The following is a 57,671-nucleotide window of genomic DNA, read 5'->3' as shown; positions in this document are numbered from 1 at the left end:
CGTTCCCCGAATTGTGAAAGGTTCCTCACGTCGAGAATACCTGGAATATTCAGCGTCAAATAAATTATCGACATTTAACTGCACTCGCCAGTTATCGCGTCGATAATACAGCAAAGCAGCCGTGCGCCAGCTACTTGAATTGGTTTCAGTGCTTCCCACATCGACTAAACTTTCATCGGCATAAAATACGCCTGCTCCCAGCCCTAACCCTTCTAGCGTTCCTTCCTGAAGCTCGTACACTGCCCATAGACTACCGCTATGCTCTGGAACTCCGGGAAGCTGACTGCCTTCAAAGCCGGATGGATCTTCGGTAATTTCTGCATCAATATAGGCATAGGTGGCAATGAGATTGAGTCCTGAAAGCGGTTCTCCGCGCAGATCAAACTCGATGCCGCGACTGCGCGATTCGCCAATTTGAATGTCGAAGTTATCGTCAATCGGATCGGGGACGAAATCATTTGCCCTGGTGATTTGATAGGCGGACAAAGTGGCTGCCAACCGACCATCTAGAAACTCTGCTTTTGCGCCAATTTCAAACTGTTCGCCGCTAATTGGAACAAACTGATTTCCCTGGCGATCGATCCCAAATTGAGGACTGAAAGACTGAGCGTAGTTGGCATATAGCGAAAGCGGCTCGATCGGCTGATAGACAATGCCAACGCGAGGACTGAAGTTCGTTACTTCCTGTTCTGCTTCGCTAAAGTTAAAGCCGGAATCTTGTATCCAGTCCAACCGTCCGCCCAGCAGAATCTTGATCTGATCGCCAATTGCCGCCAGGTTTTGAGCATAAATTCCAACCGAATTGCTGCTTCCGGGCGGACTGATTTCACCATCGGTCGGTTCAAAGTCATCCAGGGAAAAATTGCCGTAATCAGGATCGTATAAGTCGATCGCAGATAATTCTCTATCAATAAAGTAGGAATCAGTGACTCGTCTGGTGTACTCCACCCCCACCAATAAATCTTGCTCGACAATGCCTGTTGTAATCTCCCCTAATACTTCTGCTCGTGCTGTGTAGACTTCATCTGATCCCCGAAATCTTGATGCAAATCGAGATACCGTGCGGTTGTCCGCTTCTAGCTCATTCAAGCCAATAAAATATTCGTCAAAATCAGCAAAATCGGCTCTAAACTGATGGCGGATTAACCAATCATCGCTGAGTTCATGTTCCAGACGATAACCGATCGAAACAGCTTCATTGGTGGCGCTGGGAAAATCAGGTTCTCCTAGAAACCGAGAAATTGAAAGTTCTCCCAGCGGCAAAGGGACATCAAGCAAGCCGGGATCTTGTCTGCCAGAAATTGTTTGGTAAGCTCCCTCTAGTGTGAAAGCGGTGCGATCGCCAAGTTGGAAGCGGAGAACAGGAAAAATGGCGAATCGTTCGTTTTGAACAAAATCGACAGGTGAACCTGCATTTTGATACGCCACATTCAAGCGATACAAAATTGTTCGATCGTCGTTGAGTGGTCCTGTAAAGTCGAGCGTACTCCGATAAAAATCAAAATTGCCGAGTCTCGCCTCCACCTCGTAGGCGGGTTCTGTTTGAGGCTGTTCTGTCACCACGCTGACAATTCCGCCCGGTTCGCCCTGTCCATACAGCACCGAAGCCGGACCTCTCAGCACTTCCACCCGCTCGACGTTGCTCACATCAAACGGAGAAAATCGCGCCTGACGATCGCCATTCACAAACACCCCTGGAATGCCTCGCTCATTTGCACCCAGTCCCCGAATACTGTCTCCGTTTGCAGTGACGCCGCCGACATTTCGCAGCACATCCCCCAGGTCGATCGCCCCCTGATCTTCGATCACCTGACGCGGCACAACCTGGATCGATTGAGGCACGTCCCGCAGCGCGGCATCCGTTCGCGTTCCGGCACTGGCATTCGGTACGGCATAGCCTTCTTCCTGTTCACCCGTCACGACAATTTCAATTGCATCCTCTTCCGCCCGTTCTGCCGCGCTGCCAACCGCCACATCTAGCCTTAGCCCTGCTTCTGCTGAAATGATTTGGGCAATCGGCGGTGCATCAATTCCCGTGATTGCAATTCGTAATCGTCCGGGCAGATTGATCACTTCGACAAGGGCGATTCCCTCGATCGGTTCAGCCTGCTCAAACGCTTCTCTCGTCAAAGTGGCGTTGGGAATTTCGACAATCAGCGCGTTGCCGATCGTGGAAGTGCTGGCGGGGGCAAGTGTTCCTTCGGCATCCAGCGCGATCGACAGACCCGCCTCGGTGATCTCCATCCGCACATCCGTTACTGAAACGGTTGCCTGCGCGATTTGCGCCCTCCACTCGTCGATCGTGGTGGCAGGCGGCTCAGACTGAACGACCTCCGGCACTTCTGCCACAGCGGGAGTGGTCAGCAAAATCGACAGCACACCCGTAACCCAAATCAACCGACACCGTTGCTCAACCATCACGTCACACACCACTCAGAAAATTTCAGCAAAAGCTAATTGAAAATCTTTTGCAGAAGCAGTTTATCGAGAAGTCTGGTGGAGGTGAAGTAGAATTTGACCACTGGGCGGAATTTGTTGAACGCTAGGCGGAATTTTTGCGATCGAGGTATTCTTTGGGATTCATACCAAACTTTTTCTTAAAAGCGGTGGCGAAATAGCTGCGGTTGGCAAATCCTACTTGGCGAGCAACTTCAGACACATTCAAGCGGCGTTCTGCTAGCAGTTGACGCGCTTGTTCTAAGCGGCGATCGTGCAAAAATCCAAAGGCAGTTGTGCCAAAAACCTGACGAAATCCGCGCTTGAGTGTGCAATCATTTAAACCAACTTGTCTGGCTAATTCTAAAAGCGAAGGCGGATTGTTTAACTGTTTGAGCAAAATTTCGCTGGCGTGATGAATGCGATCGATATCATCCGGCTTCAAGGCAAAATCGATCGATTTCTCCGGTTCAGCAGTCTGTTCAATCAACAGCGCTAGCAGTTCCCAAACTTTACTTTCTAGATAAATTCGCTTCGTCACGGACTGGTAAGGACACTGCAAAATCTGCTGAATCGCCGTTTGCATCGCGATCGTCGTCTGCCCACAGCCCACATAATATTCCTGATTCGATCGAAACAAATGCTTCACCTGTGGCGTATCGATTGCACCCCAAAACTGTTGAAATAAAGCTGGATCGATGTGAACATTCAACGTCAAGATCGGTTCTACATCCGAAATTTCGAGTGTTTCTGAAGGTGCAATTCCGCTACCGCACAAGCTGTATTTTCCTGAGCAAATGATGTGATCGTTAGATTGTTGCGATCCGCTGAGAGCGAATAAATATTCCAGCGGGTGCGATCGCTCTGGTAACTTAATAATTCGATTGCTACAAGGTTGGTAGTGACTAATTTCCAATTCTAAGCCGTCTCGCAACTCGATCGAGCGAGAATAGCCTTGTCCAACATCAGCGGAAAAACGTTCAATTGTTTCGCGATCGTCGGTTCGATCGAGTTGTACCGCTTGATCAAACAAGGTTGGATCGTCTTGCGATGGAAGGCAGGTCATAGGCTAGAAATCTTTCTGCACTATTGAGAATCCTTCCTAGCATTATTCCATGTCCTCAAGCTTTTTCGATTTTTTGCAAGCGATCGAGCCGCAGTTGATGAGTGGGCGTGAACAAAACGCGAAAGGCAAGCAGGATGGTAGCGATCGTTGCCAGTGCAGTTCCAGCGGCGATCGTGAAAATGATCACAATTTGATAGCGCACCGCATCAGTGGGAAGTGCGCCTGCAAGAATTTGTCCGGTCATCATCCCCGGTAAACTGACCACGCCCATCACCATCATTTGATTGATCGTCGGTGTCATTCCGGTTCTGAGCGCTTCGCGAATCGATTCTTGTGCTGCTTCGCGACGGGTTGCCCCCAGTGCCAGCAGCGATTCGATCGCCTCGCGCCGCCGAGTCAAATCTTCGGTGAAGCGATCGAGCGCCAGTCCCGTTCCGGTCAAGGCATTGCCCAACACCATGCCCAACATCGGAATGATGTACTGCGGACTGTACCAGGGCTGCACCTGAATGATGCCTTGCACCGTCAAGCCAATCACGAAAGCAGACGATACAAAAATTGAGACGAAACCGTTCCAAAAGATGCCGCTGTAGCGCCGTTTGGTGCGATCGATCGCCGCCTGTCCTGCAATCAGCGTCATAACCAGCGCGACGAACAGCACCAAGATGGGCTGCTGAAGCGTGAAAATCCACTCCAAAATGTAGCCAACCAGCAATAGCTGCGTGGTCATTCGCAAAGCGGCGATCGCTAGCTGTCGAGTTAGACCTAACTGAAGGGCGATCGACAGGCCGATGTTGATCAAAATCAAGGCGGCGGCGAGGGCAAGCTGTCCGTAGCCAATTGAGATGTAGTTGCTGTCCATTGCGGTAGGTGGAGTTGGCGATCGCTGATGCGTTCAATCTGAGCGGGATTGTGGCTTGTCCACAAATAGGCGCGATCGGGGTGGCCATTGTGCCACAGGTGGACGAGGGCTTCAAACTGCTCGATCGCTTCAATATCTAATGAAGCAGTGGGTTCATCAAACAGCAACACTCGCGGCGCAAGCTGAAGCGCTCTTAAGAAAGCGACAATTTGCGCTTCTCCGCCTGAAAGGGTGGTACTTGGCCGCTCTAGAAATTTTGGAGTTCGCCCTAGAGCAGCTAAATAAGTGAGAATGCAGGCGCGATCGAACGTTTTGTCGCGATAAACCGCCAATTTGAAAACGGCTTGGAGATTATCTTCAACCGTCCCTTCTTGCAAGGCGGGACGCTGATGAAGATAGATCACTTGCGATCGATACTGTGGCATTGACCACTCGAAAAGCGATTTTCCAGAAAAGGAAATTAAGCCTGTTTGAACCGTATCAAGTCCAGCGATCGATCTGAGCAATAAACTTTTTCCGGTTCCCGATGCGCCAACGATGGCAACGCGATCGCCTGCTGTCAGCGAGAAGTTTATCGACTGCCAAATCCACCGTTCTTGAATCTTTCGCCCCAAATTCTCCACAATAAGCAGCGGTTCAGATGAAAGAGTTTTGAGTGATGACATCGATCGCAAGCAGTGGCAAAGGTCACTGGTATTTTAATTGAAAGCGATTTCAACGATTGCGCTTTATATTGTCCTCAATGCTCGAAAACAAATTCAGATTTTGATGCGATTTCGGGAAGACGATCGATTCCAATCTCTATTTGAGGAGGCAGAGCGTTAATTTAGTTGCTTCAACTATCAGATTTATCCAGCCACGATCGCATAAATTCTTCAGCGGCGACTGGGTTGATTTTTTCTAAAGCATCTCGAATTTCGAGCATCGTATCGCTGCCTGGATCAGTGCGTCCGCTCACCCAGTTGTGAATGCTCGATCGCCGCGTTCCCATTGCTCTCGCTAAATCACTCTGGCTGATTCCGTATTCGGCTAAAACGCGCTTAAGAACTTCTCCTGATTTCGACATCGAACAGAATGTCAAGAATTTTTAACCCGCAATTACCCCAAACTGCTCAACTGATGTATGCTGATCTTGTTCCCGAATGGGGACAAGCAGTAAACAAAGCAGTCAAAAGCCAGAGCGTTGCAGCGTCCAACTTCTCCGCTCTGGCTTGTGGCTCCAACTTGCAATGGAGATAAAAAGATTATGACCTATGCTGAGCATTTTGGTTACTGGATCGTCGTGCGGTATGTGCCCAACGTCGATCGCATCGTGCTAGGCCGCTACCGCAAACGCGCCGAAGCCGAAGGCCATCTTGCCCTTGTGAAAATGTTTTCACCCAGCGGCAGCTTTGCGATCGCCTACGATGCTCCTGCCCCAAAGCCACACCAATAGCGATCGATCCCCCTAAGTCCCCCTTCTCAAGGGGGACTTTGAGGGGTGGTTTGGCTCCCTCCTTGAAAAGGAGGGTTGGGGAGGATCAAACGTCTGGAAACACGTAAGGGCAAGTGATTTCTACCTTCTATTTTTTGAGCGTTCAGGTTAATCTGGGCGCAGTAATTGCAGGAAAATCAAGAACCCGATGGCAATGATGTCACTCTCCGCTCTAGCCGCAACCGCACTTGTCGCGATCGCTTGGACAGCACCCGCGAAGGCAATGAATCCCACTCCGGCAGCACCCGCAAGGTCGATCGATGAGACAGCGATCGCGCAGGTTCCTTCGGCCAGTCCCAATCAGCCTTCGCTGTCTGTTGTCGGTCAAGGACAAGCGGACGGCGTGGCAGATACGGCTGAGGTGCAGCTAACCTTCGTCAATTACAGCTACACAGCGTTACTTGAGCGTTTTTCGATCGCACAACTTGGTGCAGTGGGAAATTCCGATTCATCCACCAACGAAGGATTGACCTCATATCTAAATGAGCTAGAGCCAATCACCCAGGCGTCACTTCAGCCAATCGTTGCTCGACTCGTTGCGGCTGGCGCTCCGGCCAGTGCGATCGAGGTGAACATTGACGAGTCTGCATCAACGGGTGCGCCGCCATTTCCAGAAATTAGTAGCGCTCAAATCTCCGTGCGCTTAAACCGACCTTCGCTCGCTCAGATTGAGGCAATCCGAACAGCGGCAGCAAGCGCCATCGAAGGAAATGACAAGCTTTTTCTTGAAAATAACTTAGTGACCTACACAAGTGCGGATTGCAGAGCGCTAGAGCAAGCAGCGTATGCAGCGGCGATCGCGGATGCTCGCCAGCGGGCAGAGCGAGTTGCCGCCGCCGCCAATGTCACGATCGAGGGCGTTCCTTCGATCGCTATCAATAATTTTGATCCCTTGTCCTACGATCTAGAAAATTCTTGTGATGCTCAACCCAGTGATTCTTCGGGCGAAGCAGGTGCTGTAACGGTTCAACTACAGCGCAGCCTGACAGTGACCTATCCGATTCGGTAGATGAAGCTTGCTGCGTCGAAGTCTTGATAGCCCCCTAAATCCCCCATTGATGGGAGATTTAGGGGGCTTTCTCGTCCACAACCACAACCAGCATCGATCTCAGGAAGAAGCTTAGACGTTGAGGGCAAGCGACTCTTACCTTGGCTGTGGCAGAATTTTAATAACAAAAATGAAGGTTCGATCGCCGCATGACTGCCACCATTCCCAGCCTGCCCAGCCAGTATGACCCGACCGTTGCCGAAGCGAAATGGCAACAGCTTTGGGAAGATCGTCACGTCTTCAAAGCTGACCCCAGTGCGGGCGGCGAACCGTTTTGCGTCGTGATTCCGCCGCCGAACGTGACGGGCAGTTTGCACATGGGACACGCCTTCGAGAACGCCCTGATCGATACCCTGGTGCGCTATCAGCGGATGCTGGGCAAAAATACGCTGTGGCTACCGGGAACCGACCACGCCAGCATTGCCGTTCAGACGATTCTGGAGAAGCAGTTTAAGGCGGAAGGTAAGAGTCGCGATGATGTCGGGCGCGAAGCTTTCTTGGAGCGGGCGTGGCAGTGGAAAGAAGAATCGGGCGGCACGATCGTCGGTCAGCTTCGCCGCCTCGGTGTCTCGGTGGACTGGTCGCGGGAGCGCTTCACGATGGATGAAGGCTTGTCTCGCGCTGTGTTGACGGCATTTCAGCAGCTTTACGACGAAGGCTTAATTTATCGCGGCAACTACTTGGTGAACTGGTGTCCGGCCACGCAATCGGCTGTGTCGGATTTGGAAGTGGAGAACCAAGAGGTGAACGGGCATCTGTGGCACTTCCGCTATCCGCTCACGGATGGATCGGGCGCGGTTGAGGTGGCGACGACTCGGCCTGAGACGATGCTGGGCGATACTGCTGTGGCCGTGAATCCGAATGACGATCGCTACAAGCATCTAATCGGCAAAACCGTCACCCTCCCGATCTTGAATCGCGAAATTCCCGTGATCGCAGATGAATATGTCGATTCCGGCTTCGGAACTGGAGTTGTGAAAGTCACGCCCGCCCACGATCCGAACGATTTTGAGATGGGCAAGCGGCACGATCTCGAATTCATCAACATCATGAACAAAGATGGTTCGATGAACGAGAATGCCGGAATTTTTGAAGGACTCGATCGCTTTGAAGCCCGCAAAGAAGTCGTCAAATTCCTGCAAGAAGAAGGCGCACTGGTCAAAATTGAAGACTACAAGCACACGGTTCCGTATAGCGATCGCGGCAAAGTCCCGGTCGAACCGCTCTTGTCAACCCAGTGGTTTGTGAAAATTCGCCCGATGGCCGATCGCGCCCTCGAATTTCTCGACCAGCAAAATGATCCGGTCTTCGTGCCCGATCGCTGGACGAAAGTGTATCGCGACTGGCTCGTTAGCCTGAAAGACTGGTGCATTTCCAGACAGCTTTGGTGGGGACATCAGATTCCCGCTTGGTATGCGGTCAGCGAAACGGACGGCGAAATCAAGGACAATACGCCGTTTGTCGTGGCGATGAATGCGGAGGAGGCGCGGGAGAAAGCGATCGCCCAGTTCGGCGAAGCCGTCCAGCTTCAGCAAGACCCTGACGTTCTCGACACCTGGTTTTCCTCTGGCTTATGGCCGTTCTCAACAATGGGCTGGCCGGAGCAAACTTCAGATCTGGCGTTCTACTATCCCACGACAACGCTCGTCACCGGATTCGACATCATCTTTTTCTGGGTCGCCCGGATGACGATGATGGCCGGACATTTTACGGGAAAAATGCCGTTTGAAACCGTGTACATTCACGGGCTGGTGCGCGACGAGAACAATAAAAAGATGTCGAAGTCGGCCAACAACGGCATCGATCCGCTGATTTTGATCGCCAAGTACGGCACAGATTCGCTGCGCTACACCTTGATTCGCGAGGTGGCCGGAGCCGGACAGGATATCCGACTGGCATACAACCGCAAAACTGACGAATCCGAATCGGTCGAAGCATCGCGCAACTTCACCAATAAGCTGTGGAATGCGTCGCGCTTTGTGATGATGAATCTGGACGGGCAAACGCCGGATCAGTTGGGCAAGCCGATCGCAAATCTGGAACTGGCCGATCGCTGGATTCTCTCCCGCTTCAACCAAACCGTTCAGCAGACGCGGGAACTGCTCGATCGCTACGCAATGGGCGAAGCCGCCAAAGCGCTGTATGAATTCATCTGGGGCGATTTTTGCGACTGGTATATCGAACTGGTCAAGCCCCGCCTCCAGTCTGATTTGCCGTCGCGCAAGGTCGCTCAGCAAACGCTGGCCTTTGTCCTAGACGGGATTTTGCGCCTGCTGCATCCGTTCATGCCGCACATCACCGAGGAAGTTTGGCACACGCTGACGCAATCGGGAGACGATCGATTCCTCGCCGTCCAAGCCTTCCCCACTGTGGAGGGGGGGGCGATCGATCCCGACCTTGAGCAGCAGTTTGAACTTCTGTTCGGCGCAATCCGCACGATTCGCAATCTGCGAGCCGAAGCGGACATCAAACCGGGCGTGAAGATTCAAACCGTCCTGCAAACCGAAAGCGATCGCGAACAGCAAATTCTCACAGCCGGACAAGCCTACATTGAAGATTTGGCGAAAGTCGAGAAATTGACGATCGCCCAGCCCGAACCGCTCTACCCGCAGCCAATCCCGAAACTCGACACCAGCAAACTGTTCAAATCCGGTCGAACGCTGGTCTATTTTGCGCTGGCGCTGATTTTGAGCAATCTGATCATCGATCTCGTCCGCGAAATCAACACGATCATTCTCGCAAAACCGTTCTTTACTCTAGTTGGCTTCGGCTACTCGCTCTGGTTTGCCCGCCGCTATCTGCTGTTTGCGGTCGATCGCGCTGAACTGAGTCAGAAAGTGGATGAGATTAAAGAAAAAGTGCTAGGCGCGATCGAATCCTCCACTGGGGAACCTGTAGCATTGCCCGCCGCAGAAGAACCGAAAACCGCCTTACCCGCCGCCACTCAACCGCAAATGGTCGCTGGCGTCGTCGGCACAGTGCAAGTCTTGATCCCGCTCGAAGGCGTGGTCGATGTGGAAGCCTTGACAACAAAACTTCAGCGCGACTTAAGCAAAGTTGAGGCTGAAGCGAATTCGTTGCGCGATCGACTCAGCAACTCGAAATTTGTCGATAAAGCTCCGCCCAATGTGGTTCAAGGTGCGCGAGATGCGTTAGCTGAAGCGGAGAAGCAGGCAGAGATTTTGCGCGATCGATTGGGGCGATTGGGATAGGTGAAGGAGGGGGCGATCGGGCTGAGCCAAATCAAAACCGAAAACATACGCTAGGATATAGCGAAGTTAGAAATGTTACGTTTATCTGTTTGAACACGGGGCGCTTCTAACTTCTATTCCTAGAGATGTTTTGTGTAGGTTTTATATGGGCTATGAATCTCTCTTTCGCCGCTATAAAAACCAAGATAGAAGAACTGTGTTTGCTCACTTTCCTTGGAAGGGAGATCAAGGTGAGACATGGGAAACACCATTCACTAGATTGGTAGAGTTAGCTAAACCAGAAGACTGGAATTTTTCCAACATTGAGTTCACTCGTGTTAATGAAAGTTACCCAATCCTTACAAACTACTTAAACTATACTTTTCTTCGTTTGCAAGAGGAGGAAAAAGTTGTCTTTTCTGATGATGGAGATAGAGCTTGCTTCAATACAGGCTTACAAACTACAACAGAGAAAGATATTTTTGCTACCTTTTTCCGCAACAAAAGAGCTGAAGAGTTCAATTCTCCTACTTGGACGCTATACGGATTCTTTGACTCCTACTCGCAAAAGCTGAAAGACTTCTTCCCCATTCCGGAAGTTGCAACCTATATTACAGATCCCGGTGAATTAGTGTTTGATTTTGGGTATGAAATAGATATTAACTACGATCATATTCTTGAAGAAAATCAACATAGGCTACCAGAGATCTTGCAGCAGAATAGAAAAGTAGCCATTTCGTCAATCCAAGGTGCAGTTTATCTTTTAAAGGAAAGGATAAAGAGAAATTACAAATTAGCTATTCCTCATTGGTATGAGAACAAAATTCAACTGCTCTTGCCCCTCAATATTACAAGTGAAGAACACGCGGATTTAGCATTGGTTGCTGATAAGGATAAAGATAGGAAATTATATAGGATTAGGACTGTTTTAACGATGGATATGGCTTATATTGATGCCCGATTGATTTGTCGCCCTGATAGATACTGGTTAGATCCGTAACTAAATTGTCTAGCAGGTAGTTCAGATTAAACCGCTGTGGAGGTTGTCTTTGCTGATGTGTCGTCTGTTGTAGGCTGGGTATTGACACGGCGATCGCTCCCTAATTTTCAAAACTTCGTTCAGAAACCGCCTTCGTTGAAGTGGAGCAATCGCTTTTCATTTCAGGGCGATCGCTTCATCGATTGGATTTGTTGAAGTGGGGCGATCGCTTCATCAGTTGGGGGCGATCGGGTTAGCTGAAGTGGGGCGATTGTTCCTAAATATATCGCACTTGATTTTGCATCTCGTCCGAAGTAACTTGATTAAGAATAATGAGCAGTCGTTGTGCAATCTCTTGAGGAGAACGACGAACAGCAAAGATCACGCCGTAGTGCATTTGTTCCGAATCAAAGTAGCTTTGTACAAGCTCCTCAAAGTCAGTTCTATTGTGAGTAACCAAAGTTCTTGCTTGACTTACAGCATAAGCAAGCTGTTCTGTATCCGCTGCGTGAAGCTGTCCTGCATCGCGTGCAGTAACGACATCAAACCCTCTTGCTCGAAGTAAGTCAGCTATCAAAATGTTAACATCTTCATCAAGATACAAGCGGATAAATAAACGATTCACAAATTTCTAACCAGTGGATCAATTAAGTCATCAGGAATGCGGTTTTGATCAATATACCGATTAATTTCCTCTTGATGGTCACTGTAATAAGTTAATGCTCCAAAAACTTGCCCTAATGTCAAATGAGGCATTCCTGCGGGAATTTCTTCAGGCGCAACACCCATCCGCCAAGTTTCAACGATTGCTCTGACAGGTGTACGGGTTCCTCGAATGATAGGTTCTCCATGTAGAATCTCATCATCTCGCACAACATACAAATATTCTGTCGATTGAACCATCTCTATCTCTCAAACTGGCTATCTCACATTCTACCGTCTAGATCAAGAATCTCCGTCATGCGAAAACGCAAGAAGATTGGTTTAGAAAATGCCTTCAGTATTGGCTTGATCGATCGAGTTCATTTCAGCAGAGCGATCGCTTTTCATTTCAGGGCGATCGCTTCATCAATTGGGGGCGATCGAGTCGATCGCCGTCTTTCTGGCCTGTATCCCACAGGATACACTTAATTTATGATTGAAGTTCGCCAGACTGAAACCTACTCCCAATGGTTCAATGCCCTGCGCGATACGCTTCGCTGCCTTCGGGCGCCAAGCCAAAGCCCGGATCGATATTCGCATTCGTCGTCTATCAGTGGGTAATCCTGGTGATGTCAAGCCTGTCGGCAAAGGGGTATCTGAATTGTGGATTGATTACGGTTCTGGTTATCGAGTGTATTTCATACAAAGAGCAAATACATTGATCATCTTGCTAGCTGGTGGAGACAAAACTACTCAGGAGCAGGACATCAAAACAGCTTTAGATTTAGCGAAGAGATTGTAGGAGGTCATGGTGGATAAACTTGAAACCTTTTCCTGGGACGCAGCAGAGCATTTAGAAACCAAAGAGGATATTGCGGCATATCTTGAAGCTGCCCTTGAAGAGGGCGATTCTGCTTTGATAGTAGCGGCACTTGGAGACATTGCTCGATCGAGAGGGATGACGCAAATTGCCCGTGAAACAGGACTAGGACGAGAAAGCCTTTATAAAGCTCTATCCACTGAGGGCAATCCAGAATTCGCAACAGTTCTTAAGGTATTGAAAGCACTTGGTTTACGTTTACAAGTTGTTGCCGCGTAGTCCATTTAAAAATACCTTGAGCATTGGAGAAAGGCTCGATCTTAATGAGCTAAGCGGCATTGATTTCTCAAGTTGATGGATGGCGCGATCGAACTTCACCTTAATTGCTTCAAAGCTTGATACAGCGTTCAAACTGCTCAAACTGCTGGCTGTAAACGGAATGGAAGACCGGATGAATGGCAGTTTCAGCTTGCGGCAAAGTCTCAAATACCGCCTTCAAGCTGGGGTAAGCGTTGCCACCAACCGTTGCCAGCAACGCCGCTCCATACGCTGCTCCTTCTTCCATTTGCGACGTGACCAGCATGATGTGCAAAACATCGGCAAGAATCTGAAGCCAAACGGCAGATTTTGCGCCGCCTGTTGCAACCAGCGTTTTCGGCGTGGAGAGGGGAGCCATTACCTGTTGAGAATTTGTCAACAAAATGATTTTTTAGGCTGCCCACGATTTCATCTGCCAAAGCAGTCAATTAAGTTGGAGCGAATCTGAATCAATTGAGATTCCTTTTTTCCCTGATTCGTACAGCCCAGTACAGTCTGAAGATGAAAAGCTCGATTAAGCTAGGAAAGGTGTCGAGGTTGCGGCATCTTGCTCTTTTTTGATTTCTAAGCTTATGGTCAGTTTGACGCCTAATCCCAGCTACAGCTTATCAATTCGGTTTCAGCTTCCGCATCAGGCCGGAAAGCTGGCATTGGTGACGCAGGCGATCGCCAGCGCAGGCGGCAACATCGGCCAGATTGACCTCGTGGAGCAAAACCGCAAGCTGATCACCAGAGAAATCAACGTGGATGCGTCCAGCACCGAACACGCGGAGCAGATTGTAGCTGCTGTTAGAGCGCTGAAAGATGAAGAAATCAACGTTTTAAGCGTCAGCGATCGAACTTTCAATCTGCACAAGGGCGGCAAAATTGGCGTGCAAAGCAAAATTCCCGTTCGCAATCAAAGCGATCTGGCAATGGCCTACACGCCCGGAGTTGGACGAGTTTGCATGGCGATCGCGGAAGATCCGTCGAAAGTGTATTCGCTGACGATCAAGAGCAATACTGTTGCGATCGTCACGGATGGCAGTGCGGTTTTGGGTTTGGGTAATTTGGGACCTGCGGGTGCGCTGCCCGTGATGGAAGGCAAGGCAATGCTGTTCCGCGAATTTGCCGGAATTGATGCATTTCCAATTTGTCTCGACACACAAGACACTGAGGAAATTGTGCGGACGGTGAAGAATATTGCGCCAGTGTTTGGCGGCGTCAATTTAGAAGACATCAGTGCGCCGCGCTGCTTTGAAATTGAAGCAAGACTTCAGCGCGAACTGGACATTCCCATTTTTCACGATGACCAGCACGGCACGGCGATCGTTTCCCTCGCCGCGCTCTACAACGCCCTGAAGCTGGTTCGCAAATCGCTCGAAGATGCGCGAATTGTCATTAACGGAGCCGGAGCCGCTGGGGTGGCGATCGCGCGTCTCCTGCAAAAAGCCGGAGCCAGCCACATTGCAATGTGCGATTCACGCGGAATTTTGAGCTTCGATCGCCCGGACTTGAACGACCAAAAGCGCGAATTTGCCATTTCACAAAGCGGCACGCTGGCGGATGCAATGGAGGGAGCCGATATCTTTTTGGGCGTCAGTGCGCCCGGAGTCGTGACACCGGAAATGGTGCGATCGATGGCAAAAGACCCGATCGTGATGGCGATGGCAAATCCAATTCCCGAAATTCAGCCGGAACTCGTGTCGGATCTCGTGGCAGTGATGGCAACCGGACGCAGCGACTATCCGAACCAAATCAACAATGTCCTTGCCTTTCCCGGCATTTTCCGAGGTGCGCTTGACTGTCACGCCTCCACGATGACGACCTCGATGTTTCTGGAAGCAGCGGCGGCGATCGCGTCTCTGGTCAAGCCTTCTGACCTCGATGCAGAGTTCATTGTCCCGTCGGTGTTTGACGATCGCGTGGCTCCGGCGGTGGCGGCGGCAGTGCAGCGAGCCGCCAGACAAGACGGCGTGGCCGGAAATTAGTCGCTCATTGTCCTAGCTCGATGCCCTATGCGTGGTGTCGGGACGGAGGGACGACGGTATCGATCGGCTTTCAAACCGCTTCCGCTTAGAATGAAGAAGTTAGCTTTGGGCAGGTTTGGCTGTCCGATCGTCCCGTCATAAAATCAAGCTTCATGGACATCAAAGCGTTTTTTGAGCAAAGTTCTGGCAAGTGGTTTTCGCAGCGCACCAGCCACCACCTCGCCTTTAAGCAATCGGAAAGTGGCAAATCGCAAATCCAAATTGAGATGCTTGCCAATGACGATCCGACCGTGATCGAACTGTGCCAGCAGCATAACGCCGATGCGTCGCGAGTCGCCTGCGGAGCGCGGGTGACGTGGGACGGCACGATGGAATGGGACGAAGAAAAGCACAGCGGTTCAACGGTTTTGGTGGCGATCGCGGATGCCGAAAACCCCAACGAAGGCTTGCTGCTGCGCGGAACCGGATATGCCGAAAAAGCGCCAGTCGCAGGTCGCTACGTCATGGGTGCAGACAATGCCCTGACGCTGATTACCGACTACGAATCGATGTATTCCGAAGAGCGACTGTGGTTCGCTAGCGAAAATCTACGTCTGCGTACCAGCATTTTGAAGCGGTTTGGCGGCTTTAGTATGGCCTCTTTTTGCTCGGAAATTCGCATGGGCGGCGCGAAACCTGCCGAATCAACCGATAAAGCGACATCGGCTAGCTAGCCGCCTCGCTGTCATCCAGCGGATGTTGAGCGACGGCTCGCAGCTTGGCATAAAAGTCGGGCGGCGTCGGATCGGGGACAAATCGATCGATCGGCGCGGCCATTCGCTCCACCACCGCTAGCAAGCGCGTTGAATTGAGCCGAGCTAGCTTACCGGAATCGATGTTGGGCGGATGGTAGGGCGCGATCGTATCGGTTGCGATCGCGCTTGCTTCTTCATGCAGTTGAGTCAGCTTACCGGAATCAATATCAGGTGGATGGTAGGGCGCGATTTCTGTGGCGATCGACTCCGGTTCTGGAGCAGTGTCAGGCAAAAGCTTTAGGGGTGGTTCGGCACGGACGGGCAGCAAAATTTCACTGCAAATCATCCGCTCAAAATCCGAATTGAAGTGCGGCAAGGGACGCTTGCGACGCTGCCAAACCGCAAGAATTTGCTCAACTGAAACGGCTTTGTAGCGACCTTGATACAGCGCTTCGATCGCCGCCGATCGCAACCATTCGACGGGATACATTTGCAGCCAGCGATCGATTAGCCGCTCCATAGTCCAACTGCCCAAGTCAAAATTATATTGACTCAGTAACAGTTGAGTTTCGATCGCAGCCGTTGCCAGTTCGCTCATGAAATTGTGATTGAGGCCGTTTGCCTTGCTGCTATTTTAATCGAGTGCGGCATTGATTCACGGTAAAAGCAATTGATCGGAAAAATCAAGCTGTTTTGTAATGTTTTGATTTCAATTGCTGTAAAGATTTGGCTTCCGGCTCAAGCGGCCTCTCGAAATTCGATCGAATTGGATGCGCTGCTTCATCCGCAATTCAAGATATTGCGCTTGCAGTTAATCATCGGACTGCTGCACACCATCTACCACCGTATTGCCTTCACCGGAAAAAGGCGGGCGATCGGTGCCAAAGTTGAACTCATTAATGCGTAATCCGATCGAGGCAATTTCGCGTTCGGGGTTGACGCGCAGCACGATCGAATAAGTGCGGCGGTTGTATTCCAAACTGTAATCGGTGTCAAAGCCGTCGCCGCGATCGAGGTTGATCGAGGCCTGCACGCCAAATAGAAATGGCCCGTAAATTTGCTGACGAATGCCAAAAGAAAGGACGCGCTCGTCCGCATCGCGATCGAACAGAAATGGCGATTCGCCTTGTCCAAAGCGCTGCGAATAGCTGATGTTGAAGGCGGTGTAGTCGAAAGCTGGACGTGAATAGTGTCCGAACTGCCCAAAAAGTCCCAAAGTGCCCGTCAACAGCGTTTGGGATTCACCGTTCGTGTAGAAGCTGCCGACCAGTCGGGCACTTGGCACCAAGGCAACAAACGGCACAACCGGATTGGGCGTATAGCGCAAGCCCTCAGTGGGCGTGGCCGGAAGTGGCTGACCTTGCCACAGCGTAATGAAGCGATTGGCTTCTAACACGCCCTGAAAGCGACCTAGGGTGATGCGGTTGTTGTCGCGAATCGGTTCTAGCAAATCGTCGCGATCGGTATCTGCCGTGACAAGCTGAGCGCCAAACTGATAGCGGTAGTTGATGCCCGTATCGCCCAGCGTAAACTGCGGCGAGGCGAAGACAAAGCCCAAGCTGCTGTAAACCGTTTGGTAGCCAAGCGAGCCGTTGAACAGGCGATCGCGGAAGCTATATTCCAGTGAGAGCGTGTTGCGGCCAATGAGCTGCCGCGCCCGCACACTGGCTCGGATGTTGTCGTTGCGATTGTCAAACGTGAGCGGACTGACGATCGCCAAATTCGCTTCTGCGGTCGTCGTTGGGCTGAGGCGAGCGTTCAGTTGAGCGACAAGGCCAAGATTGTCGAAGAAGCTGCTGCCGTCTCTTTGATCCGTGACGCGATCGTCGCCGCCAAAAATCGCCTGCTGCAAAAAGATCTGCGGTCGAATCTGAAGCTGCACAGCGGGCGTGGACAGCGGCTCGAAAATGCCTTCGATGAAGAAGCCGCCGCGATCGCGTTCATCAAAGCCAAAAACAATCGGAAAGGCTTCGCGCTGGCGTTCATCCAGAATAATCCGATCGCGCAGGAGGGGCAGCGAAAAGCCTTGATCGAAGACGATACGCGGATTGCGGGCGCGAATTTCGCTGCGCGTAGGCGAGAGACGAGTGAAGGTGACAGTGGGCGATCGCAATTCCAGTTCTGGCGGCGAAAACGGATCGTTCGTCAAGCGCACATTCGTCGCTTGCCAACCGTCAGCCGTAAATTCTAGCCGTTCTGCCTCAAAGCGAATTCGATTGATCGTGCCGCCTGCGGCAACATTGTTGCTCCCCAAGCCAAACGTCAGACCGCCGCCTGTGCCGAAAATTGGCTGACTGGCCGGATCGACAGGTGCATTCGGGTCGATTGGAGTCGGAGCAACTCCTTCACCACCAGCGGAAAAATCGCGTCCGGCACTGGGAATAAACACTTCACCACGAGCCGCCAGCACGGTTCCCTGCGTCTGCACAAAATTGTAGGTGAGGCGATCGCCCCGCAATACCTGGTCGCCGCGCTCTAGTCGCACACTGCCTTCGGCCACAGCAATTCGATTCAGCAGGTTGACCTGGACGCGATCGGCGTTTAATACTGCACCGCGAAATCGCATCTCGACATTGCCGATTCCCGTAAAGATTTCGCGGTTTGTGTCAAATTCCTGGTAGTCCGCATCCAGTTCAACAATGTTGCCCGTTCCAGACGGGTCGGTTTGCGGATCAGCAGCAGGCGGCGTTTCTGGAACTGGAGACGGCTGGGGTGGGGGCAATTCGGACGCGGCAGGTTCAGGAATAATTTCGAGCGTTTGACCTTGGGGATTTTCCTCGGTCGGATCGATTTGGATGGTCTCGATCGGCGGATTCTCAACCGATGGCTCTGGCGGCGCATCTTCTGTCGTTGGCTCTGGCGGTGTTTCCAGCTCAGGCGACGTTTCCAGTTCAAAGGAATCAGATTCCGTCGGCGGCTCGATCGCAGGCTCAGGGGTTTCTGGAGCTTCGACTGGCTCAGGCGGAGCGGGAATCGTGGGAAGCTGTGCTTGTCGAGTCGCAAACGTCAGCGAAACGGCTGGAGGTTCTGGAGTGGCGGATCGCTCGATCGCTCCACCCAGCGGTGCTGCTTCGATTGCAGGCGGTGCAGAAGTATTGTCAGGCTGGCGTTCTGGCTCAAACGAGCTTGGAGCCGCTGGTGCAGGTGCAGCAACGGTTTCAGAAGGAGCAACAACTTGGATGAGAAGAGGCGGAGGCGGCGGAACCGGATAGGGCATAGCTAAAGACAGTGGAAACAGACAGCCCGCAGGAGGGTTAGCCTTTTCGCGCGATCGAGCTACCTGTGGGGGTGGCGAGCTTCCGGCTCCGCCAAGGCCAAAGCAAGATTATTCCAAATCTTGGCGATTCGGGTTTCGAGCGGGGTCGTTGGACAAAAAGCCAAACACAAACAGGCCAACAAAAAAGGCAACCACAACGTAAACCACGATTTTAAGCGTCAGCATTGATAGACCTCTTGGGAATCAGTTTTATTATCATACTCGGAACCCTGACTCATTTCTCGCTACGATTCCCGCAAAGACTGGTGCGATCGCAAAGCTTGCGGAACGGTATTGCGCTAGCACTCCTAGTAAAGTATCACTCGAATGCGCTGCTGCACAGGACGGGCGCGGCAGCGTTGCAGTTCCCCAGATGGGTATCGGGGATCAAGGATTGAGATGTCAGTGAGGATTGCCGCTCAGCCAGCGCCAGAAGTTGGAAAGCTTGGTTTCGAGCCAGAGCATTCCAGCATCGAGCCATTCGAGCAGTTGCTCTAGCGGATGTTTGACATAGCCAACTAAGCGAGCTTCGGTTTCGATCCAGGTGGGTGCGGCAGTGGGTGCAGTTGATTCGGTTTCGATCGCAATTGCTCCAGCAGCTTGATCAAGGGAATTGCTTATGCGCTCCGCTGCCGATCGCGTCGTTGCCGTCGATCGATCGGTTGTCGTCAGTTTGCGATCGAACGCTTGCGGCGGCAGGGCGGCAACCTCTCGACCCAAAGCTGCGATCGGCGTTTGGCTAGTGGAATCTGCGGCAAGGCGTTTGCGCTTCCACCAAGATTTTTGCTGGGGTGGAGGGGGCGAGGTGGCTGTTAGGGTGGCGGCTTCGCTAATCACGATCGCCGGATTGCCGACTTCAAGGGTGGATTCTTCAGCAGCAGGGCGGAATCGTTCCCGCAACCATGCCCAAGGCGATCGCACCGCATTCCTAAAAAGGGATTGCCTAAAAAGGGATTGATTGATCGATTCCGTTCCGGGAGCGCTTTGCGATCGTGGCTGCGGTGTCGACGGCAAAATGGGAGCAGACGGTGCGGCGGCAAGTTGAGCCGCTTCACCAAATAAATTCGTTGCGATCGCAATCGGGCTTTGCTGCATCCACGTCATCAAGCGCTGAAAACTCCGAATCGGCGGCAGTAAGTGAGGAGAATCGGCAGGGAGCGGAAGCGATCGATCAAAACTGCGTAAGCGCAACAGCCGTCGATAGCTTGCAAGTTCCCAGACGATCCGCTGCTGAAGCTGGATTTGCTGTTCAGCCGTGAGGACATCCAGCAGTTGATTGTGAATGGTCGTCAGGACAAGGCGGCGATCGCTCAGCCGCGAAGCCAAGCCGCGCACCCGCACCGTTGTCGGTTCGATTCCATCTTCCAGACGTGGCGCAATTTCGCTCAAAGGTTCAACTGCTCTAGGCAAATCAACCACGACGATCGGCGTAGCAGCAGCAGGCACGAGTGCTTCGCAGACCTTCGGTAGCGATCCATCCGCAGCGGGAAGCAATGCTGTTAGGTTTGATAGTTCTAGTCCAGCCAGGGCAATCAGCGATCGCACGATCGGCGTATCAACCGGAGCATCGCGATCGATCTGTTCATCGATCGGTGGATTGGCCGGATCGGTGACAGGGGCAGCCTGTAGCTGCGGTAAAATTCGGGAAGCGGCTTGCTGGATCGATCGACTGGCGACGCGAGTACCTTGGTAGAGCGCGTAGATTGGGTACAGCAGAATTTGACTGCCCCAGGTTGCCGTTAGCTTTGCCTGTCGCCAAGTTTGCGCCAAGCGATCGCCCAAACGCATCGTTTGTCGTGAGAACGCCTGAAAAAATTGACTGCGGTAGCGACTAGAAGCCATGTGCGGCGCAAACGGAATTTCTGGTGTAGAGTTTCAGACGTTCCCGTTTTCACGGGGGCGAATCCTTTGATCTTAGACGATATATGCTCGACTCCGCGCCTGCCTCAGCTTCCTCCGCAGCCATCGACACCGCGATCGATCGCCTGCGTCATCTGAGCCAGCTTGATTTGCAAACTGCTTGGTACTGTAACGAGGCGATTGCCCCGCTCAACGATCGCGGCCATATCGCTTGGGATGCAGGAGCGATCGAACTGCGACAGACCATCGTGATTCCTGAACGGCTCAACGGATACGCGATCGCGGGAATGACGTTGCGGCTGGGTTTGCTGTGGTGGGCAGAAGCCGCTGAAATTTTGGTCAACGGTAATGTTGTGCAGGCGGGTGATTTGTTTGACTGCTCGACTCGAATTTTGCTGAGCGAATCGGCCAAACCAAGAGAAGCGATCGACATCACGCTGCGGCTGACTGCTCCGGCTCACGATCGCGGGGCATTGGTGAAGTCGTACTGCTGCTACGAATCAATCGATTTTCCTGAACCGAGCTTTATCGCGGATGAACTGATCAGCTTGCAGCATTTGCCCGATCGACACTTGGAACTGGAGCGGGCGATCGAGGCGATCGACTGGTCAGCTTTGCCGAATCGCGCTTTGTTTGATGCGTCACTTGCAAAGATGCGCGAACAGCTTCAGCCATTGAGCAGTGAGTTAAAAGCAAGACAAATTTATCTGTTGGGTCACGCGCATCTCGATCTTGCTTGGCTGTGGCCGATCGCGGAAACTTGGGATGTGGCCGAGCGCACGTTTCGATCGGTTTTGCAGCTTCAGCAGGAATTTCCCGATTTAATTTTCGGCCATTCGTCACCCGCTTTGTATGCCTGGATCGAGCAGCATCGCCCCGACCTGTTTGCCGAAATTCAAGCGCAAATTGCGTCAGGCTGCTGGGAAGTGATCGCAGGGCTGTGGGTCGAGCCGGAATTCAATACGGTTTGCGGCGAATCGATCGCCCGTCAGGTCATCTACGGTCAGCGCTATGTGCAGGAAAAATTTGGTCGGACGAGTGCGATCGCTTGGCTTCCCGACAGTTTCGGCTTCTGCTGGCAACTGCCACAGATTTTGCAGCAGGGCGCGATCGAATATTTCGTGACGCAAAAGCTGCGGTGGAACGACACAACTGAGTTTCCGCACGATCTGTTTTGGTGGGAAGGCCGAGACGGAACGCGCATCCTCAGCTACAGCTCTGTGCCGATCGGGGAAGGCATTGATCCGGCAAAAATGGCGAAATACGCCAGCGAATGGGAAGCCAAGACAGATCGATCGATCGCGCTGTGGCTTCCGGGCATTGGGGATCACGGTGGTGGGCCGACTCGCGACATGCTGACGGTGGCCGATCGCTGGGCAAATTCTCCATTCTTCCCCAAGCTGAAATTTGCCACAGCCGAAGCATTTCTCCAGCAAATTACGCAAAAGAGCGATGATCTTCCGATTTGGCAGCGCGATCTCTACCTGGAATTTCATCGCGGCTGCTACACGACTCATGCCGATCAAAAACTGGCAAATCGCCGATCGGAAATTTTGCTGTATCAGGCGGAACTTTGGAGCGCGGTAGCTTCGCTGACCAAAGGTAGCGAAGCTTTGACGAACAATTTCGATTATCCTGCCGAGGCGATCGAGTCAGCTTGGAAGCTGATTTTGTTTAACCAGTTTCACGATATCTTGCCCGGATCAGCGATCCCCGAAGTTTACGAGGAAACCGCTCCGACTTGGCAGCAGGCACAAACGCAAGCCGCAGCCATCCGCGATCAAGCACTGGCAGCGATCGCCGCCCAAATCGATTTACCTGAACCGCCACAGCCCGCAGCCCGTCCGCTCGTGATTTTCAATTCGCTCAACTGGACGCGATCGCAAGTCGTCTCTGTTGCGCTGCCAGCAGGCTGGAGTGCAGCGGACGTATATGACGATCGCGGGCGATCGATCCCTGTGCAAATCAGCGGAAATTCCGTGCTGTTCTACGCAACTGATCTGCCGAGCGTCGGCTATCGATTGTTCTGGCTGGCTGAAGCTGCGCTGGAACCGGAATCTGCTGTTGTGCCTGGATGGACGCTGGAAAACGATCGCCTGCGGGTACAGGTCAGTCCACTGACGGGCAATCTCAACAGCGTGTATGACAAGCAAAACGATCGCGAAATCCTTAGCGCTCCGGGCAATCAGCTTCAGGCGTTTCGCGACTGCGGCCAGTATTGGGACGCTTGGAACATTGATCCCCACTATGCCGATCATCCCTTGCCGCCCGCGAAAACTCTGTCTACCTTGTGGATCGATCGCGGTGCAATTCGGCAGCGCTTGCGCGTTCAGCGGCTTGTTGGCAGTTCGCGCTTGCAGCAAGATTATGTTCTCGATTGCGATTCAGAGGTTTTGAGAATTGAAACGGTTGCGGACTGGCAGGAAGAACATACGTTGCTCAAGGCTGCTTTTCCGCTGACCGTTGAATCCGACTTTGCAACCTGCGAAATTCCGTTTGGCGCGATCGATCGCCCGACTCGTCCGCAAACGCCCGCCGAAGCTGCTCAGTGGGAAATTCCTGCTCTCCAGTGGGCGGACTTGAGCCAAGCTGATTACGGCGTCAGTCTGCTCAACGACTGCAAATACGGCTACGATGTCCAGCCGAATCAACTGCGACTGACGCTGCTCCGCAGTTCTCGCTGGCCTGATCCCCACGCCGATCGCGGCCATCACGAATTCTGCTACGCCCTCTACCCGCATCGCGATCGCTGGTCGCAAGCGCACACCGTCCAGCGCGGCTATGAACTCAATCAGCCGCCGATCGTCCATTTCCCCAAAGCTGCTACCGCACCAACGCTTCCCCCGACTTGCGAATTCCTCAATCTGTCCGCTCCAAATTTGATTTGCTCTGCCTTTAAGCGATCGCACGTTAACCCGCAGCAGTGGATTTTGCGCTGCTATGAAGCCTGCGGTCAGAATGCTGCGATCGCGCTTTCCGGCTACCTGAAGCTGCAACTTTGCGATCGAACCAACCTGCTTGAAGAAGTGATTGAAATTGAAATAGAGGAGGTGAAAGCCTGGGCGATTGCCACCGTTGCTGTTGCTCTGGAAAACGATGCCACCTCTAAATCTGGCGTCTGACTGTAACTTTTTCCTGTACTATTTGTACATGCACAGCCAAACCGTGCCGCACGAGTCGATCGCCAATTCCAATTCCTGTGGATGAACGGCTACAAAAAATCTTGTCCCAGTGGGGTGTTGCTTCTCGCCGTCAGGCCGAGCAGCTTATTCGAGATGGCCGTGTGCGACTCAACGGGGCAGTCGCGGAACTTGGACATAAAGCCGATCCAAGTCACGACCGCATCGAGGTCGATGGCCGTTTGATTCAGCCTCGCGATCGACCCGCACCCCAATACCTGCTGCTGCATAAGCCCGCTGGTGTCGTGACGACTCGCGACGATCCCCAAAAGCGGCGCACCGTCATGGATCTGCTGCCCGCTTCGCTGAAGCACAACAGCCTGCATCCAGTCGGACGCCTTGATGCAGATTCGACTGGAGCGCTGCTGCTGACCAATGATGGCGAGGTGACTTTTTGTTTGACGCACCCGCGCCACTCGATCGCCAAAACCTACCAGGTTTGGGTCGAAGGTCATCCGACTGAGACCACGCTTGAGCAGTGGCGGCGCGGCGTTCTGCTCGACGGGCGATTGACGCGATCGGCACAGGTCGAAGTTCTGCGTCAAACAAGCAGCCAAACTTTCCTGAAAATCATTTTGCGCGAAGGTCGCAATCGCCAAATTCGTCGTGTGGCTGAACAGCTTGGGCATCCAGTTGTGTCGCTCCACCGCGTCGCGATCGGCGCGATCGAGTTGGGATCGCTGCCGTCCGGCCAGGTGCGTCCCTTGAACGCCAAAGAGGTCGAATTTTTGCGATCGCAAGTGCAGCAGTTGCGATCGATCGAGGCAGACCTGTTCATTTCGGTAGAGACGCGGTAGAAATTCCCGGTAGTATGAATGACAGCGGATCAGGTTCATGAATCGAGGTTGACAGCAATGAGCGAAATTTCCCTTCCCCAAAACGAGCAAGCTCAAAAACTGGCCGAGATTGGCGAATATCTGCGGCAGGTGCGCGAACAGCACGACCTGACGCTAGATGAAATGGCAGGCAAAACGCTGATTCAAGTCAGGCTGCTCAAGGCGATCGAGTCGGGCAACCTCAATCCCTTGCCGGAGCCAGTTTATATTCGCGGCTTTATCAAGCGTTACAGCGAAGCATTGGGACTCAACGGCACCGAGATTGCAGAAGCTTTTCCAATGGAAAATCCGGTTCGTCCCGTGCAGTCGTCTTGGAAAGATACGCCTGCGGCTCAACTGCGTCCGCTGCATCTTTGGGCAGCCTATGTGGTGCTGATTATCGCGGCGGTGAGTGGTTTGTCCTATGTCATCAGTCGATCGAGCTTCAACGCCAATCGTCCGCAACCCGCTGCCACGACTGCTGCTCGACCCGCTACCAGTCCAACTTCCGCTGCCAGCCCTCGACCCGTCACAAGTCCAACCGCTGCTGCGACCCAACCCGCTGCAAGTCCAACCGCAGCAGCGAGTCCCGCCTTGCCTGCGGCTAGCCCCACCGCAGCAGCCAGTCCGAGTCCTGCTGCCAGCCCTGCCGCCAGCCCAACCAACACTGCACAAGCGGTTCGGGTTGATATGACTTTGACGGCTCAATCTTGGGTGCGGGTTGAAGTCGATGGCAAAAATGCGTTTGAAGGTGTTCTCGACGAAGGCACACAGCGCACCTGGACAGCAAATCAAGCGGTCACAGTCCGAGCCGGAAATGCAGGCGGTGTGTCGATCGCCTTCAACAACGGTCAGGCTCAGCCGATGGGTGCAGCGGGCAGCGTTCGAGAAGTCACCTACTCGCCCGACCAAAATTCCGCCAGCTTGCCAGGATCGCCAGCGAATTCTGTTCCACAGTAACCCTTGGGGATCTGTTCGCGATCCCCAACGCTTTAATCGTGCGATCGCGGCTTGGCGACCCGACCGTAAATCTGTGTCAGATGTGCGAGTCGATCGCCCAGTTCCGGCTTCAGTGCATCGGTGTGATAGCGCCAACTCCAGTTGCCTTCGGCTTTCCCTGGAAAGTTCATCCGCGCTTCCGTCCCCAACCCCAACACATCTTGGAGCGGAACGATCGCTTGATTGCCTACTGAACTAAACGCAAGGCGAATCAGATCCCAGTGAATGCCGTCTGAACCAGTGCAGCCGAGGTAGTCATGCAGCGATCGCCGCTCTTCCTCCGGTAGCTGCTCGTACCAGCCAACCGTCGTGTCGTTGTCGTGCGTTCCCGTGTAGACAACGCAGTTTTGAATGTAGTTGAACGGCAAAAACGGATTCGTCGGATCGTTTCCAAAAGCAAAATGCAGAATTCTCATGCCGGGAAACTCGAAGCGATCGCGCAGTTCCTCAACATCCGGCGTGATCACGCCTAAATCCTCCGCCAAAATTGGCAAGCTGCCTAATTCCTGCTTCAGCAGCGTAAAGAATTCTTTGCCCGGAGCTTCGATCCACTCGCCGCCCAGCGCGGTTGTTTCGCCTTGGGGAACTGCCCAGTACGCACAAAAGCCGCGAAAGTGATCGATGCGAATGAGATCAACGTAATCGAGGAGCGATCGAAACCGCTCGATCCACCACTCATATTTGTTCGCGGCGATCGCATCCCAGTCGTAGATCGGATTGCCCCAAAGCTGTCCGGTATCGCTGAAGAAATCCGGCGGCACACCTGCCATTGAGGTCGGCTGACCTTCAGCATTCAGCTTAAAATTGTGTGGCTGTGCCCAAACATCCGCGCTGTCGTGAGCGACATAGATCGGCACATCGCCAATGATCGAAATGCCGCGATCGTTCGCATATCGCCGCAGGTTTTCCCATTCGCGGAAAAACTCAAACTGAAGAAATTTGTGGTTGAAAATTTGGTCGTTGAGGCGATCGTGCCACTCGGCCATTGCTTCCGGCTTGCGATGGGCAATTTCCGGCTCCCAGTCATACCAGCTTGCGCCCTCATGGGCTTCCTTGAGCGCCATGAAAAAGGCGTAGTCATTGAGCCAAAAGGCGCGACTTGCACAAAACGTTTCGTACTGGGTGCGCTGCTCGATCGAAGCGTGTGTCCGAAAGTGGTCTGCCGCTTTGAGCAGCAGCGGCATTTTGTATGCGATGACGCGATCGAAATCCACATGATCAGCCGGAAAATCTGGCAGGTCATTCAGGTCTACTCCATCGAGCAAACCTTGACCCTGCAAAATCTCTAGGCTAATCAGCAGAGGGTTTCCGGCCATTGCTGAATAGCCTGCATACGGAGAGTTGCCGAAGCCCGTCGGCCCCAAAGGAAGAATTTGCCAGAGCTGCTGGCGGCTTTGCTCCAAAAACTCAACAAAACGGTAAGCCGAACCACCCAAATCACCAATGCCAAAGCGACCAGGAAACGAAGTCGGATGCAGCAACAGGCCGCTAGAGCGAGGAAAAGGCATATCATCGTCAATAAATCGCCGTAATTTCTCAGACTTTATCACGCACCTCTCCGTGCCGAATGCACCTAAAGGCAGGAGCAGTGGGGTGTGGGGTGTTGGGGGTCGGGGGTGGCCTGAGCCGGACGATCGATCCGCCTTGCGAAGTAGCGGAATCCGCACCTATCGAGGGAGGGCAACCGTACTGTTTAGAATAGAGACGATCGCGGCAAATCAGTTCACACTGAGTTTAAATCGAGTAACTCTTCATCAGTAGACCATGACGACACTGGAACAGGGCAACATCAGTATCCATACTGAAAATATTTTCCCGATTATCAAAAAGTGGCTCTACTCTGACCACGAAATCTTTCTGCGCGAATTAATCTCGAATGCGGTTGATGCGATTAGCAAGCTCAACATGGTGGCTCGGGCAGGAAACTATTCGGGCGAACTGGGCGAACCGGAAATCGTAATTGCGATCGACAAAGACAACAAGAAACTGTCGATTTCTGACAACGGCATCGGTATGACCGGGGAGGAAGTCAAAAAGTACATCAACCAGGTAGCTTTCTCCAGTGCAGAAGAATTCGTCGAGAAGTTCAAAAACAGCGGCGATCAGCAAATTATCGGTCACTTCGGTTTAGGCTTCTACTCATCTTTCATGGTGGCAAAGCAAGTTGAAATCGACACGCTTTCCTATCAGGAAGAAGCGCAGCCTGTTCACTGGTCTTGTGACGGTTCGACACAGTTTGAATTGACCGAGAGCGATCGCACCACGCGCGGCACAACTGTCACGTTAACGCTGCAAGACGAAGAAGTTGAATATCTCGAAGCCTACCGGATCAAGCAGCTAGTTAAAACCTACTGCGACTTCATGCCCGTGCCAATCAAGCTCGATGGCGAGCAGATCAATCGCCAGAAAGCACCCTGGAAAGAGTCACCGAGTAATCTGACTAAAGAAGATTACCTAGAGTTCTATCGCTATCTTTATCCGTTCCAAGAAGATCCGCTGCTGTGGGTTCACCTCAACACCGACTATCCGTTTGTCGTTAACGGCATCCTTTACTTTCCAAAGCTGAAGCCGGATGTTGATGTTACAAAAGGGCAGATCAAGCTGTTCTGCAATCAAGTTTTTGTCAGCGACAATTGCGAAGAAGTCATTCCCCGATTTCTGCTGCCGTTGCGTGGTGTCATCGACAGTGCCGATATTCCGCTGAACGTCAGCCGCAGCTTCTTGCAAAACGATCGCACCGTCCGCCGCATTGCCGACTACATTGCTAAGAAAGTTGGCGATCGCCTCAAAGAACTGTATCGAGACGATCGCGAAGCCTACATCAAAGGCTGGCAGGATTTGGGCACGTTCGTCAAGTTTGGCTCGATGAACGATGACAAGTTCAAAAAGCAGGTTGAAGACATTTTGATCTACCGCACTTCGGCAGATTTGAGCGCAAAATCGGATGCACCTGCGATCGAAGTGCAGTCGAGCGAGGATGATGCTTGGCAGGAAGTTTCAGAGCCGTCGAACGCACCCATCAATACGCTGGATGGTCAGTCTTATACAACTTTGAAAGAATATCTCGATCGCAACAAAGACCGTCACGAAAATCGCGTCTTCTACTGCACTGATGCAGCCAGTCAAGCGACCTATGTGGAACTGCACAAGAGCCAAGGCTTGGAAGTTCTCTACATGGATTCGTTTATCGATTCGCACTTCATCAGCTTTTTGGAGCGCGAACATTCCGACGTGAAATTTGCTCGTGTCGATGCGGAAATTGACGAAACTCTGCTCGACAAATCCAGCGACATTGTTGACCCCAAAACCAACAAAACACGCGGCGAACTCGTCAAAGAAATTTTTGAGCAGGCACTCAACAAGCCAAAACTGACGATTCGGACTGAAGCGCTCAAGGCTGATTCGGAAGCGGCTCCTCCGGCGATCGTCCTCCTCCCCGAAGCGCAACGCCGCATCCAAGAAATGACTGCCTTGATGACTCAGCAGGTCGCTCAATTTCCCGAAGAGCATATTCTCCTGGTGAACACGGCCCACCCGCTGATTCAAAATCTTGTCAACATCAGTCAAGGCAGCATTATCCAGTCGAGCGGCCCGTCTCCCTCTGGCGATCTGGCGACCTTGATTTGCCAGCATGTTTATGATCTGGCATTGATGGCGCAAAAAGGCTTCGACGCGGATGGCATGAAGGCATTTGTGGAGCGATCGAACCAAGTCCTCACTCGTCTCACGCAAAGCTAGGAAGCGAGGGTTAGGAATAGGGATTTGGCCGTGCTGACCCCTTACACCTAACCCCTCCCCTCCGCTATAATCTCTGTTTGTGCCAATAACCGAAAAAAGCTATGCCTCGTCAATGTGATCTCACTGGCAAGAAAGCCAACAACGCCTACGCGATCTCGCACTCGCACCGCCGTACCAAAAAGATTCAAGAAGCCAACCTGCAAGAAAAGCGCATCTGGTGGGCAGAGGGCAAGCGATTTGTCAAACTGCGGCTTTCAACCAAAGCAATCAAGACGCTGGAGAAGAAAGGTTTGTCAGCGATGGCAAAAGAAGCGGGAATTGACCTCAAGAAGTACTAGGTTTCTAGCTTGCAGTCCATCTGCGCGATCGAGATGCCCGCTAGAGCGGGCATTTGTTTTGGGTTGCAAGCCGCTAAAAATAATTTTCGTGCTAGCCTGATCGCTTCTAGATTGCGAGTGGGTATCATAATGGGCATTGCATTTCAGCTTTGATCTGCGTTCTGCTCGATCGAAATGATGGAATGTCGATCGCAACTTCTAACTCAGCCTTAACTTTTACTTGCTAGGTTAGAAGCTGATCGCCTAACTTATCAAGGTCGGTGCTTCGGTCAGAAAAAAGCTTTAGCTGCATTAACCACTCAGGGCGATCGCCCCTCTACTGCTTGAATAGTCTCCTTGATCCGCTGGCTTTCTGACTCGTTGCCCATACTGCTAACCCCAAAACTCGTAATTTCCCGGTTGCTGTTAAGGCTTTGACCTGTTAGTACAAAATTGGTTGCTGACTCTTAGCAAATCCAGCTTCTATCTTCAATTTCCCGCCGTTTAGGTCACTTCTAGGAACGCAGCTATGTCTACCCGCAAGCTTATCCAAGCTGTTCGACAACTCTCGCAGCAAATCGGCAGGCTGGCAAGATCAACTCCTAAGAAATTGATGAGTTGGCTGCTGCGGGGCTTGCTAGCGATCGGACGACCCCGATTTGCCAAAGCAGGCTTTGTCTTGCCAACCACAATTTTGCTGCTGCTGGTTGTCAGCCTCACGGTCGGGTCAATTTCGCTACGCACCTTCAACCGCACGAGCGAAGCCGCGAATGAGCGTCAGCAAGATGTGATCTACAATGCTGCCACGCCTGCGATCGATCGCGCTAAAGCAAAGCTGGAATTTTTGTTTGATGTCAATCAAGATCCGCGCTATCCGGGTGGCATTCCGCGTGAAAATCAGCTTCTAGGAATGATGCTCAACCCCCCCGGTGGTATTGAGATTGAGGGTCTACGGGTAGCAGAATATCGCCCTGATGGAAATGATCCCTACACTTTTCCAGACGAAAGGCGGCTTACCTACAATGGCAGAGTTGCTAACGTTTGGACGTTTCCCGCTGATACCAACGGAGACGGCACGAACGACGCCACGATCGCCTACTCGATCTTGATGGAAACACCAGACGACCTGAAGGAACTGCAAAATAGCAGTCCAGAGGCAATTGCACAGCGAGCGAATGCGCTGCAAGTCCGAAATGGCCCGTTGAGCAACACGACTCAGGCATCTTCTTCTTGTGCCAGAGGTGGCTCAAACCGAGCCGAAAGCGGCTGGTCGCCTGATCCCAACGCAGGCAACACAATTATTCGGAAAAACTTTCAGGTTGACGCCTTCGTGCTGCCCAACGATGTTGCCAACACCGCTGTTTCAACCCTAGAGTTCTTCCAAGACCGCAAAGTGAATCGCGGTAACAAGTGGGGCGCATGGTTCCGCAACGACCTCGAAATCTTTCCAGGTCCGGCCTTCAACTGGAACGGAGCAATGCACACCGAGGGCAGCTTGATCGTGGGTAAACCCAGCCCGCAGGACGATCGCCTCGTGACAAGCTACCTGATTAGCGCTCCCGCCTCTTGTTTATATTCAAAATCCGCGTCGGAAGTTACCTTTGGCGAATTCAGCGATGCGGATTTGCGAAGCAACCCTGCTGCGAACAATGGTCAGGTCTACTATGGTCATGCCATTAGCGGTGGTATTGGCAGAGGCGGTGCAGAAGATTCCAACTCGTTTGGAGGCGAATCGCTCTTCCACATGCATCGCGGCGATGGCGACGCTGCCCCGTTCATTCAGCGCAATCAGGGCGTAGTCTTTGACGAGGGCACCGATTCTGTTGTTAATGAAGACCGACCAACCGACTACACGCTTGATCCGGTCGTTCTGCTGACGGAAGGTGTTTCAAAAACGCGATCGGAGATTCAAGATTCAAGAATCGATCCGGCTTGGGATGGCGGCTCGTTCAAACAAAATGGGCGCATCTTCGCTCAAGGTGAAACTGCACCCTATGTTGACGATTCGTACCGCGCTGACAACCGCTTAGGACCAAAACCACAGTACAAGGGCGTACCGATTGGTGGCGTTATCGGTGCCAACATCGATCCCAGTCGAGGCGATCTGATTCAAAACACTCCGCCCGCTGGTGCAGGTGAAGGCGAAGTCGGTCTCGATGGCTACTGGGAGCGCCGCGCTAGAGCGCAAGGTTTACGCCTCATTGTTGGACAGCGACTAGAGCTTGGAAACGCATTTGGCTGGAATTTTGGTCAGCCGCCGAATGGGAATGAGCTAGATAACGAACCGTTGCGTCCTTGGCTGCGTTGCAGTCCAAATAATGACGGCAAGTGCAATCAAGCTCGCCAGCGGCGATCGCTTTACGATAACTTGGCAGCAGTGCAGGCAACTGCCGTTTATCACGCAAGCAGTGCTAGCAGCGACAATGATACTCCGCTGGCCTGTCTTGCAACCACTGTTCACCCTGGCACTGCCTACACGCTAGAGCGCAGCGCAACATTTGAAAATCTGCGGCAGTACGACTTATTCGGTGGAAGCGCCTTTGCCTCTGCACCTTCTAACATCAGCTTGATCAACGGTGACTTCTTTAGAGGTCGCGGAACGAACGGCTGGGAATATGAAGCGCCAAACATTGCAGCTCTACGCAATCCAAATAGTCCACTGCGTTTGGCAATGCAAAATTTAGCAAGATATGCAGGCGATCCGAAGGGAGGTACGCCCTCGTTTACGCCAGTCACAAACGACGGCGCAGTACATCCCTATCCCAGCATGGCAATGTGGGGTGACTTCTCGATCCTACGACGCATTCTCGAATCGGGAACGTCATATGACGCTCTCAGCCCAGCAGACAAAACAACAATGCATACTGCTGCCTGTACGCTGGGAATGCTCGCCTACAACATCAACTACCTGCTAGCGTACAAGCCTGATCAATCAGCCTTGCAAACACAGCTTGCTCCACTTATTGGTGCGGTCTTTTCAGGCAGCAGCGTTGCTGGAGTGCAAACACCACCGCCATTTTCAACAGATAGCACCAGACGGTTAGACTCAACTGCGACACCAGAAGATGTAATCACAGCTCTGGAAAGATGGCGAGATGATGCACGCAGTATTCCTGGTGATTTCAACCGCTTGAATCAAGCCGTCTACACAGCCCAAATGCTGGCAACCAAAGAGCAGGTCTACTCTGACCTCAACTACGGTTTTAGAAGCACTCGTACATACTTGCCTGACTCATACTGCCGTGCTTGGGAACCTAGCGGTAGCAACCCTAACCCTAACTTGTTAAGGCTGTGCACCAAAGTTCCGCACTATCCGATTCTCTTCTCACTATTTCCGACTTTTGACCTGAGTGGCCGTTTGTCAGCAACTCCTCCTAGTCATGGGGATGCAGACGACGATACTCGCGATGTCGAAGACATCAGAGGCGCAAATGGAAGGCACAGGAGGTACATCAGGAGCGTAAACTTCGGCACAAGCACAACGGTTTACCGAGGAATTAGCGCAACGGATGCGTCAGGTATAGCTCCGGTAGCGACTTCAGGACTTTCTCAAATCCAGCTTGCTCCAAAGCCCCGCGCAAACTGGCTGCTGCCAACTGCCCCCTACGCGGGCTCATCTACAACTCCAAACAACGGGACAGCACAAACCGGAAATGGTCTTAACGTGTTGATTCGCGACTGTAGCTCAACTGCTTTGGCCTGCATCGACGCGATCTACGCGAATCCGGCTGCGGCAACAAACAGCGACCTCGTGAGAGTTGCGTTTAAAGATTCGGCCTTCATGAATGGTCGCGAGCTGATGGGGGTGCGTGCTCTGGATCTGGACTTAGACCTGATGCGAACCTCTAGTCGCGGCCTCAGTGATGATTTCTGGTTGCCCAAGAGCGGCATCATCTATGCTTTTCGTGAAGATGCCGTAAGCGAAAGCAGCATTGTTCGCCCAGCGGTTAGCACTTGGGGTGCCTGCCGTACTGATACTGCGCTGGAGAATCAACCGAACTGCCGCATGAACACGGGAAGCCCAACGACTGACGCTTATGATTCAAAAGATCCGCCACTCAACAGCACAAACTTAATTACACCAAAGCCTGTAGATTACTACGCAGATCCCGATCGCCGTCCGAATGGATTCCGCCTGCGCGATGGCATCCAAATCGACAGAAGTGGTGACCAAGGCAGAGGGATGACGTTTGTGTCAGACAACCCCGTGTACATTCAAGGTGATTTCAACTGGCACCAAACCAGCGATGGCCGACTGTTAGAAGAGTTTAGGGAGCGTCTTCTGGATAACTACAGCAACTTCTACCAGCGTCGGGAGCCAGAGCTTGCTTTTGCCAACTCTGCGCCGACAGGAGACCTTTGGCGTCCTGCTGAAATTCTGGCAGATGCCATCACCATCTTGTCTCGAAATTTCTGTGATGGCAGCATTCAAGACGGCATTATCACCGCGACTCGAACCACAATACCAGCAGCAGCAAATCCTGAGCGATATGGCTGCCTCAACGGTGTAGCAGTAACCTCCTACTTTAATCAGGGACGTCCTAACTCACCCGTTCCTCCTGTTGCACCCGCCAATAATTCTTGGCGGCGGGCAAGCAAAGCAGAGTCCGACGATTACCGAGAGCAAGAAAGCGGACGCACACCTATTGTTGTAAATCGGTATGGCAATCCGATTGTCTATTCCAATACTGCTTTTGGAGACCCGTACAATGGAGACTTTGATGGAGTGGAAGTAGACAAACTGCGTAACGTTGCGGTTGAAACTCGTGTGAATGCCACGATCGTTAGTGGCATTGTGCCAAGTCGCCAAGACCAGTCCTACGGGGGTTTACACAACTTCCCGCGCTTCTTGGAATCGTGGCAAATCAGCGACGCAAGCCAAATTCCGCTGCGAATTGCTGGATCGTTCATCCAGTTGAACTTCAGCAATTATGCAACCGCACCATTCGATCAGGACGCCTTTGAAGTGGGTACAAGACCGATAGGCGGCAGCAGCGGTGGCGAATTAATCAACTACTACCGACCACCGAATCGATTCTGGGGTTACGATGTTGGCCTTCAATACGCGCCAGCCGGACCACTCGCCCAGCGATTCATCACGTTGGAACCTGTTCGCAGCGAATTCTATAGCGAACCACCCGCTGACGATCCTTACTTGCGTAACCTTTGCAGAGCAGCGGCAACCGCAGCAGCAAGCTCGCCTGGTGGTCAAGGGCGCACGATCGCAAATAGTTGCCCCTCCTAACGCTTCGTTGCCCTTCGCAGGTTCGTTTACTTTTACGCTCAGGAGATCAGCAAAAATCGCCATGAACACTTCTTCTCGCTGGCACCGCCTCGCACTGTCTTTATCAAGTCGCAAACCAGCGGAAATGACACAGGGCTTGACGTTAGTTGAGTGCATCATGGCGATCGTTGTGATTGCCTTGACGAGCGCCATGATCACACCTCCCCTGTTCATTGCGGCTGCAACCCGAATGCAAAATCAGCGAGCCGAACAAGCAATGCAAATTGCTCAGGGCGAAGTCGATCGCATTCGGGCGCTGGTCGAGTGGGCAGAACACACTCCCGATCGCCTACCCACTCCTAGCCAAAGCAATCCGATCGGAGCAACACCGCCCCCTACAAGCTTGTCATCGATTCAGTCGAAGGACACCGCTTGCAACACCTACAGCGACGAGCAGCGATTACCTGTGGCAACAGCGTTTGGGGTAGACACAACGGATGATGGCAACTGCCAACCAGATTTCGCCGTGCAGATGTTTCGCTCCAATCCTCCTGAACCTGTACCTGGAGAACAAAGAGGCAGACCCGGTACTTTCTGTTTGGTTGTGCGCGTCTACGGCAAACCCGCCATCAACGAAGCGGGCGACGGTTTCGTGGGTCAGCTTGAGACAGCGCCTGCTTCGCTGCGCTTCACGACAGGTGAAGGCAACCAGCGCACTCGTCCGCTTGCTGTAATCACAACGCCGATGATCTGGAGCGATCGCAGTTTTTCCTCTCGCGAAATTCGACTAAACAGCAATGGCATTTGCCGCTAGTCATTTACCAAATTCCCGTTGGTCATTTTATCCACTATGGCGACATTTCTTCTTCGCACCCTAAAAGCGATTCGACGGCATCATCACAGTCGTCAAAAAGGCTTTACGCTGATTGAACTGCTGATTGTGACACTAATCGCAGGTGGAATCGTTTCCGGGTTAATGTTTCTCGTTGTGGAGCTATTATCAGCAGACCAGCGGGATGCTTCTCGCAACGCGACTCAGCAAGACATGCAGCGATCGATGGAATACATCAGCGCAGAACTGCGAGAAGCAATTTTTGTTTATTCCGGCGATCAGCTTAGTGAGATCCGCGACAACATTCCAGCCAGTTTATCAACAGGCGGTAGCACCCCTGTTTTGGCGTTTTGGAAGCAGGCTCCTCTACCCAGCAATGTGATTGCTTACTGTGCAGCCAATAGCAACCGCGCCGACGCATCCGGGAATGCCCTTCCCATTCCAGATGCGGCTGGCAGGCCGATCCCCTGCGCTGCGGGACATGCCTACTCTCTCGTGGTGTATTCACTTAACACTGCGGGGGGTGGACCTTGGACTGGTAAAGCTCGCATCACGCGCTATGAGCTGAGGCAATACAACAACAATTCAGGTCAACCAACTCCCGTCCCTGGCTATGTCAGCCCGATCGATGGCTCACGCAACCTGTTTGCCAATTGGCCGCTGGGGGTGGATGGAACAACGAATCGTCAAACTCCAACTGGAACGCCGACCGGAGCCGCAGTGCCTCTGACGGACTTTGTGGATGATGAGCCGGAAGGAGAACCGACCTGCCCCTCGGACAACTATGAGATATCGCCCAGCAATGGAAGTGGTGCAAACCTGTCCTCCTATCCTTACAGCTTCTACGCTTGTGTCTACACTGGGTCTTCATCTCCTTCCCCAAGTCCTTCCCCAACGCCCAATGCATCACAAAGCAATGACTCGATCGACAACCAAGAGGTTATTCTTTACCTGCGCGGCAATGGCTTTGGTAGACCCAGCATCAATGCCGAGACTGGCCCCAACTCGTATCGACCCACGCTGACAACGCGAGTTTTCAATCGCGGTACGCTAGATATCAACCCGAACAATTAACAGAACGCTCGATCGCTTCACCTTTCAACCCCCAACTGGAGCCAAACTATGAGAACAAAACTACTCAAGTCGTCAGCGGCGGGCTTCACATTGATCGAACTCATCGTCGTGATGGTCATGATTGGTGTTTTGTTTAGCATTGCGGCTCCGGGCTGGCTGGCTTTTGCGAATCGGCAGCGCGTCAACAGCGTGCGTGACGAACTTCTACAAGAAATTCGTCGGGCACAAGCTACTGCTGCCCAAACTCGTCGCGATCAGCAATTTACCGTAATCCCCGAAAATCCACCTAATGTTCCTTGGCGAGTGCAAGTTGCTCCTCCAGGTACATCTCTAGGGTCTCAAGCTCGCGATCTTGGAAACGGCCAGGTTCAGGGAGGTGTGATTCGGATTGAAGCAACGAACAATATTCGATCGCTCGTATTTGACGAAAGAGGTAATTTGGTTACTAGCGAGGAACTGCCACCAGACGGACTGAAATTCACCGTTTCGCTTGCCTCCAATCCGAACGTGAGAAGCTGTGCGATCGTACAAACGCTGCTTGGTGCAACTCGAAGCGGTCGTGGCAATGAGTGCAACTAACCCACAGGACGAAAGAAATGCTAAGAACCAGGTGAGACGCGATCGTCTCACCTGGTTCTTGATAGAAAAAATTCAATATAACTACCAGCGCTTATTTAACTCAACCCACTTTGAGAACGGTTCACCATCAAACGACTGCATTCCAACTGCGGGATAGTCATCATCATGCCTGAGGCTAAAAGCGTAACTTGCACCTTCGGAAACAAACTGAATTGCGGCCAGAATTTGATTCCAGATATTCATCGAACAGCCTCCAAAGTGAAGTGAGGAGGGAAGTGATAGCGAGCGAACCTGTAGCGAATGAGATGAATTGATGCGCTATGCAATCGCTTCCGTGTACTTCATAAAGTAGCGAAACCGATCCGATTAGACAACCGATCGCCATTATTCTTTACGCGCTGTTTCGTTTAGCAACATCGTTCACTGCTGGGCGGTGAGAGACTGTCGAATCAGCGCGGCCAGTCGTTCTGCGCTATCGGCAACCGCAAGATTTGCAGCCGCCTGTTTCATTGCGCTCAAGCGGTCTTTTTGAAGTAAATCAAACACCTGTTGGGTGAGCAGTTCTGCTGTCAGTTCCGCCTGTTGAAAGACGATCGCGGCTTCTGCTTTGGCAAACACGGCAGCGTTGAAGGTTTGATGATCTTCAGCGGCAAACGGATAGGGAATCAAAATGGCGGGCGTTTGGGCGATCGCCAGTTCCGTCAAGGTTCCGGCTCCGGCACGGCTAACGGCGATCGTGGCTCGCTGCAAAAGTCCGGCCATGTTGCTGTAGAACGGCAAGGGCAGATAGTGCGGATGAATTAAGCTTTTGGCTTCGGGGTCGCTTTCTCCGGTCAAATGCACGATCCAAATGTTGCGATCGAGCCAAGCCGGAGCCGCCTGCCGCACCAGTTGATTCACGGCAACTGCGCCCTGACTGCCACCGACCACGACGATCAGCGGCACATCCGGCGGAATCGGCAAATCGGCGATTGCTTCGGGCTGTAGAAACTGCGATCGCACTGGAGTTCCCACACAGACCGTTTTGGCGCGGGGCAAATAGCTAGCAGCAGCGTCAAAGCCGAGGGCGACTGTGCTGCACCAGGGACTCAGCCAGCGCGTCACTTTTCCGGGCAGCGCATTCGACTCGTGCAGAATGGTTGGTAGACCGAGCGATCGCGCCGCGACGAGTGCAGGTGCCGCAATGTAGCCGCCTGTTGTGAACACGCCGCGAAAGTTGCCTTGCTGCAACAGCCGCCGCACTTTGAGAACCGAAGCGCTCAATCCGCCCAACACGCGCAGCGTTCCGAGGCCAAAGCGCTGCTGAAACCCTTCAACGGCGATCGTGTGCAGGGGATACTGGTCGGGCACAAGCTGCGTTTCGAGTCGATCGGGAACACCCAGCCATTCAATTTCAAAATCGCCAAGCTGTTCGGCAGTGGCGATCGCCGGAAACAAGTGTCCGCCTGTGCCACTGGCTGCAATCAAAAGTCGGGTGGATGGCATGACTGAAATGAAAAATCAGATGAGATGCTGATGCGCTGGCAACGGGTTAAGCTAGCGTATGATGAAACGGCTGACGCTTCCACTATTCAACCTACCATCTATGGATGTTTCTCTTTCCGTTTGGCGATCGATTCGGCTGATGCCCCTGCGATCGATGGCGGTCGGCCTGATGCTGATCGGCGCGATCGGTGAGAGCGCAAAGGCTGCCACGCCCGACACGGCTCCGCCCGAATTGACGAATCTGCTCAGCCAAATTGATGCGGCAGCCAATCAGCGCGACGTGGAAGCAGTGCTGGAATTCTACAGTCCAAATTTGACCCACTCGGACGGCTTGACGCGAGATTCCCTAGAAGCGGCACTTTCAAACTTGTGGCAGCGCTTTCCAGACGCAACTTATGAAACGCAGCTTACGAGTTGGGAAGCGATCGACAACGGCTATGTGATCGAAACACGCACGACGATGACGGGCACGGAAACGACGGACGATCGCGAATTTGCTCTGAACGCGACGATCGATTCGCGCCAGCGGATTGAAGGGCAGGCAATTGTCGAACAAACGATTTTGGCCGAACAAAGCCGCCTGACCAGCGGCGACAATCCGCCGACGATCGAGGTTAGTTTGCCTGGAACCATCCGGCCAAACACACAATTTACGTTTGATGCCGTTGTGCAGGAACCGCTGGGCGATCGCTTGCTGCTGGGAACCGCACTCGAAGAACCTGTCAGCGTTGAAGCCTACACGACCACGCCGCCGATCGATTTTGAACTGCTCAATTCCGGCGGCCTGTTCAAGGTTGGTACGATTCCCGAAGCGGGCGATCGCTGGATTTCGGCAATCGTTGTGCGCGATGACGGCATCACGGTGGCGACACAGCGGTTGCAGGTGCAGGAAAGCGATCGCTAGCCTATGAGCTTACAAAACCAGATTGTTTTGATTACCGGAGCGAGCAGCGGCATTGGAGCGGCTTGCGCTTTGGCGTTTGCCGGAAGTGGAGCAAAGCTGATTTTGGCAGCGCGACGGCTCGATCGCCTCGAAGCTTTGGCGGCTGACCTGAAGAAATTTGCCTGTGCAGTGCATTTGGTTCAGCTTGACGTGTGCGATCGCGCTCAGGTCGAATCGGTCGTGCAGGCTTTGCCGGAAGAGTGGCAGGCGATCGATATTTTGATCAACAATGCGGGCTTGAGTCGTGGCCTATCGAAGCTGCACGAAGGCGAAATTCCCGACTGGGAAGAGATGATCGACACGAACGTAAAAGGCTTGCTGTACATGACGCGATCGATTTTGCCGGGAATGGTGAGTCGCGGACGCGGACATGTAATCAACATTGGCTCGATCGCCGGACACCAAACTTATCCCAACGGCAATGTCTACTGCGCGACGAAAGCGGCAGTTCGCGCTTTGACGGAAGGATTGAAGCTGGATTTGTTGGGAACGCCCGTCCGCGTCACCTCGGTTGATCCGGGCATGGTTGAAACGGAATTTAGCGACGTGCGCTTTCACGGCGATCGATCCCGCGCCGCCAAAGTGTATGAAGGGCTAACGCCGCTGACGGGTGCAGATGTCGCGGAAGTGGTGCGCTTTTGTGCCGATCGTCCCGCCCATGTCAACATCAATGAAGTAATTTTGATGCCTGTTGATCAAGCCAGCGCGACAATGGTGAGTCGCCGCAGCTAGAATCTGTCGCGGCTAGAAACGCAAGCCAACGCCGCCCTGAAACGAAGTGGCCGCACCGCCCGTTTCGCGGTAGGCATCAAAGGCAATAATCGCGTTGCCAAACACAACGAGATTGCTGTTAGGCAGGCTGTAATCGACTCCGGGCTGAAGCACAAACGCAGTTTGATCGCCGATCGGTGAAGCCGAATCTTCATCGCCATCTTGGAAAGCCACGCCCGCCCCGACATAAGCGTCGGTTTGCCAGTTGAGCGGAATATCGTAAGAAACAGTCGGAACGATCGCGGTTGTGCCGCCAAACAGCATCGCCTGCGCTCTGAGGGAAATCGGCACTTCCAGCAATCGATAGCGGACGGCAATTAGGCCAGAGGTTTCGCTGCCGCTGTTGCCCGACGACGTGCCAAAGGCCACGCCCGCGCCGACATAGCTGCCATACGCAGCTTGAGCTTGTGCCGCAGGTGCGATCGCGACGCTGGCGATCGACGCACTGGCAAGCGCCATCATCAAACCGAATAAACATTTCATGTATCGACTCCTCACCACTGACTGGTTTGCTGTGTTGCAGCCGCAAAATCGTCAGCAAAAGCCTGTCGCCAGTGCGATCGCTGATTTAATTCAAAATTATGCCACTGATTCTCCAAAAGCAATCGTTTTGGTGAAATCAAGAGGAGACAGAAACAAAAATCGCTGTCGTTTCAATCCTTGCAACATCGCATCCGAAAGCCAATTGATGAGTCGCGTTGAGCAGACAATCGACTCTGGAATTCGATCGATCGCGACTGTTGCTGTACTGCATCCAAGCCAATTAATTCAAACATCCGGGTCGTCAAAATCAACTGAGCTAAAAGTATTGAGTCAGTCGTACCTCAGTGCCGCGATCGACAAAGCTGGATGCATTCTGTTTCTTGCGCGATCGAACTGGGCATTGTAGAAACGAGCGTGCGGCTATGACTCTGTTGAAATTCACCTGATAGGCACTGTAAACCCATGCAAAAACTCCTTCGATCTGTTGCTGTTGCACCGCTATTGGCTGTTCCGCTAGTGATGGGCATTTGGGCAGTTCACCAGCCAAAAGCGATCGCCCAAGAGCGACAAGGCTGCTTCATGATTACTTCAACTGGGCAGCTCATTGATTTAGGCGAAATTTGTCCTTCGTCGCAGCAGGTCGCTACCGCAGAAGCGCCAACGCTTGGGACAGGCGATATTCAGGTAACGCTGCGCTGGACAACTTCGGATGATTTAGATTTGGGCGTGACCGATCCCCAAGGGCAAACCGTGACCTACTTCAATCGGCAAGTTTCGTCGGGCGGACAGCTTGATGTTGATGCCAACGCAGGCTGTAGCAGTTCAACCACAAGCCCGATCGAAAATATTTTTTGGCCGCCTTCCCAAGCTCCTCAAGGAAACTATCAAGTGGAAGTGAATTTATATACTCGCTGTCAGCCGTCAAGCAGTCCGATTCCCTTTACGCTGACGCTGCTTGTGCAAGGAGCAACACAAACGCTAACGGGCAGCGTCAGCGACCAAAATCCCACTGCGACTTTCTCCTTCTCTTTGCCGCCTCGATAAGCAAATTCTTAGCAGCAACTTATCCTTGTGCAAAAAGACTGCATGAATCTAATTCAGCAGTCTTTTTGATTGGCAAAGCCGTTTTCGTTCCAATTTTTGAAACAAGAAATAGAATGGGTGCATTGTTAACTTAAAATTCAGCTATGCTATGGAGGTTTACGATCGCGGAAACCATCAGGCGCTAGCGGCATTCATTCATTAGCGATTATTTTTGGAGACTGGGAATGCGTCATATTCGATTGGTTGCGCTATTAGTTGCCCTCCTCCCTGGACTGGGCGGCTGCAATTTGTTTGGTGGCGGAGAAGATACGACGGTCGTTGAAAATCCCACGCCCGTTGCGGTTGCGACCGGAGAGGCTACTCCTGATCCAAACGCTGCCCCAGACGGAACTGCCCAAGCACCTGCAAATGCGCCCGCTGCTCCGGCTGGCGTGTTGCCGCCTGAGCTAATTAGCTCAACCAATCCCGCCCAGCGTGTACAGGCCGTGCAGCGCAATCGCCCCGATCCGTTCGCTTTGATTCCCACCACGCCAACCGTCGAGATTTCTCCGGGTGCAGTCAGTCAGCCTGTGCCACAACTGCCGAATCTGCCCAATCGATCGATCCCCGTCAATGGCGGTACAACAGCCAACAGAGGCACAACAGCCAACAGGGGTACAACAGCCAACAGAGGTGCGACGAGCAACCGCCCAACTGCTACACGCCCGACTGCTTCGCAAGCTCCACAAACGGCTAGTCGCCCTGGCACGCTCGCGCCGATTCCCGATCTTGTGCCCAACAATTCGATCGCCGCTGCCCCCCTGCCGCCACAGCCCACTTTGGCGCAGGCTGTGAAGGTCACGGGCGTCGTGCAAATTGGCAATACGCTTCATGCGATCGTCAGTGCCCCAAACGAGCCGAGCAGCCGCTATGTACGTGCTGGTCAGCGATTGTCGAATGGACAAGTGCTGGTGAAGCGCATTGAGATGAATCGCGGTTCTGAACCGATCGTGGTGCTAGAGCAAAATGGGGTTGAGGTGCAAACCGCCGTTGGCGGAGGTGGAGCAGACCCGACCGCTGCGGCTGGAGCAGTTCCGCCTGCTTAAAGTGCGATCGACAATTCAGATGCGATCGTCCAACACGCGACGAACTAAGGCTGGTCAAATGTCTTTATCTTCCGGTTCAGGAAATTCTTGACGAGGTTTCGATCAAGAGCGATGTCGTAATCACCGAACCGCAATTCCCCTTTGAACTCGATACGATTGAAGCAGTTGACAGGCGTTTAGGCTGTGGAAAAAAATTCTTTGCCGCAAACGGCGCTGACCGATTTGGCGGCGCAACTCGATCGCGAACTGGCCGATACGATTTTTCGCTTTGAAGATATTCAGGCGGACTTGAACTATAAGCAGGCGCAAACCGCGCTGCGCGAGATGGTCGATCGGCTCGATTTGTCGCCGCCAGAGCGCGAAGGATTAGAAGCAGAACTGCACAGCTTGGATTTTATGCTGGACAAGCTCGATCGCCAAGTCGTGCAGATTGCTGTGTTTGGCATGGTCGGGCGCGGCAAATCTTCGCTGCTGAATGCCTTGCTGGGTCAGCCGATTTTTGAGACGGGCGCGATTCACGGCGTGACGATCAACGTGCAAAGCGCCAATTGGGAAATGACGCACGAGTCGATCGCAGGCAGTTCGCGCAAGCTGACGCGCGTGTCGCTTCAGGGCAGCGGCAATTCGCAAATTGAACTGATCGATACGCCAGGAATTGACGAAGTAGACGGCGAAAGTCGCGAAATCATGGCGCGATCGCTGGCGAAACAAGCGGATTTAATTTTGTTTGTCGTGGCGGGCGACATGACGAAGGTGGAGTTTGAGGCGCTTTCGGAGTTGCGGAAGGCGAGTAAGCCGATGCTGCTCGTGTTCAACAAAATTGATCAGTATCCGCAGGCCGATCGCGAAGCGATTTATCAAAAAATTCGGGACGATCGCGTCAAGGAGTTGCTTTCGCCCGATGAAATTGTCATGGCTGCTGCTTCACCGCTGGTCGCTCGTGCGGTGCGAAAAGCCGATGGAACAATGACCGCACAGCTTACGCCTGCTCTGCCGCAGGTGGAAGATTTGAAGCTGAAGATTTTGGAGATTTTGCATCGCGAAGGTAAATCGCTGGTGGCGTTGAATACAATGCTGTACGCCGACGATGTGAATGAGCAGATTGTGCAGCGGAAGATGGAAATTCGCGATCGCGCTGCCAACAAATTGATCGGGAATGCTGCAATTACAAAAGCCGTCACTGTGGCACTGAATCCGCTGACAGTGATTGATGTGTTTAGCGGAGCGGTGATCGATATTGCGTTGATTTTGACGCTTTCAAAGCTGTATGGAATTTCGATGACGCAGCAGGGGGCGATCGAACTGCTCAAAAATATTGCGTTTGGGATGGGCGGCGTGACGGCGAGTGAACTGGTGGCGGTTTTTAGTTTGGGATCGTTGAAGAGTTTGTTGGGGGCGGCGGCTCCGGCGACGGGTGGCGTTTCGCTGGCTCCTTATTTGTCGGTGGCGTTGGCGCAGGCGGGCGTGGCGGGGGTGACTTCGACGGCGATCGGGCAGGTGACAAAGGCGTATCTGGCGAATGGAGCGACTTGGGGACCGGATGGCCCGAAGGCAGTTGTTTCTCAAATTCTGGCGACGCTGGATAAGGATTCGATTTTGAGTCGGATTAAGGATGAGTTGCGGGCGAAGCTGTCGCAGCGGTGGGATGGCGAGTCGGCAAATTAGCTTGGGATGAGATTTTCTTTTTGGAAGGATCGATCGCCTTGGATGATTTTGGGTGGGTTTGACTTTCTTGTGCTTTTCCGAGCCAGTGGAGGTTAGGGCCACCCCTCCTCCACACCTCCAACCCCAGCAGAGGACGATTGCATCTCCTCTGCACTCCTACGCAAGGGGTTACTCGTATGTGTCAATGTGGCGCTTCGCATTGGTGTGCCGTCCGCGACCCTCATTTCCGAACCTCCTGCCCTCGGCCTAACTCCCCCTAACCCCCTTCCATGCTTATCTCTGTGATCATCCCGACTTATCAGCGTGAAGCGGTGTTGTGTGGAACGATCGCCAGCCTCCTTCAGCAGGACGATTCTGCTTATGAAGTGCTGATTATCGATCAGAAACCGAGGCATGAGGTGCAGACGCAGCGGTATCTGGAGGAACTGGCGGCGATCGAAAAAATTCGCTGGTATCAGGTGGACTGGGCGAGTTTGCCCGCAGCGCGGAATTTTGGCATCCGCCGATCGCGTGGCGAGATTTTGCTATTTCTCGATGATGATGTGGTTTTGCCTGCTGGATTTTTGGCGGCGCATCGGCGCAATTACGATCGTGCTGAAGTGGGAGCGGTGGCGGGGCGCGTCTTCGATCGGCAAAAGCTGGCGGAAGCAGAATTTGAAATTGGGGATTTGCCACCCGCCGCGATCGATCCGGCGATCGGTTGGTATCACGTTGATCTGGTGCATACCGTCAAGGCGCAGCCTGTTTTGACGGCGCGGGGCTGCAATATGTCGTTTCGGCGCGAGGTGTTTACGAAATTTGGTTTGCGGTTTGATGAGCGATTTGGCGGCAGCGCGGTTCGCGAAGAGTCGGATATTTGCCTGCGGCTGAGATCAACAAAGCTGCAAATTTGGTACGACCCGATCGCTCACCTCGTTCATTTGGGTGAAGAAACAGGCGGCTGTCGTGCATTAGATACGAAATCACTCCACTATCAAATCACCTTCTATCACAATCATTTTTGGCTAGGAGTCAAGAACTTAACCGTTATTCAATGCGCTCGATTTTTTGTAAAACTATTTGATTGTCATGTCCTCGGTCGGCCACCCTGCTGTAAAAGTCGATCGCCTTTCAAAATCATCGTTCGTGCTGCATTTTATGGGATTGGATTCGCGATCGCCCTGCAAACCAAAGTTCGATCGCTCTGGAATGACGGACAAATCTACAGCCGCCAAGATCAAGCCGCCGATGCGAATTTTAGTCGCCAGTCACACCTATATCACTGATATCAATTGCGAAAAACTTCGGGCGATCGCTCATCTTGGTACAGAAGTGGCGATCGTTGTGCCGCGTCGTTGGCGTCCGGGCGGTGTCCAGTCTGGTTTAATTGAAACTCAGCCAAGACAAGAAGCGAATCTTCGCATCGTTCCTATTACAAACTTCAGCCAAAATCATCAGGGTTTACTTAGTTTTGGTTTCGACATTGTTCCGCTGCTGCAACAGTTTCGTCCCCAAATCATTCAGGTTGAACAAGGTGCAAAATCGATCGCATATGCACAGCTAATCACGCTGAATCGACTGTTAGGACTAAAGGCGAAAAACCTACTGTTTACTTGGTGGAATTTGCCCTACGTGCTGAAGTTTCCGCTTTCGCAGCTTGAAGCGTATAATTTGCGATCGACGCACGGTGCGATCGTCGGCAATCAAGACGCAGCGAATATTTTGCAGCAGCATGAATATGAAAAAGCGATCGCCATCATCCCGCAGCTTGGCGTTGATGAACAACAATTTCACCCGCAGCCACAGCCTGAACTTGCAGCCAAACTTTGCTTAAATTCTACAGATTTTGTCGTTGGATTTGTCGGACGATTTGTGAAGGAAAAAGGGTTAAGAACATTGGTGGCTGCGCTTCAGTTGCTCGATCGCTCCTGGAAACTTTTGTTGATTGGACGAGGCGAACTTTTACCAGAATTGCGCGAGCAGTTAGGCGATCGACTCATCTGCGTTGAAAGTGTTCCTCAGGCCGAAGTGCCGCGCTACTTAAACTTAATGGATGTCCTTGTCTTACCGTCTGAAACGACAGCTTTTTGGAAAGAACAATTTGGGCATGTTCTCATTGAAGCAATGGCCTGTCACGTGCCAGTCATCGGATCAAATTCTGGTGAAATTCCTAACGTCATTGGCAATGCTGGACTAATTTTCGCTGAAGGAAACGTTGCTGAATTGCGCGATCGCCTCTTACAAATGATGCAGCCCAATTATGCAGCAGAATATGCTAAACGCGGTTTCGATCGCGTCCACAAACACTACACCAATTCCGTTTTGGCTCAGCAGCAATTCACCTTCTACCAGCAGCTTTTGCAATCATGACTTTACGAGTTTTGCAAATTGTTCCGGCGATCGCGCTTGCCTATGGTGGCCCCAGCCAAATGGTGCTGAGTCTGTCAAAAGCGCTCGCTTTAGAAGATACGAACGTCACAATTTTAACCACTGATGCCAATGGCGATCGCCCTCCTGATTTGCCGATCGATCAGTGCATCGAGCAGGACGGCTACCGAATTCGCTGCTTCCACAACTGGACAGGACGCTACAAGTTTTCGATCGATCTGCTGCGCTGGCTGGTCGTCCACGCTGCGGAGTTTGATGTGGCGCACATCCACGCGCTGTTTTCTCCGGTTAGCTCTTTGGCAGCGGCGATCGCCCGCCAGCAAAACTTACCTTACCTCCTGCGGCCTCTGGGCACGCTCGACCCGATCGATCTGCAAAAGAAACGGATTCTCAAGCAGATTTACGCCCGCTTGCTTGAGCGATCGAATCTCGCTGGAGCCGCCGCTTTGCACTTCACCAGCGTGCAGGAAGCTGAAACCGCGCGTCGCTTTGGTGTCACAACTCGCGATTGGATCTTGCCGTTGGGCGTGGAGCTTGCGCCCGCAGTCGCGATCGATCTGCCGCCAACTCGTCCGATTGTGCTGTTTTTATCGCGGATCGATCGCAAAAAAGGCCTTGATTTGCTGCTGCCTGCTTTGATGGATTTGGCCGAAGCAGGCGAACCGTTTCACTTTGTGCTGGCGGGAAGCAATCCTCAAGATCCCGATTATGAACGGAAAATTCTCGATCGTATTCGCGCTTCTCCGCTGAGCAACCGCACCACGATCGCCGGATTTGTCACAGGCGGCACCAAGACCGCTTGGCTGCAAGCGGCAGATTTATTTGTGCTGCCATCCGACTACGAAAATTTTGGCCTTGCGATCGCGGAGGCAATGGCGGCAGGCGTTCCGGTTATCGTGTCCGATCGCATCGCGCTAGCGGCAACCGTGCGATCGATCGAAGCGGGCTGGGTGACAAGGTGCGATCGATTCACTTTGCGAGAAACTTTGCGATCGGCTTTGCGGTCAACAGCCGATCGCAAACGGCGTGGCGAGAACGGACGCAGATTTGCCCAGGCGAATTTTGATTGGGGCGCGATCGCGCGGCAGGCGATCGCGTTCTACCGTTCCATCTGTCGCTAAGGCTTACTTGCTGGTCATTGTGTAAACGCCGTCCCAATCGCGATCGGGCGGACTGATGAGATAGGCATTGGCGCGATCGAGGTGTGTTTGCACGGCGCGATCGTTGGGTCGCAGTTTGGCGGCGGTTTCAAAGTAGCGAATCGCTTGGCGAAAATTTTGCTTTTGATAGGCGGTGCGTCCGTTTTGGTAGAGTTCTAGGAAATCTTGCGTATCGAGATCGAGCGCGTGGCGGCGATCGCCAATCAGTTCGTAAATGGCGATCGATTTGCGTTTGCCTTTGACGCGAATGCGATCGAGTTCGCGCACCCAAATATGTTCGCGACAAAGTTCGTAGGTGTGTTCGCTCAAGATAATGTCGCAGCCATATTCTTTCGTCACGCCTTCTAGTCGCGAACTAATGTCCACCCCGTCGCCAATCACGGTGTAGTCCATGCGCTGCTGGTGGCCGATGTTGCCGCAGACAACTTCGCCCGAACTGATGCCGATGCCAATGCGGATGAACGGCTGCGAGTCAGAGATGGGATGTTCGTTGAATTCCCGCAGGCGGCGGCGCATATCCAGCGCAGACTGGACAGACATCCAAGCGTGGTCTTCTTTCAGCAGCGGCGCACCGTAAACGGCCATCAGCGCGTCGCCCATGAATTTGTCGAGCGTGCCTTCGTAGTTGAAGACGGCTTCGACCATCGTTTCAAAATAGTTGTTCAGCAGCGACACGACTTCAGACGCTTCCAGATTTTCGGTAATCGAGGTGTAGCCGCGAATGTCGGAAAACAAAATGCTCACTTCGCGTCGCCCTTCGGTCAGCGCATCATCATCGAGCAAATCAGCAACTTCGCGACTGATGTAGCGGCGCATCGCGGCTTTCATCCGTTTTTCGCGGCTGATGTCTTCGATCACAATCAGGCCGCCCTGCACATTGCCAGATGGCGTTGTCAGCGGATTGATCGTCAGGTTGATGCTGCGCTCCATCTCGCGAATTTCCGTTTTGGAAATCGGCGTCACCTGATCGGCAGGCAGATTCCAAGGCAAATATTGGTTGGGATTGGATCGATCGCGCACCGCTAAAATAAATTCTTCTGTGCCATCTGCTTCGGTTGCTTCGGCCCACAAGCCGACGAGCAAGCTTTGCTCTGGTTCGTAGAGCTTTTTGGCTTCTTGCAGGCTGGTTTCAAGGCGTCCCCGCAGATTGAGGATTGGCACGACTTCCCACACCGATCGCTTGATCAGTTTGTCTCGCCAAATCGTGCGGAGGCGATCGCGCTCTTCGTCTGGCGCTTGCGTGGCCGGACAGCCCAACAGCGTTAGTGCGGCATCGTTAATCGTCACAATTTGCCCCTGCATGTCCGTCGAGATTACGGCATCCGACAAGCTTTGCAGCATGTCTTTTTGATATTGCCGCTCTTGCAGCACGCTTTCAAAAAGCTGAGCGTTTTGCAGCGCAATTCCCGCCTGCACATTGAACGCTTCCATGAATTCTTCATCGGAGGTGGTGAAGCTGCCTTGATGCTTGTTGATCAGTTGCGTCACGCCGATTAGTTCTTTTTCCGAGTTGAAGACGGGCATACACAAAATGTTGCGGGTGCGATAGCCTGTGCTGCGATCGGTACTCGGATCAAAACGCGGATCTTCGTAGGCGTGCGGAATGTTGAGCGTCCGTCCGGTCGAGGCGACATATCCGGCAATCCCCTTGGTAGCCGGAATCCGAATTTCCCGCGCCAGCGTTGCCACTTTTGACCAGAGTTCGTTGCGATCGCGATCGAGCAAAAACAGCGTGCTGCGATCGGCCAGCATCAGTTCCCGCGCTTCATCCATCACGACCTGAAGCGTTTTTTCCAAATCCAAACTTTGGGCGAGGCTGGCTGTGGCTTTTCGCAGTGCTGCCGCGCCGCGCTGATTGCGAGCTGCAATGTAAAACGAATTGCAGCTTTCTAAAATCACGCCGATCGAATGGGCAAATTCGCGAAACCGATGTTCGTCATAGCTGTCGAATAATCGATCGCCCGCTTTGTTAAGCAGTTGCACAACGGCGACGACGCGATTTTTGCTGCTAAAAATCGGCATACACAAAATGTTGCGCGTCACATAGCCCGTTTCGCGATCGATATCTGGATTGAACAGTGGTGAACTGTAGGCATCGGGAATGTTCAGCGGTGTGCCCGTTGCCGCCACGCGACCTGCGATCCCCATGTTCATCGGCAGGCGAATTTCGCGCATGTTGCCTTGGCTTTGAGCGATTTTTGACCAAAGCTGCTGCTTTTCTTCATCCACCAAGAAGATCGTGGTGCGATCGGCCTCCAAAATCTCGCCGATCTTCAGCGTGAACGCCTCCAAGATCTGCTCCAGCATCGTTTCGAGCGCGTCATTGTTGATTAGCTCGATCGCCCGCAGAAAATATTCAAACTCTTTGGTAATCTGGTCGAGCAGGTTTGCAAACTGCGGCACAGGCAAATCGCGGACGCGCTGCACTAGGTCATGCGGACGATCGACCTGAGACAAAGCGGCCAGCATCATTCCAGATGAGTGCATGATCATGTTTTGAGCGAGTGATGGGGCGCAACATCAGATCGAGCAGAAGGAGTGAGATCACGACTTCTCTTACCTAAGTTCATACCAGTTCTGGCGAGATTGTGCAGAGTAATCTTGATCGATCGAGTTTGTAAATTTTTGTATCAAGTGTCAAGCAATCACAAAGTTCTCCCTCAACCCGCATCTCGATCGCCTCGATTAAATCTCGATAAAATGAAACTATCGAGCTTTTCAAGGACAGCGATCGAGTTTGTCAGTCGAAACCATCTACGGCCATCTTCAAGGTCTCAAGTCCAGCCAGCTTAAGCAGCTTCAGCGACTTTATCACCTGCGGCTTCCGGGCGATCGCATCACCACGCCAGAATTTGCCCAGCGGCTCGCCGCCATCAGCAGCGATCTCGGCCAGCCCGTTTGTGCATACATCAATCGGCGCGGCCAAATTATTCGCGTCGGTGTCGGTTCGCCCATTCAAACGCAAATTCCGCCATCAGAACTGCCACGCTATGGCGCAGAACGACTCAGCGGCATTCGCTGCATCGCTACCCAAATCAAAACAGAAGCGCCCAGTGCTGCCACCTTGACGGCAATGGCAATTCAGCGGCTTGATGCGCTCCTGGTGCTGAGCGTGTCGGGCAGCGGCTTTGAGCGACGCGGCGGTGGTGCAACCGGATATGTGAAGGAATGCTATCTGGCGCATCTCGTGCCGCATCCAGAAGCCACCTGGACGGTTTCGCCACCGTTGAGCCTGGATGTCATTTCGCAGCAGGACTTTGTTGATCTCACCGAGGGACTAGAAGAAGAATTTCGGCGCGAATATGTTGCCCAGCAGGTAGACGCCGACCACGATCGCGTTCTGCTAGTTGGCCTGATGACGCAAGACAAAACACTCCAGCGCTTTGAAGATGGCTTGGCCGAAGTCGAACGCTTGATCGACACCGCAGGCGGCGAAGTGCTGCAAGTCGTGAAGCAAAAGCGATCGGCTCCGCATCCGCAAACCGTCGTCGGTGAAGGTAAAGTGCAGGAAATCACCTTGGCCGCGCAAACGGTTGGGGCGAATTTGATCGTGTTCGATCGCGATTTGTCTCCGGCCCAAGTTCGCAATCTGGAAAATCAAATCGGCGTGCGCGTGGTCGATCGCACCGAAGTCATTCTCGACATTTTTGCTCAGCGTGCTCAGTCCGGTGCAGGAAAATTGCAGGTGGAACTCGCGCAGCTTGAGTACATGATGCCGCGCTTGACCGGACGCGGACGCGCCATGTCTCGATTGGGCGGTGGCATCGGCACACGCGGTCCTGGCGAAACAAAATTGGAAACTGAGCGGCGAGCAATTCAGCGGCGGATTACGCGCCTTCAGCAGGAAGTCAATCAGCTTCAAGCGCATCGATCGCGACTGCGGCAGCAGCGACAGCATCACGACGTGCCGTCGATCGCGGTTGTTGGCTACACGAATGCCGGAAAATCGACGCTGCTCAATGTCCTGACCAATTCAGAAGTCTACGCTGCCGATCAGCTTTTTGCCACGCTCGACCCAACGACGCGCCGCCTGATGCTCACCGACCCGATCACGCAAGAATCAAGGGCGATCGTTCTCACGGATACGGTCGGGTTCATCCACGAACTGCCACCTTCGCTGATGGATGCCTTTCGCGCCACGCTGGAAGAAGTCACCGAGGCAGATGCGCTTTTGCATGTGGTGGATTTGTCGCATCCGGCTTGGCAAAGCCAAATTCGATCGGTGATGAGCATCTTGAGCGGTATGCCGATCGCTCCTGGTCCCGCTTTAGTTGCGTTCAACAAAATTGATCAGGTTGATGGCGATACGCTCACCTTAGCGCAAGAAGAATTTCCGCAGGCGGTTTTTATTTCGGCCAGCGATCGCTTGGGGCTAGAAACACTCCGGCAGCGTTTGTTACAGCTTGTTCGCTATGTAATTTCTGAATGAAGTTTGACCCGAAAATTAAAAGTTTTCGATCGTGCCCGACTATAACTGAAGAAACAGTTCACCAATTCACAGCTTATGTCTCCCACTATTCTCGTGACTGGCGGAGCCGGATACATCGGCTCTCACGCGGTTCTCGCATTGCAGCAGGCAGGCTATGGCGTTGTTGTACTCGATAACTTGGTTTACGGGCATCGGGAGATCGTTGAAGAAGCACTCAAAGCTGAGCTAATCGTGGGGGATACCAACGATCGCGCCCTACTTGACTCAATCTTTTCCACACACGACATCAGTGCCGTCATGCACTTCGCCGCCTATGCCTATGTGGGCGAGTCCGTGACCGATCCAGCAAAATATTACCGCAACAACGTGGTTGGCACACTAACCCTGTTGGAAGCAATGCTCGCGGCAGACATCCGCAAGTTTGTGTTCTCTTCGACCTGCGCGACTTATGGCGTTCCCAACGCGGTGCCGATCGCCGAAGATCATCCGCAAGCGCCGATCAATCCTTACGGCGAAAGCAAGCTCATGGTCGAACGTATGCTGCGTGATTTCAATGCGGCCTACGACTTCAAATCAGTTTATTTTCGCTACTTCAACGCCGCTGGAGCCGATCGCAGCGGTTTAGCCGGAGAAGACCACGAGCCGGAAACGCACCTGATCCCGCTAGTTTTGCTGACGGCCCTTGGCAAGCGCGACTCCATTGCCGTTTTTGGCACTGACTATCCCACGCCGGATGGAACCTGCATTCGTGACTACATCCACGTCACCGATCTGGCTGCTGCCCATGTTCTGGGACTCGAATATCTGCTCAAAGGCGGCGAAACCGATGTCTTCAACTTGGGTAACGGCAATGGCTTCTCCGTCCGCGAAGTGATTCAGGCAGCAGAAGCCGTGACGGGCAAATCAATTCCCGTTGTTGAGAGCGATCGCCGTCCGGGAGATCCGCCTGCGCTGGTGGGCAGCAGCGACAAAGCCATGCGCGTCCTCGGCTGGCAACCCCAGCACTCCGACATTAAAGAAATCCTGGCAGATGCCTGGAACTGGCATCTGAAGCGACACGGCAAGCAATCCACCTAAAGTCAGATCTCTCGCTTTGCGGTTCCTCGGTAATATCGCAGTGCAAGCTTGCATCGATCGCAGGAGAAACGCCAATGCTGGAACTGTACCAATTTGAGCTGTCGCACTATTGCGAAAAAGTGCGGTTTCTGCTGGATTACAAAGGCTTGGCCTACCGTAAAGTTGAAGTGACTCCGGGCGTCGGCCAAATTGATTTGCTGCGGGCGTCCGGCCAGCGACAAGTTCCGGTTCTCAAAGACGGTTCGCGCTATGTCGGTGATTCAACGGCGATCGCTGACTATCTCGACAAGCAATATCCCGATCGCCCGCTGATTCCCACCGAACCGAAGCTGCGCGGCCTAACGCTGCTGATGGAACAGTGGGCAGATGAATCGATCGGCCTCAACGCCCGCAAATGTCTGATCGGTACGATCGCTCAAGATTCTACCTTCCGCCGCTCACTTGTGCCCAGCAACGTCCCGGATGTGCTGAAGAACATTGTCGGCGCGGTTCCAAGTGAATTAATTAACGTGGTCGGGCCAACGGTCGGCCTCAAGGATGCGATCGAGGCAATGAAGCGCGATCTCACTGCCTTGTGCTTCATTCTGGACGAACAGCCGTACCTCGTGACCGACTATCCAACCCTGGCCGACTTCGCCGTTGCCGCGATGACCATGTACGTCAAGTTTCCCACAGGTTCTTACCTCGATTTGCCCGCAGGCATTCAGGGCAAAGGCACACCGGGAATTGCCGATGTCGCGGTCTTCGAGCCGTTCTTCCGCTGGCGCGATCGCCTCTATGCCGACTACCGCAAACTGTCTTCAACCAGTTCCTACACCTCACCCTCCACTTCCTCTCCCACCTCGATTAACATCGAGTAGGACTTGGGAAGACGACGATCACCCAATCCCCCACAGGGGCATGACCTGCCGTGCCCCCAAGCCGCTACCGCAGACGCGATCGATTTAACTCACCCGTTTGCGGCGAACCTTCCAACCCAGCGCGGCAGCACCGACCAAGCCAAACACGATGCTTGGCTCCGGCACTTGTGCGGGCGTGTAGGCAATTCCGATCGGACGTTTGAGATTGTTGGTGGCCGGAATGAAAATTGAACCTGATTCATCGGTTGCAGGTAGCGGATTGCCGTCAGCATCGAAGCGGGAAACGCCGCCGATATTTTTGTTGAGAAAGTCAAATCCGGGCGTGTAGATGTTGCCGTCGGGATTGATCGCCACGTTGCCCATAAAGCCCGGATAGCTGCTCGAAACTTCGGTCAGCAGATCGCCCGTTGCCAGATCATAGCGGCGAATGGCGTTGGCAAAATCGCTGACGATCAAATCGTTTTGCGTGCCAAACGTTAAACCGAGCAGGCTGACAAATCCGGTGCTGTTGGGCGCAACGTCCGGTTCATCAAACACGATCGCCCCTTGCTCTGGTGCAAAAATGTTGTAGCGCAAAATTTGGCTGGCAAACTGGTAGCTAATTTCGCCTGTGCCGTCGGCGACGCTGCCCTGCGTGGTCACATAGAGGTCGCCATTGTCGGCAAACAGCAGATCGTTGGGGCCATTCAGTCCATTCGCCGTTCCGGTTCCGGCTGCAAACACATCCAAAAATTCTCCGGTTGTGCCGCTGTAGCGCAAGATTTCATCCGATCGAAAGCTGCTGACATACAGATTGCCGTCTGGTCCAAACGCTGTGCCATAAGGCCGCATCAGCATTCCGCCTTGATCGAAGCGATCGATGAATTCGCCCGTTGTGCCATCAAACCGCAAAATCGCGCCAGAGGTGTTGTCGCCAACGCTGATGTAGAGGTTGCCGTCTTGCCCAAACGTCAAATCGTCGGGCGAATTTAGCTCATAGAACGCACCTTTGGCCGGAATGAACTCGCCGCCAAAGCGACCCGTGCGCTCATCAAAAATCACAATGTTATTGGCTTCCGTGTTTCCCACGAGCAATCCTGCTCTTGCCGCAGACGTTGCCGCGATCGCCAAGCCTAGCCCGATCGCCGCCGACAGTACAACCCGATTTTGAAAAGCAATCATGTAGCAACAGGTGAAAGCAAGCCTTTATTTTCCAGCTTGAGCCGTTCCCAGTGGTGTTCTTGAAGTTACAACCTCCGAAAATTTACTGAATCTTTACAAAGGGCGATCGCTTCGCTGCCGAGCAACCTCCGCAGGGGCATGGCACGCCGCGCCCCTACCAATCTCTGTCGATCGCTAGAAGAAGAATCGCGTCCGCACAACGCCGAGGACGGCATCGTCATTATCCGCGTTGTGATCAGGTGAGGTAATCCAGATGATTCCAGGCGTGATGTCGATGTTGTCGTTGATGCGATAGCGATAGTAGCCTTCGATGTGCAGACCCACATCCTCATCCGGCTGACCGTTGTTGAGGTTGTTGCTGATTTCCGTCACGCGCGGTTCCATCCCCACCACGATGCCGCCGATGTTGCCTTCACCAAAGAGATCTGGGAATGCCAAATTCACTGCCCAGTTCCACACGTCTGCATCGCCGCGTCCAATATAGGTGTGATGGGCATAGCCGACCCAGCCGCCGATCGCAAAATTGTCAGAAATGTCAAACGTGCCAGAAATGCCGTATGCATTCACGACGACAGGTCGCCCAAACGCATCGTTCGACAAGTTGCTGCCCGTTGCCGTCCCGAAGATCGGGTTGACCAAATCGGGCGATTGAGTTCCTTCACTGCGCGTCGCTGGAGTGTAGCTGTTGATGTAGGTGAAACCAAGCCGAAACTCGTCGCTGGGATGCAAAATGATCTGGGCGAGCGCAGCGTATCTGCCGTTGAACAAACCGCCGCGATCGTTTGGGTTGTTGGCATCCGAAGCGAGATAGCCCAAGTTCAACTCGACAAAATCATCAAAGAAGAACTGCCGAAAGCCGATGCCCGTTCCGGATGAGTAGTTATAGATCGGGTTGCGGAGCGCAAATAGACCGACTGCGCTGCCGTCAGTGTAGGGCGTGAGCTGAGCAGAAGCGTCGAGATCGACGAAGCCGTTACCCTGCGCGGCAATGTAGAGCGTGCTGTCTTCACCGAGCGGCAGTCGATAGCGCAAAAGTGACAGCCGCACATTGTTATCGCTGGTTCCGTCAAACTCGATTCGTCCCATGTTCGTGCCGAGTTCGCCAGATTCTGTGCCGCCGAGCGGCTGGTTGTTGTTCGACTGCAAGCGAGCCGTCAGCAAATCTTCGCCCGTAAAGCTGGTGTTGAAGTTCAGTTCAACGCGATAGCCAAAAACCGGAACGCGCTCTAGCTCTTCACCTGTGGCGCTGTCGCCCCCCAAAATGCTATAGAGGCCAAACAGCGTGTCGCCCCGCAACGTCGTCGTAGTTGAGAACTGGTTGGCTTCGAGTTCTGCTGTGCGAGCTTCGAGCGCATCAACGCGACCGCGAATCGTGGCGAGTTCTGCGGCAAATTCGTCTTGCAAGCGCTGGAGGGCTGCCAGATCGTCTTGCGTGACGGCATCAGCAAGTCCGGCTTGAATGATTTCATTGATGCGATCGAGACAGGCATTCAATCCTGCCGCAAACTCGAAGCGTGTCAGTGCCCGCTGTCCCCGATAGGTTCCATCGGGATATCCGGCAATACAGCCGTAGCGCTCAACGAGCGACTGCAACGCCTGAAATGCCCAATCGGTCGGCTGCACGTCCGACAGTTGCGAGATCGATGTCACCTGACTCATGCTCGACGGGGTAGCGGCAGGCGCAGGCTGCGTTAAGTCAGAAACCGACTGGACTTGCGACATCGGGTT

The 57,671-nt window shown here is 53.0% G+C and carries 49 protein-coding genes and 1 pseudogene (2 of these 50 cut by a window edge); 30 read left to right on the top strand and 20 right to left on the bottom strand.

Going from position 1 to position 57,671, the window contains the following annotated elements:
• The 5 genes from H6F67_RS16225 to H6F67_RS16205 form a co-directional block, all read right to left on the bottom strand.
• Positions 1–2,418: the 5' portion of a TonB-dependent siderophore receptor gene (locus H6F67_RS16225; protein ID WP_190767663.1), read on the bottom strand. It extends 18 nt beyond the left edge of the window; only the first 2,418 of its 2,436 coding nucleotides appear in the window; it begins with the start codon at positions 2,416–2,418; its stop codon lies off the left edge, out of view.
• A gap of 124 nt (positions 2,419–2,542) precedes the next feature.
• Positions 2,543–3,502, bottom strand: a complete 960-nt coding sequence (locus H6F67_RS16220) for an AraC family transcriptional regulator (protein ID WP_190767662.1) — start codon at positions 3,500–3,502, stop codon at positions 2,543–2,545.
• Between the two features lie 55 nt (positions 3,503–3,557).
• Positions 3,558–4,364 (bottom strand): ABC transporter permease, encoded by an 807-nt coding sequence (locus tag H6F67_RS16215; RefSeq protein WP_190767661.1) that lies wholly within the window; start codon positions 4,362–4,364, stop codon positions 3,558–3,560.
• On the bottom strand, positions 4,307–5,029 hold the full coding sequence (locus tag H6F67_RS16210) for an ATP-binding cassette domain-containing protein (RefSeq protein WP_190767660.1): 723 nt from the start codon (positions 5,027–5,029) through the stop codon (positions 4,307–4,309). The genes H6F67_RS16215 and H6F67_RS16210 overlap by 58 nt, the downstream gene beginning before the upstream one ends.
• Positions 5,030–5,199: 170 nt before the next feature.
• Positions 5,200–5,430: a helix-turn-helix transcriptional regulator gene (locus tag H6F67_RS16205; protein ID WP_190767659.1), complete on the bottom strand. Its 231-nt coding sequence runs from the start codon at positions 5,428–5,430 to the stop codon at positions 5,200–5,202.
• A 180-nt stretch (positions 5,431–5,610) separates the two neighbouring features.
• On the opposite strand from H6F67_RS16205, the gene H6F67_RS16200 reads away from it, so the two are divergent.
• From H6F67_RS16200 to H6F67_RS16185, 4 genes are all read left to right on the top strand, one after another.
• A complete protein-coding gene (locus H6F67_RS16200) occupies positions 5,611–5,799 on the top strand; it encodes a hypothetical protein (RefSeq protein WP_190767658.1) in 189 nt (62 codons plus the stop codon).
• A gap of 193 nt (positions 5,800–5,992) precedes the next feature.
• Positions 5,993–6,847, top strand: a complete 855-nt coding sequence (locus H6F67_RS16195; protein ID WP_190767657.1) for an SIMPL domain-containing protein — start codon at positions 5,993–5,995, stop codon at positions 6,845–6,847.
• Positions 6,848–7,035: 188 nt separating this feature from the next.
• Positions 7,036–10,098, top strand: a complete 3,063-nt coding sequence (locus tag H6F67_RS16190) for a valine--tRNA ligase (protein WP_190767656.1) — start codon at positions 7,036–7,038, stop codon at positions 10,096–10,098.
• A gap of 145 nt (positions 10,099–10,243) precedes the next feature.
• Positions 10,244–11,077, top strand: coding sequence for a DUF3825 domain-containing protein (locus H6F67_RS16185; protein WP_190767655.1), 834 nt, complete (start codon positions 10,244–10,246; stop codon positions 11,075–11,077).
• A gap of 256 nt (positions 11,078–11,333) precedes the next feature.
• Here H6F67_RS16185 and H6F67_RS16180 read toward each other — a convergent pair whose 3' ends face one another.
• Both H6F67_RS16180 and H6F67_RS16175 read right to left on the bottom strand, forming a co-directional pair.
• On the bottom strand, positions 11,334–11,681 hold the full coding sequence (locus H6F67_RS16180; RefSeq protein ID WP_190767654.1) for a DUF5615 family PIN-like protein: 348 nt from the start codon (positions 11,679–11,681) through the stop codon (positions 11,334–11,336).
• A complete protein-coding gene (locus tag H6F67_RS16175; RefSeq protein ID WP_190767653.1) occupies positions 11,678–11,959 on the bottom strand; it encodes a DUF433 domain-containing protein in 282 nt (93 codons plus the stop codon). The genes H6F67_RS16180 and H6F67_RS16175 overlap by 4 nt, the downstream gene beginning before the upstream one ends.
• A 57-nt stretch (positions 11,960–12,016) precedes the next feature.
• Here H6F67_RS16175 and H6F67_RS16170 point away from each other — a divergent pair, with 57 nt between their 5' ends.
• The 3 genes from H6F67_RS16170 to H6F67_RS16160 are packed head-to-tail and all read left to right on the top strand — an operon-like array spanning position 12,017 to position 12,797.
• A complete protein-coding gene (locus H6F67_RS16170) occupies positions 12,017–12,187 on the top strand; it encodes a hypothetical protein (RefSeq protein ID WP_190767652.1) in 171 nt (56 codons plus the stop codon).
• Positions 12,188–12,233: 46 nt separating this feature from the next.
• Positions 12,234–12,500: a type II toxin-antitoxin system RelE/ParE family toxin gene (locus H6F67_RS16165; protein WP_242020660.1), complete on the top strand. Its 267-nt coding sequence runs from the start codon at positions 12,234–12,236 to the stop codon at positions 12,498–12,500.
• Between the two features lie 6 nt (positions 12,501–12,506).
• On the top strand, positions 12,507–12,797 hold the full coding sequence (locus H6F67_RS16160; protein WP_199304454.1) for an addiction module antidote protein: 291 nt from the start codon (positions 12,507–12,509) through the stop codon (positions 12,795–12,797).
• Positions 12,798–12,906: 109 nt separating this feature from the next.
• On the opposite strand, the gene H6F67_RS16155 is transcribed toward H6F67_RS16160, so the two are convergent.
• Positions 12,907–13,194, bottom strand: coding sequence for an FGGY-family carbohydrate kinase (locus tag H6F67_RS16155; protein ID WP_190767651.1), 288 nt, complete (start codon positions 13,192–13,194; stop codon positions 12,907–12,909).
• A gap of 214 nt (positions 13,195–13,408) precedes the next feature.
• Here H6F67_RS16155 and H6F67_RS16150 point away from each other — a divergent pair, with 214 nt between their 5' ends.
• Positions 13,409–14,806 carry a malic enzyme-like NAD(P)-binding protein gene (locus H6F67_RS16150; protein WP_190767650.1) on the top strand — a complete coding sequence of 466 codons (1,398 nt, stop codon included), beginning with the start codon at positions 13,409–13,411 and terminating at the stop codon, positions 14,804–14,806.
• 152 nt (positions 14,807–14,958) lie between these two features.
• Positions 14,959–15,519 (top strand): phycobiliprotein lyase, encoded by a 561-nt coding sequence (locus H6F67_RS16145; RefSeq protein ID WP_190767649.1) that lies wholly within the window; start codon positions 14,959–14,961, stop codon positions 15,517–15,519.
• On the opposite strand, the gene H6F67_RS16140 is transcribed toward H6F67_RS16145, so the two are convergent.
• The 4 genes from H6F67_RS16140 to H6F67_RS16125 all read right to left on the bottom strand — a co-directional run bounded on the left by H6F67_RS16140 (position 15,512) and on the right by H6F67_RS16125 (position 20,638).
• Entirely contained in the window at positions 15,512–16,138 is a 627-nt protein-coding gene (locus H6F67_RS16140) for a hypothetical protein (RefSeq protein WP_190767648.1), read from the bottom strand. The two genes, H6F67_RS16145 and H6F67_RS16140, sit on opposite strands and share 8 nt — an antisense overlap.
• A 213-nt stretch (positions 16,139–16,351) precedes the next feature.
• Positions 16,352–18,757, bottom strand: a complete 2,406-nt coding sequence (locus H6F67_RS16135; RefSeq protein WP_190767647.1) for a DUF3769 domain-containing protein — start codon at positions 18,755–18,757, stop codon at positions 16,352–16,354.
• A 108-nt stretch (positions 18,758–18,865) separates the two neighbouring features.
• Positions 18,866–18,982: a photosystem II reaction center protein I gene (locus H6F67_RS16130; protein WP_190767646.1), complete on the bottom strand. Its 117-nt coding sequence runs from the start codon at positions 18,980–18,982 to the stop codon at positions 18,866–18,868.
• Between the two features lie 216 nt (positions 18,983–19,198).
• Positions 19,199–20,638 (bottom strand): hypothetical protein, encoded by a 1,440-nt coding sequence (locus H6F67_RS16125; protein WP_190767645.1) that lies wholly within the window; start codon positions 20,636–20,638, stop codon positions 19,199–19,201.
• A gap of 83 nt (positions 20,639–20,721) precedes the next feature.
• Between H6F67_RS16125 and H6F67_RS16120 the strand changes: the two genes are divergently transcribed.
• From H6F67_RS16120 to H6F67_RS16110, 3 genes are all read left to right on the top strand, one after another.
• Positions 20,722–23,778: an alpha-mannosidase gene (locus H6F67_RS16120; protein ID WP_190767644.1), complete on the top strand. Its 3,057-nt coding sequence runs from the start codon at positions 20,722–20,724 to the stop codon at positions 23,776–23,778.
• A gap of 77 nt (positions 23,779–23,855) precedes the next feature.
• On the top strand, positions 23,856–24,632 hold the full coding sequence (locus H6F67_RS16115; protein ID WP_190767643.1) for a pseudouridine synthase: 777 nt from the start codon (positions 23,856–23,858) through the stop codon (positions 24,630–24,632).
• Positions 24,633–24,689: 57 nt separating this feature from the next.
• On the top strand, positions 24,690–25,610 hold the full coding sequence (locus H6F67_RS16110) for a RodZ domain-containing protein (RefSeq protein WP_190767642.1): 921 nt from the start codon (positions 24,690–24,692) through the stop codon (positions 25,608–25,610).
• A 32-nt stretch (positions 25,611–25,642) separates the two neighbouring features.
• Here H6F67_RS16110 and malQ read toward each other — a convergent pair whose 3' ends face one another.
• Positions 25,643–27,157, bottom strand: a complete 1,515-nt coding sequence (gene malQ, locus H6F67_RS16105; RefSeq protein ID WP_190767641.1) for a 4-alpha-glucanotransferase — start codon at positions 27,155–27,157, stop codon at positions 25,643–25,645.
• A gap of 256 nt (positions 27,158–27,413) precedes the next feature.
• Between malQ and htpG the strand changes: the two genes are divergently transcribed.
• The 6 genes and pseudogenes from htpG to H6F67_RS28520 all read left to right on the top strand — a co-directional run.
• Positions 27,414–29,387, top strand: coding sequence for a molecular chaperone HtpG (gene htpG, locus H6F67_RS16100; RefSeq protein ID WP_190767640.1), 1,974 nt, complete (start codon positions 27,414–27,416; stop codon positions 29,385–29,387).
• 101 nt (positions 29,388–29,488) lie between these two features.
• Positions 29,489–29,725, top strand: a complete 237-nt coding sequence (rpmB, locus tag H6F67_RS16095; RefSeq protein ID WP_190767639.1) for a 50S ribosomal protein L28 — start codon at positions 29,489–29,491, stop codon at positions 29,723–29,725.
• A 508-nt stretch (positions 29,726–30,233) separates the two neighbouring features.
• Entirely contained in the window at positions 30,234–34,949 is a 4,716-nt protein-coding gene (gene hpsA, locus H6F67_RS16090) for a hormogonium polysaccharide biosynthesis protein HpsA (RefSeq protein ID WP_190767638.1), read from the top strand.
• 61 nt (positions 34,950–35,010) lie between these two features.
• Positions 35,011–35,742 (top strand): type II secretion system protein, encoded by a 732-nt coding sequence (locus tag H6F67_RS16085; protein ID WP_190767637.1) that lies wholly within the window; start codon positions 35,011–35,013, stop codon positions 35,740–35,742.
• 36 nt (positions 35,743–35,778) lie between these two features.
• A complete protein-coding gene (locus tag H6F67_RS16080; protein WP_190767636.1) occupies positions 35,779–36,834 on the top strand; it encodes a prepilin-type N-terminal cleavage/methylation domain-containing protein in 1,056 nt (351 codons plus the stop codon).
• A gap of 48 nt (positions 36,835–36,882) precedes the next feature.
• Positions 36,883–36,975, top strand: a pseudogene (locus H6F67_RS28520) (type II secretion system protein); the annotation flags it as partial.
• Between the two features lie 189 nt (positions 36,976–37,164).
• On the opposite strand, the gene H6F67_RS28515 reads toward H6F67_RS28520, so the two are convergent.
• The 3 genes from H6F67_RS28515 to murG all read right to left on the bottom strand — a co-directional run bounded on the left by H6F67_RS28515 (position 37,165) and on the right by murG (position 38,898).
• A complete protein-coding gene (locus H6F67_RS28515; protein WP_396798161.1) occupies positions 37,165–37,464 on the bottom strand; it encodes a Vmc-like lipoprotein signal peptide domain-containing protein in 300 nt (99 codons plus the stop codon).
• 30 nt (positions 37,465–37,494) lie between these two features.
• Positions 37,495–37,656, bottom strand: a complete 162-nt coding sequence (locus H6F67_RS16070; RefSeq protein ID WP_190767634.1) for a hypothetical protein — start codon at positions 37,654–37,656, stop codon at positions 37,495–37,497.
• A 177-nt stretch (positions 37,657–37,833) separates the two neighbouring features.
• Positions 37,834–38,898 carry an undecaprenyldiphospho-muramoylpentapeptide beta-N-acetylglucosaminyltransferase gene (murG, locus tag H6F67_RS16065; RefSeq protein ID WP_190767633.1) on the bottom strand — a complete coding sequence of 355 codons (1,065 nt, stop codon included), beginning with the start codon at positions 38,896–38,898 and terminating at the stop codon, positions 37,834–37,836.
• Positions 38,899–38,998: 100 nt separating this feature from the next.
• Here murG and H6F67_RS16060 point away from each other — a divergent pair, with 100 nt between their 5' ends.
• Together H6F67_RS16060 and H6F67_RS16055 are read left to right on the top strand one after the other, a co-directional pair.
• Positions 38,999–39,802 (top strand): nuclear transport factor 2 family protein, encoded by an 804-nt coding sequence (locus H6F67_RS16060; protein WP_190767632.1) that lies wholly within the window; start codon positions 38,999–39,001, stop codon positions 39,800–39,802.
• 3 nt (positions 39,803–39,805) lie between these two features.
• Positions 39,806–40,573, top strand: a complete 768-nt coding sequence (locus tag H6F67_RS16055) for an SDR family oxidoreductase (RefSeq protein WP_190767631.1) — start codon at positions 39,806–39,808, stop codon at positions 40,571–40,573.
• A gap of 12 nt (positions 40,574–40,585) precedes the next feature.
• Here H6F67_RS16055 and H6F67_RS16050 read toward each other — a convergent pair whose 3' ends face one another.
• Positions 40,586–41,095 carry a hypothetical protein gene (locus H6F67_RS16050; RefSeq protein ID WP_190767630.1) on the bottom strand — a complete coding sequence of 170 codons (510 nt, stop codon included), beginning with the start codon at positions 41,093–41,095 and terminating at the stop codon, positions 40,586–40,588.
• Here H6F67_RS16050 and H6F67_RS16045 point away from each other — a divergent pair.
• The 7 genes from H6F67_RS16045 to H6F67_RS16015 all read left to right on the top strand — a co-directional run bounded on the left by H6F67_RS16045 (position 41,094) and on the right by H6F67_RS16015 (position 48,377).
• On the top strand, positions 41,094–41,501 hold the full coding sequence (locus H6F67_RS16045; protein WP_190767629.1) for a hypothetical protein: 408 nt from the start codon (positions 41,094–41,096) through the stop codon (positions 41,499–41,501). The genes H6F67_RS16050 and H6F67_RS16045 overlap by 2 nt on opposite strands.
• Before the next feature lie 56 nt (positions 41,502–41,557).
• The gene (locus H6F67_RS16040) at positions 41,558–42,139 is read left to right on the top strand and encodes a YfaP family protein (RefSeq protein ID WP_190767628.1); all 582 of its coding nucleotides are present in this window, start codon (positions 41,558–41,560) and stop codon (positions 42,137–42,139) included.
• 224 nt (positions 42,140–42,363) lie between these two features.
• Positions 42,364–43,224 carry a hypothetical protein gene (locus H6F67_RS16035; RefSeq protein ID WP_190767627.1) on the top strand — a complete coding sequence of 287 codons (861 nt, stop codon included), beginning with the start codon at positions 42,364–42,366 and terminating at the stop codon, positions 43,222–43,224.
• A 183-nt stretch (positions 43,225–43,407) separates the two neighbouring features.
• Positions 43,408–44,889, top strand: coding sequence for a DUF697 domain-containing protein (locus H6F67_RS16030; protein WP_190767626.1), 1,482 nt, complete (start codon positions 43,408–43,410; stop codon positions 44,887–44,889).
• Between the two features lie 269 nt (positions 44,890–45,158).
• The gene (gene hpsN, locus H6F67_RS16025) at positions 45,159–46,154 is read left to right on the top strand and encodes a hormogonium polysaccharide biosynthesis glycosyltransferase HpsN (RefSeq protein WP_190767625.1); all 996 of its coding nucleotides are present in this window, start codon (positions 45,159–45,161) and stop codon (positions 46,152–46,154) included.
• Positions 46,117–47,238, top strand: coding sequence for a hormogonium polysaccharide biosynthesis glycosyltransferase HpsO (gene hpsO / locus H6F67_RS16020; RefSeq protein WP_190767669.1), 1,122 nt, complete (start codon positions 46,117–46,119; stop codon positions 47,236–47,238). Before hpsN ends, hpsO begins: the two co-directional genes overlap by 38 nt.
• Positions 47,235–48,377, top strand: coding sequence for a glycosyltransferase (locus H6F67_RS16015; RefSeq protein ID WP_190767624.1), 1,143 nt, complete (start codon positions 47,235–47,237; stop codon positions 48,375–48,377). The genes hpsO and H6F67_RS16015 overlap by 4 nt, the downstream gene beginning before the upstream one ends.
• Before the next feature lie 3 nt (positions 48,378–48,380).
• Here the strand turns inward: H6F67_RS16015 and H6F67_RS16010 are convergent, their stop codons facing one another.
• The gene (locus tag H6F67_RS16010) at positions 48,381–50,909 is read right to left on the bottom strand and encodes a GAF domain-containing protein (protein ID WP_190767623.1); all 2,529 of its coding nucleotides are present in this window, start codon (positions 50,907–50,909) and stop codon (positions 48,381–48,383) included.
• A 244-nt stretch (positions 50,910–51,153) separates the two neighbouring features.
• Between H6F67_RS16010 and hflX the strand changes: the two genes are divergently transcribed.
• From hflX to H6F67_RS15995, 3 genes are all read left to right on the top strand, one after another.
• A complete protein-coding gene (gene hflX / locus H6F67_RS16005; RefSeq protein ID WP_190767622.1) occupies positions 51,154–52,845 on the top strand; it encodes a GTPase HflX in 1,692 nt (563 codons plus the stop codon).
• 75 nt (positions 52,846–52,920) lie between these two features.
• Positions 52,921–53,922: a UDP-glucose 4-epimerase GalE gene (gene galE, locus H6F67_RS16000; RefSeq protein ID WP_190767621.1), complete on the top strand. Its 1,002-nt coding sequence runs from the start codon at positions 52,921–52,923 to the stop codon at positions 53,920–53,922.
• A 74-nt stretch (positions 53,923–53,996) separates the two neighbouring features.
• Complete coding sequence (locus tag H6F67_RS15995) at positions 53,997–54,782, top strand: glutathione S-transferase family protein (RefSeq protein WP_190767620.1); 786 nt, start codon at positions 53,997–53,999, stop codon at positions 54,780–54,782.
• Between the two features lie 84 nt (positions 54,783–54,866).
• Here H6F67_RS15995 and H6F67_RS15990 read toward each other — a convergent pair whose 3' ends face one another.
• Both H6F67_RS15990 and H6F67_RS15985 read right to left on the bottom strand, forming a co-directional pair.
• Positions 54,867–55,943 (bottom strand): PEP-CTERM sorting domain-containing protein, encoded by a 1,077-nt coding sequence (locus H6F67_RS15990; protein ID WP_190767619.1) that lies wholly within the window; start codon positions 55,941–55,943, stop codon positions 54,867–54,869.
• Between the two features lie 174 nt (positions 55,944–56,117).
• On the bottom strand, positions 56,118–57,671 hold the 3' portion of the coding sequence (locus H6F67_RS15985; RefSeq protein WP_242020659.1) for an iron uptake porin. Its footprint extends 285 nt past the window's final position; only the last 1,554 of its 1,839 coding nucleotides appear in the window; its start codon lies beyond the right edge, outside the window; the stop codon is at positions 56,118–56,120.

Origin of the sequence: Microcoleus sp. FACHB-1515 (assembly GCF_014696105.1) — a bacterium.
Classification (GTDB): domain Bacteria; phylum Cyanobacteriota; class Cyanobacteriia; order Elainellales; family Elainellaceae; genus JAAUTJ01.
This window is presented reverse-complemented; position numbering and strand designations above follow the sequence as displayed.

Coding starts and splice junctions, on each gene's coding strand:
- H6F67_RS16220 (WP_190767662.1), bottom strand. CDS start 3,502: ATGACCTGCCTTCCATCGCAAGACGATCCAACCTTGTTTGATCAAGCG.
- H6F67_RS16215 (WP_190767661.1), bottom strand. CDS start 4,364: ATGGACAGCAACTACATCTCAATTGGCTACGGACAGCTTGCCCTCGCC.
- H6F67_RS16210 (WP_190767660.1), bottom strand. CDS start 5,029: ATGTCATCACTCAAAACTCTTTCATCTGAACCGCTGCTTATTGTGGAG.
- H6F67_RS16205 (WP_190767659.1), bottom strand. CDS start 5,430: ATGTCGAAATCAGGAGAAGTTCTTAAGCGCGTTTTAGCCGAATACGGA.
- H6F67_RS16200 (WP_190767658.1), top strand. CDS start 5,611: ATGACCTATGCTGAGCATTTTGGTTACTGGATCGTCGTGCGGTATGTG.
- H6F67_RS16195 (WP_190767657.1), top strand. CDS start 5,993: ATGATGTCACTCTCCGCTCTAGCCGCAACCGCACTTGTCGCGATCGCT.
- H6F67_RS16190 (WP_190767656.1), top strand. CDS start 7,036: ATGACTGCCACCATTCCCAGCCTGCCCAGCCAGTATGACCCGACCGTT.
- H6F67_RS16185 (WP_190767655.1), top strand. CDS start 10,244: ATGGGCTATGAATCTCTCTTTCGCCGCTATAAAAACCAAGATAGAAGA.
- H6F67_RS16175 (WP_190767653.1), bottom strand. CDS start 11,959: ATGGTTCAATCGACAGAATATTTGTATGTTGTGCGAGATGATGAGATT.
- H6F67_RS16170 (WP_190767652.1), top strand. CDS start 12,017: ATGCGAAAACGCAAGAAGATTGGTTTAGAAAATGCCTTCAGTATTGGC.
- H6F67_RS16165 (WP_242020660.1), top strand. CDS start 12,234: ATGCCCTGCGCGATACGCTTCGCTGCCTTCGGGCGCCAAGCCAAAGCC.
- H6F67_RS16160 (WP_199304454.1), top strand. CDS start 12,507: ATGGTGGATAAACTTGAAACCTTTTCCTGGGACGCAGCAGAGCATTTA.
- H6F67_RS16155 (WP_190767651.1), bottom strand. CDS start 13,194: ATGGCTCCCCTCTCCACGCCGAAAACGCTGGTTGCAACAGGCGGCGCA.
- H6F67_RS16150 (WP_190767650.1), top strand. CDS start 13,409: ATGGTCAGTTTGACGCCTAATCCCAGCTACAGCTTATCAATTCGGTTT.
- H6F67_RS16145 (WP_190767649.1), top strand. CDS start 14,959: ATGGACATCAAAGCGTTTTTTGAGCAAAGTTCTGGCAAGTGGTTTTCG.
- H6F67_RS16140 (WP_190767648.1), bottom strand. CDS start 16,138: ATGAGCGAACTGGCAACGGCTGCGATCGAAACTCAACTGTTACTGAGT.
- H6F67_RS16135 (WP_190767647.1), bottom strand. CDS start 18,757: ATGCCCTATCCGGTTCCGCCGCCTCCGCCTCTTCTCATCCAAGTTGTT.
- H6F67_RS16130 (WP_190767646.1), bottom strand. CDS start 18,982: ATGCTGACGCTTAAAATCGTGGTTTACGTTGTGGTTGCCTTTTTTGTT.
- H6F67_RS16125 (WP_190767645.1), bottom strand. CDS start 20,638: ATGGCTTCTAGTCGCTACCGCAGTCAATTTTTTCAGGCGTTCTCACGA.
- H6F67_RS16120 (WP_190767644.1), top strand. CDS start 20,722: ATGCTCGACTCCGCGCCTGCCTCAGCTTCCTCCGCAGCCATCGACACC.
- H6F67_RS16110 (WP_190767642.1), top strand. CDS start 24,690: ATGAGCGAAATTTCCCTTCCCCAAAACGAGCAAGCTCAAAAACTGGCC.
- malQ (WP_190767641.1), bottom strand. CDS start 27,157: ATGCCTTTTCCTCGCTCTAGCGGCCTGTTGCTGCATCCGACTTCGTTT.
- htpG (WP_190767640.1), top strand. CDS start 27,414: ATGACGACACTGGAACAGGGCAACATCAGTATCCATACTGAAAATATT.
- rpmB (WP_190767639.1), top strand. CDS start 29,489: ATGCCTCGTCAATGTGATCTCACTGGCAAGAAAGCCAACAACGCCTAC.
- hpsA (WP_190767638.1), top strand. CDS start 30,234: ATGTCTACCCGCAAGCTTATCCAAGCTGTTCGACAACTCTCGCAGCAA.
- H6F67_RS16085 (WP_190767637.1), top strand. CDS start 35,011: ATGAACACTTCTTCTCGCTGGCACCGCCTCGCACTGTCTTTATCAAGT.
- H6F67_RS16080 (WP_190767636.1), top strand. CDS start 35,779: ATGGCGACATTTCTTCTTCGCACCCTAAAAGCGATTCGACGGCATCAT.
- H6F67_RS16070 (WP_190767634.1), bottom strand. CDS start 37,656: ATGAATATCTGGAATCAAATTCTGGCCGCAATTCAGTTTGTTTCCGAA.
- murG (WP_190767633.1), bottom strand. CDS start 38,898: ATGCCATCCACCCGACTTTTGATTGCAGCCAGTGGCACAGGCGGACAC.
- H6F67_RS16060 (WP_190767632.1), top strand. CDS start 38,999: ATGGATGTTTCTCTTTCCGTTTGGCGATCGATTCGGCTGATGCCCCTG.
- H6F67_RS16055 (WP_190767631.1), top strand. CDS start 39,806: ATGAGCTTACAAAACCAGATTGTTTTGATTACCGGAGCGAGCAGCGGC.
- H6F67_RS16045 (WP_190767629.1), top strand. CDS start 41,094: ATGTATCGACTCCTCACCACTGACTGGTTTGCTGTGTTGCAGCCGCAA.
- H6F67_RS16050 (WP_190767630.1), bottom strand. CDS start 41,095: ATGAAATGTTTATTCGGTTTGATGATGGCGCTTGCCAGTGCGTCGATC.
- H6F67_RS16040 (WP_190767628.1), top strand. CDS start 41,558: ATGCAAAAACTCCTTCGATCTGTTGCTGTTGCACCGCTATTGGCTGTT.
- H6F67_RS16035 (WP_190767627.1), top strand. CDS start 42,364: ATGCGTCATATTCGATTGGTTGCGCTATTAGTTGCCCTCCTCCCTGGA.
- hpsN (WP_190767625.1), top strand. CDS start 45,159: ATGCTTATCTCTGTGATCATCCCGACTTATCAGCGTGAAGCGGTGTTG.
- hpsO (WP_190767669.1), top strand. CDS start 46,117: ATGCGAATTTTAGTCGCCAGTCACACCTATATCACTGATATCAATTGC.
- H6F67_RS16015 (WP_190767624.1), top strand. CDS start 47,235: ATGACTTTACGAGTTTTGCAAATTGTTCCGGCGATCGCGCTTGCCTAT.
- H6F67_RS16010 (WP_190767623.1), bottom strand. CDS start 50,909: ATGATCATGCACTCATCTGGAATGATGCTGGCCGCTTTGTCTCAGGTC.
- galE (WP_190767621.1), top strand. CDS start 52,921: ATGTCTCCCACTATTCTCGTGACTGGCGGAGCCGGATACATCGGCTCT.
- H6F67_RS15995 (WP_190767620.1), top strand. CDS start 53,997: ATGCTGGAACTGTACCAATTTGAGCTGTCGCACTATTGCGAAAAAGTG.
- H6F67_RS15990 (WP_190767619.1), bottom strand. CDS start 55,943: ATGATTGCTTTTCAAAATCGGGTTGTACTGTCGGCGGCGATCGGGCTA.